This is a genomic window from Microbulbifer maximicatervae (SeqCode) (genome assembly GCF_056231245.1).
The window spans coordinates 1,518,529-1,576,199 of record NZ_CP174334.1 but is presented as its reverse complement, the minus strand read 5'-3'; the positions used below and the strand labels follow the sequence as shown (position 1 = coordinate 1,576,199).

The following is a 57,671-nucleotide window of genomic DNA, read 5'->3' as shown; positions in this document are numbered from 1 at the left end:
CCGGGCGGTAGGCATAACCCATTACCGCTTCGGTGAATTTACCATCGTAGAATTCACCTTCCGAACTTTTGCTGTCTGAATAGTTGAGTTTGCCAACCAAGCGCCAGTCCGGAGTGAACTGGTAGTTGAAGGTATTTTTTAATAGCCAGGTATCGCGCTCAGTTTCCGATACAGTATTTTCGCCCGATACCGTTTCCGATATATCCGTACGGTATTCCAGCGCGGATGCGATACGTATAGCATCCAAGCCATAGCCCACATTAAAGCCCATGGCATTGCGCTCAGTCTTAGCTCCTGTATCCGGGTCTTCGAGTGTGCCCGCCTCCAGGGTAGTGCCATAGGTCCAACGGTCATTGGGGGCCAGATCCATACCCAGGGCGTGGGTCAGGCCAGTGGAAACATCACCGTGACTATAGCGCTCCTCACCGTAAATATTTAGCGTATCAGAATAGCGACTGCGGAAGCCGGTACTCATATTGCCCTTGCGTGCACGCACACCGGTATCGCTGCGCTCATTATCCAGCGCATAATTCATATAGAGGCTGGTTCTGTCAGTCACCAGAAAGTCCGTACCGAGTCGGGCAGCTGTGCCAGTATCACCACCGGAAACTTCACTGTCCATTGTCAAACGGTCACTTACCCGATAAGCGCCACCGAGGCCGATGCGATTGTTCTCTTCGCGGGTACCGGTCACTTCCATCGTATTCTGAACAAAACCAAAGGCGCTCCAACTCTCACCGGAATCATAGCTCGCCTCGACAGCAACATCTGTGCGATCCCCTTCTGTCTGGGTAGCGGCGACAACTTCGGATTCATCTTCACGGCTATCATTGCGAACTGCGGAGGTGAGTCGCCAGTGATCATTAATGCGGTAGCCGAGCATCAAGTCCATGGCATTGGTTTGTAACCCCTGCTCCTCCTCTTTGGTATCGGCTTTGATTCTTACATCAAAACTTTCGCCGATCGGCAGGTTAACGCCACCGCCATATTGGATGGTATCGCCATCCACAAATTGGCCTGGACCGGAAAAACCAGCTTCACGCTCTTGATGGTAGAAATTACCAGAGCCACGCAAACTCTCGAAGAATTCTCCCAGCTGTAAAACGCCTTCCACTTTAGTTGCACTGGCAGCAACCGTGGAATCCAGGCTTTCGTCATCAAAGGTATAGCCGCCATCGAGTGAACTGACGCTATCGAGATTACTGCCCTCGCTGTCGGCCACTTCAATTTTTACCCAACTACTGGCGCTTTTACGCAAAGTCAGGTCAATACCCTGCAAGGAACTTTCATTTTCATCTTCATCTTGCTGAATACTGCTGAAGCCCAATTTGACGTGATCGCCCAACCAGTAGTGGGCACGCCCACCAACAGCCAGGGTGTCCATTTCTTCAAAACCTGGTGTGTATTCGTAGCGTGCTACCAGGTATTGGGGATTGCCGTTGTAAGCGCCATCTTCAATGAGCAGTTCATCATTTGCCAGGGAAGATAAGGGGCTGTTAAGCAGGATACGCCCTTGGATATAGTCGATGTCGTAATCAACTACTGCGGTGAGAGTCTTAACTGCGAGCACCAGCCCGGAATCTTTATCCCGAACTTCTACTCGTAAACTTTCCGAACCGCTGGAAATGTCCTGGTGGCGGAGGTAATACAGGGAACCGCCGGTTCCACGATACTCATCGCGCCCGGCAATGGTTCCCGGCTCTGCTCCAAAGGCATCTATTTGAAAGCGCTTCTCACCAAAGCTAGTCATCGCATCGGTTTCAAAGTGACCGCTACCGCCGTAGAGCGTTCGGTCAATTTGAGCGAGCTCATTATCGGCGTAGTTGGCTTTGAAATTACCCCAGAGACCGTAGTCATCGTACTTGGACAATTTCACATAAAACTTGCCTGACGTGGGGGCGTCTTCAACTACGGTGGAGTCATCGCCAAACGTCGGGTAATACAAATCACTATCCAGGCGGCGGAACAAGGCATCGGGAGACTTTTCCATAAAGTTGGAAAACAGATCCTCTACCGGGCCCTCTTCGGTATCGGCACTGGCCGACAGGCGCCAGCCTTCCCCGAAACCGCCGTTGGTGTAAAACGCCAGACGGCCATCGTAGCTTACTGAGTTGTCATAGTGAGTTTCATCACCGGTAACCAGGGCCGCTGGACCATTGGTTTTATCGTAACCCACAGTAAGGTCGGCAATACCTACAGCAAACCAGTCGTTTTTGGCAAAATCCAAATCCCGCAGGAAAAGTTCACCATTACCCTCATCATCGAGTATCGCCACTTCAACCGTATGCATGCCCGGCTCAAAAATTTGCTCGGCGATAAACTGGCCTTGACTATCGACCGGTACTGGATTGCCCGCTAACCATACGGTGTGCCCGGACGGCACCTGAGTGCCATTGACCAATACACTGTTACCATCCAGAGGGATGTTCCGCTGTGCTAAGCGGTTCTCGCCGTAGCCTACTAATAATTCCCTACCGATATCTTCATTTTCTGCAGACTCTTCAATTTGATCTACCAACCACAGGGTCTGTTCCGTAGTCTCGTCATAGCGGCCCTTGTTGTCATAGGCACGCAGTACGTAGTGTAATTTTTTTAGAGGCGCCTGGAATTCAGAAAATTCTGCATGCCATTCCCCTTTGCCAAAGTGATCCAGCGGTACAATTGCCAGAGGTGTATCGCGCAGAGACTGTCCCTCTTCGAACAATCGCACTTCGGTACTTTTAATAAAAGAGGGATAGTTGGTATAGCTACTGAAAAATACCCGGTTCTCTGCCAGATCGGTATCCGGGTTATCTGCGTAACGGATGGTGTTGGGCCACGCTGTCACATTCAGGCGCGGTTGCATTTTTTTATTGTCGAAGCGAAATTGAATATTCGCTTCTTGCAAGGCCACATCAGTACAGCGCTGTAAGTCCGCTGAGTTTTTATAGGGGTCGTATTCCGGGCTGCCGTCGACGGTAATACGCATCAAGTTAAGTGCGTAGGGATTATTGGCTATGGCTTCACGATTAATGCGCTCGATTTCCAAGCGATCACTTTCAGTGAGAATTGCCAATTCATCGTACAGGATTTCGACCTCAACCCTGGCGCCATCCCGCTGCTCAAAGCCATTGCTCACTACATCGGCAGATTGGACGTAGCCGCGCCCCTCAAACTCCACCTGGGTATCTTCGAGATTCAGTAATTCCTGTACCTGTGCCATAGCGCGCTGAGCGCGGGCACCGGACAGTCCCTGGTCATCGCCGTAAACCATCGCTTCGCGGCGATCCATACGCTGGTTATCGCTGTAGCCAATAAAGCTCAGACGAACATTCGCTTTATTGGAAATTTCAGCCATGGCCGCACGTATTTGTGTCAGCTGTGCCTGACTGATAATCGGATCGCCATTATCAAAACGAATCGGCGACAGTTTTCCACCCGCAGATTCATAGGCAATAGTGAGAGTTTCCGCAGCGGCAGCTTCCGGACACGCCTGAACAGAATCTGTAGCGACTTCCAGTGGGTCGTCATACCAAAATTCCACTTCCACCCGACGGTTGAGGGCTCGCCCTTTCGGCGTATCGTTGGCCGCTAGCGGCTGGCTCGCCCCTTTGCCACTGCTGGTGATCATGGCCGCAGGCAAATTCAATGCAGTACCCAGGGCCTGAGCGACACGGCGAGCTTCGCTATAGGACTGCTCCTGATAAGCACTCTGTTGGGCTTCCGGATTTTCACTCACGTCCAGGGGACGGGCGTCGGTATGACCAATAAAGTGAATAACCAGATTGTTTTTATCCGCAAGGTTAGATCGAACCTCGCGGATACGGCGGATAAAGGCTTCCGGCAATTCTGTTTGTCCGGGCTCCATCCTCAGTGGCGTCACCAGGTTTCTCAGGCGTGCCCGCTGTTCACTGCCTGCAGCGTAAGTAAGTCTACACACCGTTTCCTGGCGACATACTTTCACCCGGTTGAGCAATAATGCCTCCGCACGGGCACGGTCCGCCATGGCTTTTTCATCCAGGGCGTCGTAGGTTACTTTTACCTGTACTCGGCGGTTCTCTTCACGACCTGCGGTAGTAATATTATCCGCTGTGGGTTCTATATCCCCACGCCCTTCAACAACAATCATTTGCTCAGGCAGTTCAAGGGCCTCTTGAAGGAAGTCCGCCACGAACTGGGCCCGCGCCAAAGTAAATTCTTCTTTGCTGGCAAAGTCTGCTACCTGCTCCCCGGTAAGGGGATCGGAATCTGTATGGCCAACAAAGTGCAACTTAAAATTGGGCGTCTCACCCAAGTCATTCAAGCTCTGGCGCAGTAACTCCACGGTCTCCAGAGGAACTTCATCCTCTACGCCATAGAACAGGATTGGGTCGATAAAATCTTCCACCACGATCGGGTCCAGCGGCGCAACAAATTGAGTTGCATCCTGCAACCATTGATTTGTAGGTGCGCGCAGCAGCATACCTTCAGTATTACTGCCTATCGACTGCTCTTCGAGTTCGGATTGAGCTCCACTTTCTTCAGAACTCAGGCTTGGAATATTTTGCCAGACCTGCCACCAACTAGGCTCATCTACTTGCGCACCCACTTCCTGGGACTGCGCCGGAAGTGTCAATGCCAACGCGATCGCAGTAGCGAGACGGCAGTCCCGCCGGGGGAAAAAGCGGGTCGTCTTCGCGGCAGTATTTATCGAGCAAGCTCGCCGGTCACGATTCCGTTTTGCAAAGGACATCACTCCAAACCTCCTTTACCAGGAGGCGCTCCACGGCGCCAGAAAACTTCAGTTTCTATGGTCAAATCGTAGTCACCTTCACGGCTCTCCCAGTCCTGGGCGACCTGATCTTTAATTGCCTGCAGACGCTCGTCCACCAGATCCGGATCTTCATTCTCCCCAAGATAGGCAAGGCGTAAAACAGAGGGAGCTTCACTGAGTTTTTCCAACAATAAATCCATTCGGGAATGCCATTGCGGGCGCAACTCTGTTGTGCCCGGTTCAAATACCGCTTCGGCAATATCCAGGCGCACTACCCGGTGCAAGCTGGCTCCAAAGTTGAACTTCAGCATCTTGCCTCGGGTGGCTCGCAGCACACGCGGGTTTTCAGTGGTGAGACGATACCCGCTTGGCAAGCTGCGATCGTCGAGCTTGAGCACAAAATTGGAACCTCGATCCCCATTCGGCACCACTGCGCAGGTAATATGGAATCGACCGTGGGAGTCCGCAGTAGCATTCAGGCCGGTAGCCGTCACCACTCGAGCACCCGGTAAACCACCCTCTCCTTCATCCTGGTAGCCATTCATATTTTTATCGTCAAACACTTTGCCGATAACATCGGTGCAGTCGAAGGTGGGATCGGGCACCACGCGCACAGTGGCAGAGGCCTCACCTGACGCGGCCTGACCTGAGAGTTGGTTGAACATACGGGCGCGGTTAACATATTTGCCCTCGCCCACACCGGAACCCACGACCAGCAACAGTTTTAATACGCGGGTTTCTTCCGCCTCCACGCGCAGATCCGACCACCTCAATTGCAGGCCTTCGCTTTCAGGCTCAACCGCTTCTCCATCAAGGCGCGCCGAGCCCGCGACATATTTGAAGCCTGCCGGGAAGTAATCTACTAGCTGTAGATCTGTCAGTGGAATTGGCAGCGTATTGCCAAAAGTAATGGTGTAAGGAACCAACTGACTGCGGGTTACATTGAGCATGGCCGCGGTTTTGGTGATGGATAGCGCCCCTTCCAACTCCGGGTCCATGGCGACATGGTTGTTGAACAGCTGGCTTTCCCCTGGAATCTGACCATCATCCAAAGTCATTCGCAGGTAGTAGTCCGTTGCCGCATCCCGCGCCTCGACATCAAGAGAGGGGTGAGAGAACGATTCCTGAACCTCACAATGATTTGCGGTCGCAGGAACCATATCGGCGTTGCTGCCCAGGCAACCGGCCACATCAAAACCGGCAGTTTCGCTGTTGGTCTGAGAAGGAATTACCAGTGATTCACCACCCACATAATCCTCATCCGCGATATCCACCTGAATCAGGTAGTCCGCGTTGGATGGACAGGCTGCATCGCTGAAGTTGATATCAAACTTGTAGTAACCCCCAGACTGGGTTACCTGCCCTTGTTGTTTCTCATCATCAAAACAACGCGCAGGCAATTCCTGACCGGAACTCACCCTCAACATAGTGAGGGTGGCACCCTCAATGGCGGAGCGGGTTACTGAATCGTAAACCACGCCATTGGGTGTTAGAGGCAAATTCAAGTCCTGCGGGTTCGCTCCCGAATCTACATAAATTTCAATAATGGACTGCGGGCCGTTGGTGAAATCAGAAACAGAGTTACCCAATGAAGCTGTACTTTCAGTAGCATCTGGTGCGGTGTAACGCATTTCATAGCTAAGGCCACCATAGCTGTTCGGTACAAGCCCCTGGAACTGGAAGTAACCATTTTCATCAGACTGAACTGTTTCCATCAATTCGTCATTGAAATACAGGTCTACCGCCCAATTAAGCAGCAGGCTCTCATCCGTATCCAAGGCATCATTGAAATTCACATCGTGCCACAGATAACCAGCCAGGTTGGCAATGCCCGGGGTACCGCCAACGTCAATGGCAACACTGGCCTGAGCGCTGGAAGCCGGATCATTCCACTGTACTTCTGCGGTATTTACTACAGTAAAACCATAATCCAGGTTTTCTGACATCTGCGCCTGGAAACGCAGAGTAACCATCTCTCCCGGTTCCAAATCACCGTAAGTTGTGGCGTAGTCTGCAGTGATTAGTGTATCGACAACAGTTATTCCGTCAGTCTGCCCGTTGAGCATGGCCGAATCAGCGATATAAGTAAGAACTCCATCTCCAGCTATAGCCAGGTCATCGGTGATCTCAATATAAGTTGCTGGGACACCGCTGATATTTTCGACGGTTACCAGGTATTCCAATACCGCACCCGCTTCTGCGGCACCGCCACCGACAACCGCAACTTCTTTCACAATGGAGAGCAACTGGGCATCACCCACAACAACGTCAGTTGGCTGTGCACCATTGGCTGGGTTGCCATCTGCGTCGGTCAGGGTAAGTGCCAACTCATCTGCTTCAACACTACCCTGGTTACTGATAACCGTGCCTGTCGGGGTGCCAGCATTCACCATTACCTCAAATGTGACTGTGGCAGTTTGACCCGAGGTAATAATGCCTTCATTGGCTCCTGGTAGCGGCGGTGTCAGGTCATCGGATGAAACCGGTAGGGCAGAATCCAACTGTGAATTACCACCACCGTTATCCGCTACCACTTCACCATTTAAAGTGGTGGTGCCAGCAACATAAGTAGTGTCATTTGGTACCTGGTCGGTAAGCGCTACTTCGAGAGCATCTACACCACCCATATTGGTGATTGCGATGGTATAGCGAAGTACATCACCCGGATCGACAATCCCTGCGGAAATATAGTCTTCGGCAATCTCCACAGTCTTGTGGGCAATTAACAGGGGTACATCGCCAACAATATCGATCGTGGGATCATTGGGAGCATCGGTATTCGGATCATCGGAGGGCACTTCATCAAAAGTACCGCTACCCGCACCTTCACCATTTACAAATGCCTGGTTTGAAATAACGGTGCCATCATTAACGTCATTAATGGTGACGTCAAAGGTGATGACCGCTGCAGGTGCGCCATTGGCCGTTGCGCCGATAAAACCATCGGCTTCACCATCGGTATTAATGCTCATACCTGCAGCCAGAGGAGAGGTGCCGCTGACATCAGACAATGTGGAGCCATTCAGGGTGGTAGAGCCACTGACATAAGTTGTATTAGATGGGATCTGATCCAATATCAGGGCATTGATCGCATTCTCATTACCGGCATTTTCCACGGTAATGGTATATCGCAGGGTATCCCCAACCATCAGCAGATCTGCATCATCAGTCATATCTGCCGACGTTTTTTCTACCACCAGTAATGGCTCTGACTCAATCAGTACTTCTGTGGGATCTTCATCACCTGCCGTATCCGGATCATCAGTGCCGTTGATATTGGGATCATCACTGTCTTGCAGTAATTGCCCGGGAAGCTGAACCTGGGCCTGGTTGAAGACTTGGGTCCCACTATCAATAACTGCTGCCAGGGTAACTTCATAAACAATCTGGATAGAATCTCCCGCGGTACCGCTCGCCGTAAGATCCAGATTACTGACTTCCAGATAGCCACTATTCCAGGTACCGGCAGAAGCATCGATAGCACTGCTGTCACTGCCAGTCGGAGCACTCACCAACTGTAAAGTGCCCGATTCAAACAGTGCCGAATTATTTAATCGACCCAGGTCATCGGTAATCTCGGCTCCGTTCACATCAACACCACTCGTATTGGTCAGAGTCAATGTGTAACGTAAAACTTCCGTGGGGCTGGCGGCAGTGGCCGGGTTTTCTCCACGGCTGATATTTTCCACAGCTTTGTAGAAAGTCACTGTCGGCACAGAGGCGCTAACCGAATAAGCATCCTCATGATCCAGCACACCGGGAGTACCATCGGTGGGCGCCGCACGGGTGTACTGGCGAACTTCAGTGAGGCTGCTATCCCAGCTGTGCCACTGAGTAACACCAGCAATATTCGTCAGCGTATCCCCATCGACGGTGTCGGCATCCAAATAGGCATCGTAACCAATCAGCAGATGGTAATCCGCATCCAGCATTGCCACTGAACCAATGGAGGTGATTGTGAGGGTGCAGCTATCGTTATCGAATACCGCGCTAAAGTCGGAACCTTCTGTCAGGGTGGCCGTGGTGGTGCCGGCGCTGTCAGTAATTTGCGCGGTGAAATTGGCCGGGGCCGTTTCACACATTCCACCGGGGTTATTATCCGGCAAAATATCGGTAACACTAATATCCCAGGCCGGGCCCGTACCGGTATTGTGCAAATCTAAAGTAAAGGTACCGCCTACACCGGACTGGACACTGGTGGGGCCAGTTTTAGTCAGGGTAATAGCCGTGGGCTCTACTACCGTCATGTCCGCCGTAGTATTGCCGCTACCCGCACCCTGCCCTGCAGAGGAATTATCATTATCGTAGTTGTAGCTGTAGCTGGCACTGGCGGCAAAATTCAAACCGTCCAAATTCGGCGGGTCCATATCCAGCAGTCGCAGTGTTACATCAATAACGACTTGCTCGCCGGCGGGCACATCAATTCCGTTAGTGCTATCTGCAATACTGAGACTGGTGGAGCTGCCGTTATTTTCCGGAGTGAAAGATGCACTGCCAGATACTTTACTGGCACTGACAAATTCCAGATCCGCAGCAGACGTAGTCAGATCCATCAGCACAGTGACATCGTGAAGCGCCGTGGTCTGCACCGTTTCCGGGATGGTAATGCGATAGTTAAACGGCTCGCCAATGGAAGCTGTTAATTGGGTAACTTCAATCAACAGTGGCGCGGCATTGGGAGTATTAAATTGGACACTCACCGGAGAAGTCGGGCCATAATCCTCACGTAAATCGTCAGTGACCGCCACGGAATTCAGAGACGGCAAATCGTTATCATCAAGCGAATAATAAACTTCAACATAGGCCGCATTTTGCAGGCTAAGTCCAGCACCTAAATTAGAATCCGCTTCAACGCGATATACCATTTCCATGGACTCACCAGCGTTGATTCCGTAACCCGTACCTGCGGCAAAATCCCAAACGGCTTCGCCATTACTACTATCGAAAGTAGGCGCAACCACTGTTGCTGCGGCACCATTTACCGTGAGGGACTGGACACTGACTCCCCCTTGGCGCAGACCTAAAGGAATCACATCGCGGAATACCGGATCATAGGCTGGTGAAGAACCGTTGTTGGTAATCGTAACGGTATATTCAATGGTATCGCCGGCGGAAAGCGTGCTGCCATCTGCGGGAGTTGAGCTAATAGCTACGGCGAGATCCGGCTGTAACAGGTCCAGTGTTTCGCTATCACTACGGGTTTCAGCTCCTGTGGCAGCATCAAAATCAAACTCTGCAGTATTGGTCAGCGCGGTGTTCGTTGCTGGCCAGGGGTGGGAATCCTCATTGAGAACCCGCACAAGGTAACGCACAACAAATTCATCGTTGCTGGTATCGTTATCACCCGTGTTGACCAGGTCGGGAATACTCCAGGTAACCGTAGTGGCACCAGTAGAAGGATCACCAGACTGCACTGGCTCTGCAATATCGGTGTGGGTAAAGGGCGCCGCAGCCGTAAATGGTGCAGAAGTCTGGCCATTAATTGAAAGTGTGCTTACAAACACCATTCCCTGGGGCAAAGTATCGACAATAAGCCCATTGGAGGCCGTGCCCTCTGGTAGGGAGAGGGTAATCTGGTATTCAACCAAGTCGCCCACTCGCAATTGCTCGTCAGCGCTACCATAGCTGTCATCTGAACGGATTTTGCTAATTGTACTGTCATTGGCAGCATCTAGCTGAGCAGCAATATTTTCCAGCAAGTAATCATTCAGGCCGCCGCTGCCATCAGCACCGTTACGTTCATAAATACTGCTGTTATCTTCATCGAGACTGGTCCATTCCACACTGGCAGTTGCGGACAGCGCAGCTGCTGGCTGTACGCTGTCGAGTACAACTACATCGAACACCAGTTCACTGTTATCACCTGCGGTGATATCCAGATCACTATTGGCCCTATCCCAAACCAGGTTTTGTGCACTAGTAACTCCGTCACCATTCACGGTGGGATCTGCCTGGGAGGCTCCGGCAAAAGTCACGGTGCCCGGTACAAACTCAAGCCCCAGGGATAACAACTCATTAACCGAAAGATCGTAAGCTGCAGAATTTTCCGCATTACCCGCAGCACTGAGATCCAGGGTAAAACGCAGTACATCGCCCGCATCCGGATCGTTACCGGGGTTGGTTTGATTTGCGACAGAGGCAATTGCACTTATTTCTGGCTCGACGATGGTAAGTGTCGCCGCAGTACCAGTGCCTCCGGACTGAGAAGTGCCGCCATCAGTCGCGGCATAAGAATAAGTCACCTCATTTTCAAAGCTGTGGCCAGCCTGGGCTGTGGCATTGTTGGCAACCCGGGCGCGAACTTCAAAAATTGCCACGGTACCGGCTGGGATAATATCGATTGCCATATCGATATTATTGCCAGTGGTATTATCGGTGTAGGTAAGCCCATTAATCTCCTGCAGTTGCACCAACTCCAGGCTAGTGTCCAATACATCGGCAATTGCAATATCGTAAATGGCCGAGGTGGTGCCGCTACCGGGGACCTGTATCTGGTATACAACCTCGTCACCGACAGCGGCAGTAGTCGCTGTTTGCAGTGTTTTTTGTGGAGCAGTCACACTGGTCGCAACAGTGCCCATCGGATAGGGAGTGCCCAAGGTAACTGCAGAGTACTGTTCGCCATTACTAGCTTCCAGCGACCAGAATTCATCGACGGCAAAAGTGTTAACCCAGCTTTCACCGCCACTAATATCTGTATAGAAACCGATCTGGTAACTGATTTCCAAACAGGTGCCCGCTTCAACCGGCACCAGGAAATCGAAGCCCATATCAGCACCGCGCGTTGCCGGCGCGCTATAGGTGTAATCTGCTCCCTGTGTCAGTACAGCACCGTCGAGGCTCACCTGGAGATTGGCAATGGAACTCTCGTCCATTTGCGTCGCTAAATCGTCAGTTAGCGATAGGTTGTAGGCGGGGGCAAGACCCGAGTTACAGGCCTGCAGGGTAAACTGCATAATATCGTTGGCCGGGTCCACATTCATATGGGAGCTGGGCCAGGTAGCATCGGTCTTGGTGAGATTGTCGATCACCGGTTGCAGTACAGTAATATCGGCGATGTCCTGCAAGGTACTGGCGGCACCGGTGTAATTTAGCTGGGCCGTATTGGTCAGGGTTGCGGTAGGCGCGGTGATTCCCGAACCCGCCACTACTTTAGCGGTGTACTCAATAACAAAGTTATTGGTATTACCGAAATTACTGGTGATATCCCCCAGATCCCAGGTCACCGTGCCAGTATCACCGGCAGTGGGAACCGAAATCGCTGAATAGGTAAAGTCATTCAGGCTATCGTCGTAGGGAGCAGTGGTATCCCCATTTACGCTGAGAACAGTGTCAAACTCCAAGCCACTGGGCAGCGTATCATCAATAGTTACTGCAGGTGTTGTTCCCGCCTGTAAATTCAAGGTGAGCTGGTAAGTGACAGTATCGCCAACACGCAGAGTGCCCACAGCAGTTGCGGTATCTGTGTCGGCAATTACTGCTTTTGTAATGCTGGTATTGTCTACCGTATTAATACTGGCTTCTGCAGGACCAACACAGTAATCATCAGGTGCGGAAATACTGGGGCATCCAGCACCGTCGCGCTCATAGGCCAGGTCATTGATGCTGCCATCGTCCAGGGAGGTCCAGTCCAGCATCACACTGTTGCTGATAGGCGAACCAAAAACGCCTGTAACTTGGGTTCGGTAGGTGAGCACCAGAGTTTGACCCAGCGCTAAATCCAGACTGTTATCGCCGTTGTCACGACCCCATACGAGTGGACCTGCTGGAGCTGCCGCTGGTGTGGCGACAAAGCCGGATACCGCGGTACCGCCTATTTCTGCGGTGGGTGTAAAGCTGCTGTCAAAAGTCAACTCTGAAGGCAGCGTATCGACTAAATTCAGCTCATAAGCTGCGGCACTGGAGCCCGCATCATGTTCCACGGTAATAACATATTCCAGCACATCACCACCCACCGGCAGATTGCCGGGATTGGTGGCATTACTCACTGTCTTGCTAATCTCGAGTAACGGCTCTACTACCGTTACACTGGTTGTGCTGTCGTTGATATTTTCTGTGCTGCCACTTTCCCCATTGCTGTAAGTAAGCGCGGCATTATTTTGGCGATTATCACCATCATTAGTGGCGAGATCATTTTCGATGCGGGCAAAATAGGTAATTCGAATCAGCGGAGCAATTGTGCTTCCGGCCGTGTCATTTTCACTGCTGGTATCGACGGTGCCGATATCCCAGGTAGCATTTCCGGAAGTATTATCCCCCGGAAAACTGTTAAAGGCCGATTCAAATGGCGCGCTGCCATTAATAGTTTCAATACCGACAAAATCGTAAGTGATATCGTAGTCAGTATTGTGAGAGAGCACATAACCCTCAGGGCTACCCAGCTGATCAGTGATAACTACATTTTCACTGATACCTTCCGGCAAACTGATTTCCAGTTGGAATTGTTTATGGGCACCAATGGTGGGAACTACCGAGGTGCCCAAATCCGTTTTAGTCAACGCTAATGAAGGTACTTCAGTCTGGGCATTGGCAGTGATTTCATAATCATTGATAGGATCGCCGACATTGGGCAAAACACCAATACGCATGCCGTCAGCGGTACCATCAATGCCAATAGAATTGCCACTGTTAAGTGCAACATCCGAGCCCGGCAGGGACTGCCAGCGGGCTTCAACGGTGTTGTCCAGAATTTCATGGGGCTCAACGCCCTGCTCTACCTGGACTTCAAAAGTGAATGTTTTTGTATTGCCAACCGCAATAGTGTAATCGCTATTACTGCGATTCCAGCTAAAGATGGGAGCATTGGTGCCCACCGTAGTGACATCGACATTATTGGGTGGATCGTTACCGCCCACATTTCCCAGGTAAATAAGATTACTGCCGGTGAGATCGTCGAGCACCTGCAAGTTGTAGGCATCGGCACTGCCAATATTTTCTGCTGTAACCGTGACTGTCAAAATATCGTCAGCATCACTATTGGTAACAGCAAAGGATTTGGTCAGCTGTATTTGTGGCTCGAGTACTGTTATTTCATGGGCATCAAATGGCACCGCCACCGCAGCACCGGACTCATCCACATAGGTAACTTGCGCAGTGGTATAGCTGCCGCCATTACCCAAAACATCGCCGTCATTGGTGTTACTGCTGTTTTCAATACGGGCAATAAACTCTACCGGAAAATCAAACAGGCTACCGGATACGGTGGTGAGTTCCTGATCACCAAAATCCCACTCAACGTAATCTGCAGTACCTGTGCTGGTACAGGTAGCATTAAAAGTACCTCCCGGTACAAAGCCAGCGGCATCGTAAGGGGAGGCACTTAAATCGATGGTCTCCCCTTCGATACAGCGCATACCTGCCGGCAATTCATCACGAATCACAAAATCTCGCAGTTTCGCTGCCGGAATCTGTGCTGTCAGTTCGTAACGTACCTCTTCACCGACAACCGCTGTGTCACTGCTGGTTCCACTGGCCGTGCCGTTGGAGAACTCAAGGGCTTCTTTCGGCTCTGCCTGTACTTCAATAATCCTCATCTGCGCTTCGGCATCATCGGACTGGTAGTGGCGTGCCCGACCGGCTGCAGGAGTGCCATCACCGACACCATCATTGTCCGTGTCACTATCAATTTGCGGGGAAGTCTGATTACCAAAATCGCCTTCCAAGCTGTCATAGCGAGCAAAGAAAGTATTGGTAAATAGCTGTAGTGGTGCCACTGACTGGTGTGGTTTCACACGGTAATACAGGGTTACGGAGTCACCCGGGTTAATTCGCTCAAGGGCAGTGGAATGCTCATAGGAAAAAGTAATAATAGCCGGAGTACCACCATCACTACAGTGGGTAGCTTCTGAATAGTTATTTGCACCGGAGGTAATTCCCACCAAGCCATCATCACCACTGACAGTTTCCGAACTGCCATCAGCATCATTATCCAGGCTATCGGAATCCATTGCCTGCACACACATCTGGCCGGAAGAATCCAGGGTATCAGTTACTACAACATCGTATGCAGGAGCGCGATCAACACCGCTATCCGCAGCCCGGTTGGTCACCGTGAGACGGAAGATATAAGTCTGGTCCCGGTGCCCTTCATTAGTAAAATCAACGAATTTGCTACAGCTTGTTCCTGTGCCGTAGAGATTTTCATTACAGACTTTTTTGTCGACTTCTATCGAGGGTTCAGTAACGGTGACAGATTCCGACCACTCGGTGATATCCGGAAAACCAGGGACCGTGGTTGGAACACCATCAATATTGGTCAGGGTTCCACTGGTATTGTAGTTATCTACGATAATCGTTTCAGTATCAAAAACCGCAGTAAACTGGGCGCGAGCGTAATCGATACTGTCATTTGCGTGTTGATTCGGATCAGTGTTTTCTGTATCCACTGGGTCATTCAACAAGCGGGTTGTCATATCCGCAAGGAACCAGCGATCTTTCGCTGTAATATTGGTAGTAATATCCCACTGTAAATCTGTCTCACTCAGAGAGTTATTCAGACCACCGCCCTCGACAATATCACTGCTCGAAATAACCACACAATTTGCCTGAGAGGTGGGATCAGGAAGGCTCACGTCTGAACAATTTAGCGGTGAATCCGCAATATAACCCTGGCCGTCGGGAAGATCATCGATAACATCAATGTCCTTCACTTCTATCAAAGTAAATCCCGGTGTATCGAATCCAAACCAACCACCGGCTTGAATTTCAAAACTACACTCTTCACCAATCAATACACTGCTATTTGGGAAAGCAGTTTCACTGGTCAGCTCGGTACATTCATCGGAACGGTCCTTGACCAGGTTAAAACCCATTACCCGCGCGCGCATACCATCAAGGGTATAGTTGTTGGCCAGCTGTTGACTTGGTGTTGTTTCGGTAATTACGGCAGGGCTCGGAAAGTACAGAGGTGTACCATCATTCAGAGTGATCTCACCGATCACATCTGCGCGAAAAGTCAGGTCGTCATCGGTGGCCGAGTGATTCTTTTCAACCACAAAAATCACCCGTTCTGTATCACCGGGTCCAATTTCACCACCAAGATCACCACTGTCACAGCGATACACTGTTGAGGAATCTGGCAAGTAATCCGGCTGGTTCCATACAGGGTGCTGAGGTACAGTGCCTACATTCGGATTGCCCAACGCCGTACAGCTGCGGTCGTTAGACAATACCCTCATCGCCTCACCGAAGGTGACATAAACGGAATAATCATCCGCATCGTGGCCACCGTTATTGGTGATATCCACCGTCAATTCTGAAGTGCCACTATCGCGAACAATATAAAGTGGATGAACAGTACTAACATCCAGATCTTCAGGGTCGGGCGTAACCGATTCCGTATCTACCTGAGTAGCAGGGCTGGTTGAAGAACAGAAATCCTCGTAATCAATAGTGAGGACATTGTTTGCAAGGGCGATATTGCTATTTGGATCGGTACCGGTAGTAGAAGACTCCTCCTCTACATCCAGGTCAGCATCCAAGTCATAGAAATCTGGCTCAATCGTAACGATGCGGAAACGAATTTGAATTTCATCTCCATGTCGCATCATGTGCTCTTGGTCTGAGTATACCGAGTGAACTGTACTACTCAGCAAACGGAATTCCGGTTGGTTATTATTAAGTGGATCTGTATCCCATTGATTCCAAGTAGAACCCACACGCCATTCCAGCGTATCGGCTTTGCCGTCATAGTCTGAGCTGTAGTTAGCGCCATGGTTATCAATACCGCGACGCTCTCGGGTAATTTCCGGTGTAAAGGTGGTATCAACCACATACTCATCGGGCAGATCGCTGACAAACTGGATATCTCTTACCGAGCCACCCGTCCGGTTATTTACGGTTATAGTGACGTAACCGGAAGCACCGAGCGGTTGATTCAAGTTGGTACCGGTAATCTCCTGGGTAATAGTGAGATCAGTTGAAACTTCAACACGCATTTCCGAAGTATCAGAGCCCGGAGCCGAGGCTTCCGCAGGGCTTGAAATACCGCCCACACCCGTATCACCATCAATTTCACAACCCCACTGTAAACCTGACACTGTATTGGTGCCATTAGTGCAGGAGGTATTTACTTTACCTACTAAATAAATATCCAGGTTGCCACCAGACGGAACGTCAGTGCGCCCTGAGCCACTGGAAAAGTTACCATCCAGCTCAAAGTTATTAATAGAATTACTTGCGGAAACACAGCTACTGCCACCAGGCGCAACACCATTATTATTGGCAACAGCTTCAGCGGCACTTTCACTCGGACAGGCGTAGTTGATATCCATATTGGGGTTGGACATCAAATCATCAAAACGCGCATCCTGCATATCTGCGTCACCATCATTGGAGATACGAATACGCCAGATCACATCATCTTCAATATTGCCATAGACATTATTGGTGTAGTTTGTTTGCGCCGCATCAATATTACGGCCGCGCTTGTCCATGGAGGGTTCCGGCTCGCGGATCGCCAACTCCATGCTGTGAGTATCTGTAGTGGTGGGGTAACTGCAGTAGTCAAAAGTTGCGGTAGCATTTAGGGTGCGATTATTAACAACCAGCTCTTCCTCTTCTTCATCCTGACTGCGCACGTTGAAGGTGATAGTCAGGGTCGTATTTTCGTCGCGCTCTGCGAGTGCTGACAGGTCATTTTGATCCCAGGTAATTGTGGTACCACTGATAGTGGGCTCACCCAGAACAACCCCGGAACTCACTGAAGTAGAGCCAGTCACATACTCAAGACCGGAGGACCCGAGGTTCTCCCTAATAACGATATCCTGAATAGACTGGGTACCCGATAGGCCACTGAAAATACTGGGTACATCAACTTCGATGGTTACCTGACCATCACCACATAAAACGCACCAACTTTGGCCAGAGCGGTGACTGAGAATATTAAACCCTGCAGGATCATCGGTAATAGAAGGACAGTTGGATTGAGCAAATGCCTGCGGTGCAGTTAGCAGGACCACCGCACAGACCAATAAAAATCCAATAATCACAGACCTGCAGGATTTTTGCTCAACAAATTCCGACTTCATTATCACTTAACGGCCGCCACTTTCTAATACAGATGTTTGGAGATAAATCGGGCATTTACACCAGACACTCCACGGTGGGCGAACTTTAATTACAACCCACTTAGGTAGCCGTGAAACAAGTCATAATTAGCCAGCTGACAAGTGGAACTTTTGTAGGGATTGCCAAGTGGTTCTCAGGCGGGCCCTCAGTGAGGGAAAATTTTTGTCCAGAACGGACAAAAAATAATTGAACAGGTATGACGAAAATTTCATCACCATGAAACGGCCGGAACCCACTATTCAGTGGGCTCCGGCCAATTATCAGCCTAGGTTGGCGGGAAGAAGTCAATCGGATAAAGAATGGTTATGGTCGGTACCCCGGCCTTTTCACCAAAGTTAAATCGTTTGACCCTAGCCACAATTTTTGCATTGAGTGACGGCGAATCCACATCACTGGAATCTACACTCACGGCAGAAACCGATCCGCTGGGCTCAATAGTAATCTTCAACACCATCTTACCTTGCAGCGCGGGATTATTACGCAGCTCACGATTGTAGATACGGTACAAGGTGGCTTTGTAGCGATCAAAAACAATCTGGATTTCCTCATCTGTCCGCGAAGGACCAGCACCATCACTGAGAGGACGGTCCTCACCGGCAAAGTCACCTTCAGTACCGATAGAACTTTCCACTCGCGCAAAGGCAACGCCACCCAAGTCCGAACCAGACCCACCCACATTGCGACTCAGCTCCGCCGTATTGATACCACCACTACCCGCGGTAGATGCTGCAGTGATCAGTGAGCGCTGACTGCGGTTCTCTTTTTTACCGGCCGTGCTCAGCTGGGTTTGCTGGCCGAGGCGGTTATCCAGATCATCCTGTATCAGGTCCTGGAAGTTATCCTTAAAGGCGAGAACACCGGATCGCTCAGCTTTTTTACGCGCCTGCTTTTTCTCCGCCTTGGAGGGTTTCGGGTCCTGCTTGGCTACCTTCTGTTCAGGCTTCTTCTCCGGTTTTTTCTCCTCTTTCTTAGGCTTGGCTTTTTCTGGCTCCGGCGGTGGCTTGGGCTTGGTTTTCTTCTCAATAACCAGCTTGGCCAGGCGCTCGGGAATTTCCACTATTTGAGACTCGGGCTGGGGCACCGTATACAGAGGAATCAGGTAGCCCAGCAAGGCGGCGATAAATAGTGAGGCAAAGACACAGCGGCGAAAACGCTTTTCGTCCTCACCCTGCTTGTGCCATGGCATCACCATAGGACGGAACTTGGGCTGTTCGAATTCCCGTGTTATCTCGAACTCGAACTTTGACTCTTCCTCCTCGCGGCGCAGCTCATCCGCGCGCTCATCCAGCGCAAAGACCTCTTCCTGGCACTCGCTTATGCTGTTCTGTATAGCACTGCGCTCATCGCGCAGCTGCTCCAGGCCCTGGTTGAAACTGCGTGTCGACTGACCGATCCGCTCGATAACCTGCGCAGAAGCATTCTCCCGATAATCTTCCGCCCAGAACATTTCTCCCGCGCCCGCTTCTTCAAGCTTGCGCAGGCGTTCGGAAATCTCGTCGAGCAACTGGTACTTGGGCCCCTGGTCCTGCAATTCAGCCAGCTTCTCTTCGATCTGGTGCCGCTCATCCTCGAGCAGCTGCATGCGATGGTGAACCGCCTCAAGCGCCTCACCTACCGCCCGCTGTTGTTGAAGAAAATTACTCACAAACTTCCATTAACCCTGAGATGCTTTCTGAATAACCGCCAGTGAAACTTTGGTATAGCCAGCGTCTGTACAGCTGGACATCACCTTTTTCAGCAAACTGAACGGAATGCCTCTGTCCGCGAGAATATTGACCTCCGGTGGTTCTGGATCCTGCCCCCCCTCGACATCACCCTCACCTGAATCTGCCGAGGCCTGTGCAACTCCAATTGCCTTGGCCAGCTCTGCAACCATCGCTTCCTTAATGGCCGCAATAATGGTTTCCTCGCTTTCCAACACTTCGGAGGTGGCAATTATCGAGTTGGACTCCACCAGGATTTCATCATTGGTCACCATCAAGGTCACCGTTTCCCGAGGCTTGGTCTCCACCACAGAGTCCGGCAAGGTAATCACCTTGGGAGGCTCCAGCGCTTCATTGCTGGAGGTATTAGTCAGCAGGAAAAACACCAGGATCGTAAAAACATCCATCAGGGAAGTCAGGTTCATGCCCGAGGTTTTCTTGCGCTTATGGCTTCGCGCCATACGCTTCATGCGTCGGCTTTCATTTCTCATGGCGCATCTCCTATGGAAATATCAGGAAATAAAACCACCTTTTCCACCGCTTCCAGGTCACTGGGATCACTCCCCTCAACACGTACTTCAGCTCCGCGCACAGTATCCATAATGCCCACCAAATGCTCATAGGCGATTGTGGGCTCCATCAGGATGATGGAATCAGTTTTTTCCGGATAACTGGCCTTAACTTCCAACAAAAACTGCGTGAGCTTCTTTAGGTCATACACCTCTGCTGTGGGCAGCACAGCGAGAATCTCAGCCTGTTCTGTATCTGCTCCAACGGGAGCCTCAATAGGAGCATTTTCACCCTCACCTTCGATATTCAGGTTGGGGAAACGTGCGATAACCTTTTCACCATCACTGATTTCCACGGCCTGTTCTCGCACAACCACCTCCACCGTAACTGTGGGATCATCCGGTGCTCCACCACCGGCACCACTCGGCATATTCAGTTCGAGAATTGTCACCCGCGAAAATACCGCCGATACCAATAGAAAAGGCACCAATACCACCATCAAATTCAAGAAAGCAGTGATATCCAGCTCAGGAGCTTCTTTATCCCGCCCGTGGCGCCGCCTTCTCATTACGCAGTTTCCGCTTGCTGTGCTACTGGATTGGTTTTAGCTGGGGCAGTTTTTTCATTAGACGGCTTGGATTTTGCGGGCTCCACTTCAAAACGGCGACGGGTTGCACCATCAATCAGGTTGGATGCTTTTACAGAGACCATCTCCAGGCTATCGATAATTTCACCGGTAAGTGAGTTCAGCAGTGCGTGAACGATCAACAATGGAATACCAGTCATCAGACCAAAGGCGGTGGTGTTCATCGCCACGGAAATACTGGCGGAGAGCAGGTCCGCTTTTTCTGCCGGGTTGGCATTGGCTACCGCCGTAAAGGCCTCGATCAGACCCATAATGGTTCCCAGAAGCCCCAGCAAAGTTGCGATATTGGAAAACAGAGCTACGTAAGGGGTGCGTTTTTCCAGCTGTGGAGTGATCTCCATCATGCTCTCTTCCATCGCGATTTCGATATCTTCACGACGGCGAACAGCCCCCTGCCGGGCCAGCCCCATAGACAGTAATTTACTCACACTGGATTCGTCCTGTTTTACCAGGTTGCGGGCGCGATCGAAGTCTCCTGAAGCTAATACCGGCTGCAGCTTATCCCACATATTGCGGTTGCTGCGGCGCTCCAAATGCAGTCGTATAAAGCGCTCGATAGCCACTGCACCACCCAGTGCGGCAACCACGAGAATCGGGTACATGAAAGTACCGCCCGTCTGGAAAAACTCGATGACGTTATTGAAAAAGTCCATTACAAACCCTCTTGAGAAATACAGCTAAAACTTGGTGCTACTCCGGCGACAGCCAGAATCAATATGGCGTTAATCGCCGGACAGGCTGAGTTGATAGAACTCCAACTCACGCATGAAAACTTCCTTGTCGAGCGGTTTGAGTTTGTCGTCCATCAAGCTGGAGACAAGGTCGCTTTCGACACCCACTTCGGAACTTTTCCAGGGGACAATATAGAGAGACTTAGGGGCTTCCTTGTTACCGATAATAGAAATACCCGACAACTCCTTAATTTTTGAATCCACCTTTTTATCGGTGGATTCTTTTTTCTCCTCTCCCTCAGACTGAGCCAAGGCATAAGGAACAACCATAAAGCTGGCCACGAATGGCAAAGCCCAACGAAGTTTAATCATTTACCAGCCCTCCGTTGAATATCAGCTAACCAGATAGTGACATCCCGGTCCTCTGGTTCCAATTGAACATATTGTTCGAATTGTGCCAGAGCACACTGGAGATCTTGCAGATACAGATCACACAATATGCCCAGATTTTTTATCAAAGGTAGATATTCTGGATTTTCTGCCAAAGCATTCACATATATTTTTCGCGCCTCGGCAAAGCGCCCTTGCTTTCGGTAGAGAACGGCCAGTTCATTAGTTGCCACCGGATGCTTTTCGTCCAACGCCAATGCCTTTAAAAAAGCCTCTTCCGCTTTTGCCTCATTGCCACTTTTGTAGTGGGCAATACCTAGATTGATATAGGGTGCCGGAAGGCGCTGCTCGCGCTCCACCACTGACTGCAGAAGTTCAATAGCACTCGCATAATCCTGCTCGGCAAGATATTCCAGGGATCGCTCAAAGTCCCGACTCACACTGCCCGATACCCGCACCGAAGAATAATCAGAGATTTTTCCAGACTTGGTTTGGGTGCTGGCGCAAGCTGCCAACAACAAGGCTAAGCCCACCAGAAAAAACAAACGCATTTGTTTTTGCATAACTTTCCACTCCAAAAGGCAAATGCCTGTTATTACTGACCCGAAACTGCTGATCCCGCTGAAGGCAATTCCGGCTCTGGCGGCAGGGGTACAATAGTCTGGAGATACTCACCAGCCTCTTCCGCCCGTGCATAGCGAGCGGGCATTAAATTGGCAAGCTTGCCAATACTTTTATCAATCCAGGGGTTATAAATACCGACGCCCAGCAACTCGACATTCTTCTGATGAACAGAAATGGCTTTTTCCTCGAAGGGATAAATCTGCTCCTCCAATGCCAACTCATACTCTTCCAGCTCCAAGGCATTCAGGTTGGTTGGACGCTCCGAGTCCTTCAGGGCCACGCTAAAGTGGAGATAAATTTCAGCCAGGTAAAAGGTTGCCGCAGCGGTCACATCGGCCACCTGATAATCAATCAGGTCAGTAAATACACGGGTGGCTGCTTTCATACGCTTGCGCTTGAGGTTGAGGCTTTTCTCGATAGGCGCAACCAAATCCACCTGGGTGAAAGCCTCAAAGCTGGGTTCAGCCAATAGCAGGGCCGCATTACCTGCGAGATAACGGGTGCGGTCGCTGCGCTGGGAACCACCGCGGGACTCAACTTTCACCAGTTCACGAAGCTCTGCCATATAAAGCTTTTGATTCCCGGACACTTTGTAGATATCGGCAATTTTCTGGCGGGTCTCCAGCGCCGGCTCCATGGGTTCGGGGAAATAATCGACGTAGCGACGCAAAACAGACAGCGCTTTAGCGCTATCTTCTGCCGCTGCATAAAGATCTGCCGCCTGGGTTAAGGCCTCACGGCGTATTTCATCGTCCTCGGATTCCCGCTCAATACGCTCAAATTCCGCAGCTGCTAGCAACAGCTCACCGCTCTCCTGGTAAACCACTGCCAACTTCTTGGTGACATCTTTCGCCAGCTCATGCTCCGGGAAGTGACTGCGGAAGTTATTCAATACCGTTGCCGCTTGTACCCAATCCTTAAGAACGATCAATGATGCGGCAGCATCATACTCCGCCGTAGCCAGAATGGTCGCGCCAGGTGCAGTACCTCGAATACGCAGGAAGTGACTCGCTGCGGTTGCATGATCCTCCTGTTTACGGGCCATATCACCCTGCTGGTAGATGGAAGCCGCCAGGTTATCTACCAGTCCCGCCCTATCCTTTGCATCCTGGGCAGTCAGCGTCAAAGTTTCACCGTAAGCGATTTCTGCATCCGCAAAGGCCGCAGTATCGAAAGAAGCGTGAGCCACCAGCAGCCAGGCAGAACGTCTAATCTCCTGCTCCGCAGCGGGAAACTGCTCCAACAGTGAACGACCATTGGCGATTGTCGGGGCATAGTCTTTTAACCCGTAGAGATCCTCCACCGCTCCTAACATGATCTGTGGTGCTTTGGCATGCTCGGGGAATGTGGCCGCAAAAGTCAGCGATGAACGAATAATTTCCCGCAATAGTGGTGCACGCTGCTCATCCGTTGCATCTTTTAAGTTATTAGCCAGATGTTCGCGATAAGCGTAAACCGCTGCGTAGCCTGCTTCGCTGGAATCCTTATGCGCAGGATATTCATAGGCCGTGCGCTCATACTCCAGAGCTGCACCATGGAAATCCCGGTTTTCCAACATCAATCCGGCAAGCTGATAATTGATTTCCGGTGCGCGCTCAGTTTCCCGGAAGGAATCGAGATAGCTGCGATACCAGTGAATCGCCTCGCGATAATTCTCGGCCTTCTTGTCTTTTAACTTCTTATTCTGGTAAGCCGCATGGTAGTGCCCGGCGAGGTCGATCAGGTTGGTCTGCAGGAAGGCAACCACCTCACCGTATTCGTTAATATCGAAGACAGTCCAGTAATCGGCATTAAGTGCATAAGTAGTGGCGAAATCCTTCTTCGCTTCCAGCACCAGCTTGGGAAAGCCGCCTTTACTGTAGATTTCAATAACACGAATTGAGAAATCCGCAGATACTCTGTGCAACTGGTTTCGATCAACAAACGCAATATAGGATTTTGCCGCATCCTGGTAGCGACGCTTTTCCAAATAGTATTCACCCAGCTGGCTGTATACCCGGAATTCGTAATCTCTATTGCCCTTGCGGGTGAAGTAATCGACAACCGAATCAGGGCCTTCCAGGTAAGAAAAGCTCAAGCTGACCACACGGAAAGTATCGTCAATATGCTTGCGCTCACCCTTATTGTTTTGCTGGTCGAAGTCATAGCCCTGGGAGACTTTGTAATCCAGCATGGCGATATAGTCATCCAGGGCCATTTCATACATATCCTGCTTAAACAGCGCCCAACCGCGTTTATACAGGGCAAGCTCGTAGAAACTGGATATCACACCAATATCGATAACTTTTCCGTAGGACTCTTCCGCATCGAGAAACTTCTTGCGGGTAAAATAATATTCGCCCAGCCGGAACCAGGATTCATCGATATGTCGCGAGTCCGGATAGTTGGCCACCAGCTGACGCAGCACATCCACCGCTGCATCAATCTCTCCCGCTTCTTCATAAGCTCGGGATAACTGATACATCACCTGGTCGTTGCGGTGATACAGGGGGTACTTTTGCAGCAATTTAATATAAAGATCGATGGCCTCGCGGGCATTGGCTGACATCATCTCTTCAGAATCAACGCCCGGCGCTTCAAGCGGGGTTTCATCTGCAGCTATTTCTATGCTGCCACTAGCCCGGGTTTCAAACTCCTCATCAGACTCGACAACCCCAGGGGCCTGCGCCTCAGCCACTACCGGCTCTACCTTCGCCACCGGCGCTGTCTTCTCTGGAGCATCCAGGGTATTTTCAGCCATAGCTTCTGACGCATCGACAGAGATCACCGCCCCGCTTCCAGCAGCTACTCCAGCAAGGTTATCGAATTCTGCATCTTCAGCGCGGTGTGCCTGCTTGATTTTTAGGTCGGCAATCCTGCGCATCGCCTCGGGGGTCAGCTTGGATTCAGGGGTTTCCTGCAAGTACTTCTGGTAGCTGGCCAGTGCCTTCTCCAGGCTGCCATCAATATGTTCTTCCTTAATTTCTACTTCGACATTTTGAAGACTGCCGATTGTCTTGCCGCTGTTTCCCGCACAACCCCCTAGCACTATAAGTGCAGAGAGAAGACCAGCGGCACGATTGAGAGATTTACCAGCTTGAGATTTAGATTTGAGCAACTTACTCACGAATCACCTCCCTCTGCTGACTCTTCTTCCTCCACCTGCTCCATCTCCGGTGGATTCTCCTCAGGAATTTGCTCTTCCAACAGCGCCTTGTGCTGCTCTACCTTAAATTCATCTTCACGCTGCTCCTGCAGCTCATTAGCGCGGTCGTAGCTGTCTGCCAGGGCAAAGCGGGCTTTAATTTGATAACTCTCCAACTGTGCGCGACGGCGTTCTAACTCGGCAATTGCCAATGCCTCAAGCATGGTGCCCTGGCGCGCCATCAGGGTTTTCAGTCGCCGTTGGGTTTGCTGGATACGCGCGCGCAAACGAGTAATATCGCGGTCGTAACCGGTATAGCTGTGAGTTGCCGCCTGGCGACTGCGCACAAAGGAATCGTAAACAGACTGGAGACTTTCGATCTCCTGGTTTAATTCCGCCAGGTGTTTGTAGGCCTCGGTCAAACGCTGGTCGTACTCAAAGGAAAGACGCAGGTCCAATACACCTTTAAGCCGCTGAACCCGCTCCAAAGTAGTTTCAGTAAAGCCCTGGGGATGCTCAGCAATTTTTCCGCTAAGTTCCAGGAGCTTCAATCGCGCCTCCTGCTCTTCGGCCGTTGCCAGGTATTCTGGGTGGCGGGAGATCAGCATCTGCTCTATACGACTGGCAAACTGATCGCGCTGCTCCATCCGCAGCTTGATACGGGCGTCGAGCTCCCGGAATTGCCTGTCCAGCTCCGGCAACAAGGGCTCGTAATAGTTGCGGCGAATACGAATAATATCTTCGTAGGCTGTGAGGCTTTTTAGCCACTCTTCATTGCGCTCATATAAATCGTTGAGGTCGCGATAGTTGCACAGAAACTCCTGGTAGTCATTGGACGCCATCAGGTCGAGTAAGTAATGGGTCTCGGGGGCTTCCGGTAAATTGCGCAAGGCCACTACCCAGTTCTGTACCTGGGTAGCCTCTTTACGACGCAACGCCTCAAGGAACTTACCTTTGCGAATACTATGAATAGACTGAGTGAGGGTATCAATCTCGCGCCCGAACGCGTCTAATGCGCGGCCATAGTTAATTGCTGCCGTACTGTGGACATCCAATTTGCCATAGGCATAGGGCACCGCCAACATGACCTCTTGCACTGGCTCACTGGTGCCTTTGCGGTCTTGCAACAGCTTCCAGGGCACCAGTGCCCGGTCATAGCGACCCGCGCGGGCCTCTACCCAGCCAGCGCCCAGCAGCGCCCTATTTGAAAAAGGGCCATCGAGGTTTACACGATCAAAATAGGGGCGCGCCATATCCAGCTTGCCCAGCTCCATCAAATGAGAGCCCAATAAAAGATTGGTCTTATCGTAAAGGGCCTGCAGGGCCGCTTCTGAACTGCGCTTTCTTCCCAGTGCAGTCAACTCCAGAACACCGCGCTCCTCTTCTCCCGCCTTCAGTTGTGCAATACCCAAATTGAAGGAAACAAAGCCCTCTAATGACTCTTCACCCTTTAGGTCTTGCAGCAGTTCTACGGCCTCCTCAAATCGACCGAGCTGCATATAGACTCGAGCACGCAAAAACTGCTCATCTGCACGGACCCTCTCGGGAACCCGCCCGTCAATCATTTCCAGGGCATGTAAGGCGTTGCGCGGCTGTTGTTTGTGATAGTGAATTTTTGCCAGTCGATACGCGGCTTCATTTCTCACCGGCTGGGAAACATTTCCCTGCAGTACAGCCTCAATAGCCCGCCCGGCCTCCCTGTGCATTCGATAGGACAATTCCAAGTCACCCACCGAAAACTCAGCTTGCCCCAAGTGCGCACTGAAAGGATCGAGTTCGGGCTGATCTAAGCGGTGATACTGAGCAAGTTCTGTGTCCAGTGCCACAATCGCATCAAAATAACTTTCCTGATGGGCATGAAACATTGCCGCACCGAAAAACAAGTCTTTAAGTTCTTCCTGCGGTTCAGTCGCCGCTGCAGCAGGGAGAGCAGCCAAAGAACAAAGGGATAGAGCACCAAGCATCATCCTGGTTTGACAGGACAACACATTTACCAGGGACCTGAGCATGATTACCAGTCCTTGAAGTTTATCGTGGACTCGGTTCCCAGAACCTTAATCTCGACAAATTTAGGACCCACTGCTTTCTCCACGGTGTAGGAAGCTGTAGCCCGATACTCTTTTCCTGATGGGGTTTTACCGAGAAAACTAACCTCTAATGGATGCCCACCCACTTGCACATTGCCAGTGTATATTTTTTGTACCCCACCTTTTTGCAGGGACTCAATTTCCCGGTAGGTATAGAGATGATGAGCAACTAATTTGCCATTCAGTGTGACCTCAACCGACTCCAGCTCGAAGGGCTTTTCATCAGCCACCGAGACAAAAAGAGCTACCTGCGTATTAGAGGGGAATAAGAGCTTTTCCTCCAGCTGTGACAATTCAGCAGTGAGATCAATTACATCTTTCTTAACATCCTGGATCTGCTCATCCAGGCCACGGATATCATCTCTATCAATAGTCTGAGCATGCCCAGTACTGGCCAACAGAAAGAAAAGTACAATCTGAAGAATTCTGAACATGTGGCCTACCTCCGACCCAACCCTAAACTATCAATTCCTGCCAGAGAACCTGGAACAGGACCACAATAAACCCAGGCACAACAGGGCCTTGAGCTGCGGCATTGTATTGAATAGAGGGCTAATCAGATGTGAGGAAATTCAAATCTCACAAAAACTCAAAGAATGGATAAATTTTGAAAAAAGCACTTCCAGCAAATAAAAGAGATCTACAACACAAAAGAAGTGAGACACAATTCACTTTCGATTAAGAAAGCTCTCCGCTTTGGCTCTCTGGCCTACCGATCACAAAGAACATACAGACAATCAAACCAACCAAGGCTAGGTAAGCATTTACTGTAAAAGCTCTATCTATACCCGAAGGTATATCTGGAGCGAAGGCAATGATTGTAGCATTCATACCCAAACCAACCGCACCCCCACCAATTTTAAACATATAGAGGATAGCGCCTGCCAAGCTGGCACGGTGAGGTTCCACCACCGTAATACCCGCAGTCGTACTGGATGGATTAAACAGCCCGATACCAACCCCCAACACGATCAAGCCCGGACACATATCCAGAAAACCCGTGTCCGAAGTCAGGTTCGAAAGCATGAACATTCCAACACTCATCCCCAAAATACCTAATGAGACGAGTAATTTGGGGCCAGCTACTTCATAGAAGCGGCCGGAGATAATAGCAACCAGCCCCGATACAACCATTAAAGGAACCAAAGATAAACCAGCCTGAAATGCTGAGTAACCACGAAAATTCGCCAAAAACTGGGGGACATAGAGAATTGCCGACAGAAATACTACGGAGATTAGGAGTGTCGTAACACCTACCGCTAGGAACTTCCGGTTCTTTGCAATATCAGGGGGAATCAGGGCATCTTTACCAACTCGATACTCCACGATTGTAAACAGGCAGAGCAACACCAGGAACACAACGATCAGGCTGATAACCACAGGATGCTTGAAACCAATTTCCGCGGAGACATCCAGTGCAAAAAGCAAACAAAATAGCGAGGTGCACAGTAGTAGCACACCGAAGAAGTCTATTTTTTCCTCAGTGTCACGAGGTTTATCGGGGGGTACTGCCCACCAGCAAGCCAGCATTGTTGCCAGAGTGAGGAGAATATTAACGAAGAAAATCCATCGCCAACTGAAAAAATCTGCGAGCACCCCACCCAAAACTGGTCCAGCTGCATTCGCTAACCCACAGGTGGCCATCAGGATACCACCCGCCAACCCTGACCTTTCATAGGTCAACAAGTTAAAAGTCATTGCCAAAGTGGACGGCCACATCAATGCCGCACCCACTCCCATCAATGCGCGGGATATCAATAACATCCACATATCCATTGCCAGGCCACCCAGCACGGCAAAGAAAACGAATATTCCCGCTCCAATCATAAATACTCTGCGACGGCCATAGATATCCGCCAAGCGGCCACCGGTTATGATGAAAACACCAAAAACCAAGGCGTAGCCGTTAATAATCCACTGGGAGCTAGTTATGTCTGCATTAAATTCTCTTTCGATGGCAGGTAGTGCGGGGGCAAAAGCGGTATAGTCATTACTAATAAGGAAGGCCGCGAGAACTAATGCAGCCAACCCCAAGTACTGATCTCGTGTAATTTTGCCGCTCTGTTTAGCCATACTGCGTAATTCACTCGACACCCGAGCCGCTCAGGTAATCCTTCAGAACCTAATTAGCTTGCGATATATTTTTAATACTCCCGCCTAGAGCCTAGACCACTCGCTCATTTACACGCCTTTTGACTAATCAGTTTTCACTGTCGATACCGATCATCATCTGCCTTGTAACTGGCAGCTCATATCTTATGCTTAAAGGACATCCAAGCACCGGAAAATTGAATTAGTGCTTGGATAGCCTACTGAGCCCCCTAAGATCACGCTAATAGATGAGATTAGTAAATGCATAAGTTCATTGTGCTTGTCTTGGTTCTGTTGACTTCTTCTACATTCGCCCAGGGATCTACGGTGAACGACCTAAAAGATTTCCAGTGGAAAAACCGCATTCTATTACTGAATATCCCGGAAGATCCCAATAGCACAATCAATGAATTACTCAAGTTAGCGCCGCAGTTTGCAGAGAGAAACTTGATATGGTTCCTATTCTCTAACGGCACCCTTGAGACTAACTTCCCCGGTAAAGTCACAGACAATTTTGCTAAAAATGTACGGGAAAAATATCTGCAAGGACCAACAATGCAGGTGCTTCTTATAGGAAAGGATGGGGAAGTAAAGTATAAAGCCAATAAATTCTCAGCCGTCGAAATTTTCCAACGTATCGACAGCATGCCCATGCGACGCAATGAGATGCAGCAAGGATCTGCACAGTGAACAATTATTGAACATCCACAATCTGATAGAGAGTTTTTGTATCCTCCAGTATTACTGAGGAATCCCAGAGTTAGATTTCCCTCAATTAATTACGCTTCGGCCTTCTTTGCTCACCAGACACCCTTTCCAGCTGGCAACTTTTAACAAACATAGACATCTTTACGCTAAAGTACGCTATTAGCCTTGCGAACATATACCCAATGGAAATCGACCTCCAATGAGCAAAAGAGCCATTATCCTCGGAGCTACGGGCCTTATCGGTGGCCATCTCACAGAGCAACTGGCTGGTGAAGAAGTCTTTGATGAAGTACTTACCCTCACTCGACGCCCCAAAGCCACTGCAAGTCAAAAAATACATAATCATATTGTCGATTTTGATCGGTTGGAGGAGGCTGCTCCTCTTTTTCAGGGAAATACTCTATTTTCCTGCCTGGGAACCACTCGCAAGCAAGCCGGCAGCCTAGCCGCCCAGCACAAGGTTGACGTTGAATATCAATACCAAGCAGCCCAATTGGCAGCGGCGGCAGGGGTCAGCCATTACTTACTGGTTTCATCCAGCGGAGCCAATGCCAATAGCGCCAGTGCTTACTTACGTATGAAGGGTGAGCTGGAAGAGAAAATCAAGAAACTTCCATTTAAGCGCATCAGTATACTGCAACCCTCCCTACTCCTCGGAGATCGTGCAAATGCCCGACCCGGTGAGAAATTCGGAGGCATCCTCCTGCCAGTAATTTGTATGCTGCCGGGGCTGAGACGTTATAGGCCCATTGAGGGGCGTGAAGTAGCCAAAAAAATGGTTTATTTAAGTCGACAAGAACGAACAGGGGTTGAGACCCTGCGTTTGGATGAGTTATTCAATACGTAAAGAGCCTCTGAATAATTCCGTAATGTCTCGGCGAATCTGGGAGGCTCCTTAAACCTCAAAGGTTAAATTCGGGAGCTTAAAATAAGTAAATCGCTCCCGAATATTGCGGTTATTCCTTTATCTTAATCCCTAACCAGTGCGGGTATTGAGTCAAAACAATAAGGACAATTGCATCGTAGACTGCGTGCCAGATTATCACTCCCAATAAGCTTCCGGACACTTGGTAAACCACTCCTAAAACCACACCAATTCCCAAAGTCAGAAAGAAATTGGTCCACGATGAGAAATGAAGTAGCGCAAATGCAATTGCGGAAATTAATAACCCCAACAATGGCGAGCTAAGTTCTGACAACCAGGACTGCAAAAACCCCCGAAACAAAAGCTCTTCGCAAATTCCGACTACAACAGAAATCAACAGCAGCTGAAAGAAAGACAATCGTGAAAATAGCGGAATCAGGGCGATCGATTGACGCCGCATTGACTTGCCAAGGGTCGTTTCTGAGCGAGTTAACGACAACATCACACCGTAGGTAGCCATTGCACCAATGATGCCAATTGTTACTTGCAACCCTACACTATCACCAATGATCACTACCTTGAGTGAAGCCAGATAAAAGCCCAGAAGGGCCAGCAACAAGCAAACAACCTGAGTGCCAATTAATAAAAGAAAAACTGGTGGATTCCCTTTTGTTTGGTCAACAGCATCCATTTGTGACCGTCCTTTTTATTAGTAGTTTATCGAGGTAGTCGAGTGGCTCAGTACCTAAATAGACTGCCTTAGGATTTCGTACCAACTAGAAACCACATCGAAATTCAATTAGCCGAAATAAGCACACCCGCCATCGGCAATAATCTAACAGAAAATGATGACAGGCATAATCCTCCGCCAACAACCTACCTCTATCCGTTTAGTTTGACGTCAGACAGCTTATCTCCTTTGAAAAACTGCCTGACTTTAGCCGAAAAGCCAGTCACAGTGCTATGCTCGACAATATCTCTGGAACCGGATAGCTTGTAGAGACTACCCGGTTTCCAGCCCTCTTATCAGTAGATTGTCTTGCAAAGAAACTACACAGCAACTAATTCCAACCATGACACAAGAAATCATAGGACTGGGCCAGCTGCTGAAGGATATTGAGGAGAAAAGTCAGGGGCAGGAGAAAATCTCCATCCAGCATGTTATTGAGGCTGTGGGGCTTCGATCCTTTGCCCCATTCCTTATCCTTATCGGGTTGATCCTGTTTTCCCCTCTGAGCGGTATTCCCGGAATGTCTACCGCGATGGGTGTTTTGCTACTACTGTTTGCCCTACAGCTGCTGATGAAGCGCAACTATATCTGGCTTCCACAGTGGCTGATCAACCGCTCCATATCCAGCGAAAAGCTGATGGATGCCCTGCACTGGATGGAAAAGCCCGCCCGGTTTGCCGACCGCTGGATACAGCCACGGATGGATTTTATCGTGCGCCGATATGGCACCTACGCTATTGCTGGAACCTGCATTTTTATTGCATTGACCCTGCCAATAATGGAAGTCATCCCCTTCTCTGCCTCAACGGCTGGTCTCGCTCTCACCATTTTTGGGCTATCGCTGGCAGCTCGAGACGGACTCTTAGCGCTTATTGCTTTTATCCTAACGGCCTCCCTGGTACTAGTGGTGATCGTAGCCGTGATCTAGGAGCCCGCGAGTAACTCCGTAATATCTCTGCGGGTCTCCAGACCAAAGCTGGCTACTCACCCTCGCTTTAAGACTTGATTTTTTAATCCGAGCAAATGGGGAAAGTGCACTATGGCGAAAATTGCCAAAAGGTCGTATACCGCATGCCAAACAATCGCCCCCACCAAGCCCCCGGACATTTGGTAGAAAATGCCTAAAATAAGCCCAATCATAAAGGTAAGGAAGAAGTACACCCAGGAAACACAGTGCAGTAATGCGAATATCAGTGATGCACCCAATAAACCGAGGAATGGCGTACTGAGCTGGGAGAGCCAAGACTGTAGAAAACCACGAAACAACAGTTCCTCACAAACACCCGCAGCTAAAGCAACCCATACCATCTGTGATGGGGACAACTTGGAAAATAGTGGAGTCAATTGAGTACAGTGGAGCCGCAGCATTTTCCCAAATAGCGTCTCAGAACGAGCCATTGTCAGTACTACCGCAAATGTGACAATAGCGCCTAACAATCCCAACAGCAGTTGCAGCCAAACCGTATCACCAATAAATGAAACTTCCATTGGCACAAGGTAGAGACCCAGAGCCGCAAGCAACAGACAGCCCAGTTGAATATCCATTAAAAAAAAGAAAACCGGCAGGCTGCGCCGTGCCGGACCAATCGCTTCCATTCTTGATTTTTCCCTTTGCCTATTGATTTCCTGAGCCTCTGACAACCTTCAAGCTCGCTCGCCCATCCGCAGAAATCATCAATTCGGCCACGCCACCATCCCGCAGTTGTTTTTCCAGATCCAGGGCTTTTTTCTTCGGAGCAAAGTAGGCTTCAATACCGTAGCGAATCCGGTAGCTATCTGATGAATTCCAAAAATTCTGGCCTGCTACCCGCCCTCGAATAAAGACTCCGCCCTGTGGTTGTTCAAGGCTGACAGAGGCTCGTTCATACAATCCGGATGCCCCTTTTTCTAAGCCCACATAAACCACCTCTCCCTGACGCAGCCGTCCCAGCCCTTTAAACAAGGCTTTATCTAAAGTGGAAAAGGGGTAATTTAATTGGGCATAGTTACCGCGAAACAATGAGCGCGGGTCTACAGGAACAGTTTCCACTGAAACAGGCTGGCCCGTCCACAGCGGCATTTGAGCCTTAATATACATTCCTAACAGTATAAAAAACTGCACGCCAATGGCGGCAACCAGGCCAATCACAACTCTACGTTTCATCGTAAACTTCCCCCCGCCTGGTGATATTTCCAATACTTGGCTGCTGCCAGCAATAAAACTGCGAAGAGAATAAACAGGAGAGCAGCTCCTATATAGTCGCCAATCAAGTCAATATAGCGCAGCAGAGCCGTCAACAGGACCGCCATAACTCCGAGAAAGAAGTAGTGTGAGATACCATCGTGAATACCCCTGAAGATCAACCAGATTCCACAGGCAATCAGGGCGAAGTTTGTAAAAATTTGTAACCAAACTGCGTAGTCACTGGAGCTGGCATTCGTTACGAACGCAAGTACTGCCGCAAAAACACCGCACAACCCCAGTCCGAATAACAACCTCTGAGACAGCAGCGCCAACACTATCGACACAGCAGACATAGTCCCCACTACCCCCCACATAGAAGGTAGGTGACTCCAGGGGGCTTCTATCATCTCCTCCCAGGGATATTCAAAGCTAAAAATCAGTAAGCCAATTAAAGTAAACCGAAGGCACCAAATAGAGATTACTGCTGCGTAGTCCTTGGCTACCGCCGACGGGCGAGTTGCCAACCAATGGGCAAAGCAATACATCAGGATAAAGAGCGAGACTGCAACAGCAAGGTTCTCTGGATAAATATCCGCACTAAATTTCCCATCCTGCAAACGCCAAAATTCTGATAGGGAAAATTCCAGCCAAAAACCTAAGCCAAAGATAAAGGTCAGCAAGAGAATCACGCTCGCACGACCACTTAACAGGATATAGAGGGCTCCCAGCAAGAAAATTGGGAACAGGGCGGGGTAAAAGCCTAAACCCGACTCCAGGAAGAACCAAAGCAAAGCCAATAGCAAGGACTGCTCTGCAATCCATGGGCTGCGGGTAATTAAAGCAAATGGCAAACTACCCAGTGCCCACCAGAAAATACCATCTGGCATATGCTCGCCCAAGTGGTATACCTGTGCGATCAAAATAATCGCCGCACCAAAAAACAGGTTGCCCAACAAGAACAAGCCCTCTCCGGCCTTCCGGTCTCCAGACAGGTAAACCTTAAACGCCACTCCCTGGGTCACCAAGGTCAAAGCGATCAGCCCCCCCATTCGCAGCGCTCTGGGGATTTCCTCCCAATTGGCTCCAATCAGTGTAATCACCGCCAGCCCGATAAAGAGATAGGCCAACCCAATCAAAATACGATATCCAAGTGTTCTTTCTTGCGCCCGGTGGTAATCCACTTCATAGCGGGCACAGATCTGCTCAGCCTGAGCTTCACTGATCACACCGTCTTCAACCCAATCTCCGGCTTCGCGGGCCAGGTCATGCTTAAGCAACCGAATCAATCGCATAGATGCGCCTTGTGAAAAATTACCCATACCCGATGGATGGGTATTAATACTTTGGTCCCGAGTATCCCCGATGTAACCAGCGACCTCAAATTGGTACGGATTGCAGACTAAATTATCGCCAGGCTGCCTAGATAGCAGGAAACTATCTAAGATATTTAAATTGTTAATTTCTATTATTGGTTGCCAGTCAATAGCATAAACAGCATCAAAGTTAAGAGCCAGGCACCCAATAAGGAGCTAACCATGTCCCGCTATATCGAATCCGAACTCAAGCCGTTTAACGCCAAAGCCTACCAAAATGGCGAATTTCACGATGTAAGTGACTCTGACGTCAAAGGTAAATGGGCCGTATTCTTCTTTTACCCCGCCGACTTCACCTTTGTATGCCCCACTGAATTAGGCGATCTGGCAGACAACTATGAGGAGTTTAAGAAGCTGGGTGTAGAGATCTACTCAGTCTCCACAGACACTCACTTCACCCACAAGGCCTGGCACGATTCCTCTGACACCATCGGTAAGATCCAGTACCCGATGATCGGTGATCCTACCGGTACCATTACCCGCAACTTCGGTGTAATGATTGAGGAAGAAGGCATTGCCGACCGCGGTACTTTCGTTATCGACCCGGAAGGCCGTGTTCAAATTGTGGAAATTACTGCTGGCGGTATCGGCCGCGATGCCAGTGAGCTGCTGCGCAAGATCAAAGCTGCCCAGTACATCGCTGCTCACCCCGGTGAAGTTTGCCCAGCAAAATGGAAGGAAGGTGAGGAAACCCTGGCCCCCTCTCTCGATCTGGTAGGCAAAATTTAAGTCTTCCCAAGCCCTCACAGGATTGGAACTGGCCTTGCCCGCCCTTTTGGCGGGCATTGTCGTTAATCAAATATTGCAAATCGGTGTTAATGGCTTCTTTGCTTCGCAATAAGTGATAAAAGCAAGCAACATACAACTCCTCCTAAGAGGAACACAGGAACTACAAAGATTGCTGTTTGTATTCCGTAACTTTCATCTAACCACCCCACCAAAGCATGCGCCAGAATCAAGAAAATTCCCCCCATGCCTAAGGAGAATGAAACTGTAAAAGGGGGATTCTTACTACAATGTGTCAACCATTCCATGGCATAAGGAAACAAGTAGGATAGTGTCAATCCACATACTGGAAACCATAGTGGACTCACCCAGTAGCCCAGAGAAAATACGGCTGCTGTCGATAAAAAGGAGACTATCAACCAGAAAAAAGCACTTCCCTTCAGCAGGATAAAAGTGAAGGCCACTCTCCCCAAACAAAGTAATCCGAAAAAGATTGAAAGCAAAATATCCGCCTCAACGGCCCAATGCCCTCCCCTAGCTTCAAGAAACAGCACCATCCTACTCGCCAATATATGTTCAGCGCCGTTGTAGGCAGAAACAATAAACCCGCCACCAATTGCGATCCACCACTCTTTCGGTTCTTTATCTCGTTGGCTCGCCTCTTTATAGGCGCCAGGGTTAAAAGAACTCCCATTTTTCCTCAGTTTTCCTTTTCTTCTTATTAATCCAGACAAGATGAAAAATAATATGCTTGCTGCTATCCCCCCAAACAAGTAGAAACCGCCCTCCCATCCAAAGTGAAATTTATATAACAACCCGGGTAACAAAGGAGACAATACGGAGGCAACCCCATAGGTACTATGTAATCCACAATAACCTTGACGAGTTAAGTTTTCAGGCACAAAAAGGGGGATTGCCACATTAATCAAAACCATGCTCCCTCCGGCACCCAAACCAAAGAGAAAGCTGCCCAGAATAAGCAGGGTAAACGAGTACAGATATCCAGAAACACCTGAAAGTACCGACCCTACCCCCATAAAAACTACGAATAATGCTAACCCAGAGATCACTCTGATTTTTTTCACCCAGATAGCCCCTGATAAAGTCATCAGTAAGGCAGAAAAAGTGGACAGGAAGAAAAAGGTGGAGCCCTTTGTTGGGGAAACGGAAAAAAAATCTAAAATTTTGGGGTAAATTGGAGCTTTATAGACCTCCACAAAGCCCAGTAAAAATAGAGCCCCATAGCATGAAAGCAATCCAAACCAATAGATGTTGCGTTTCACGCAGCCCTTCTTTTGATATATTGATCACATTCTTCAATCATTCGGATTGCTTGTATAGAATCGGCAAGAGGAAGATCCGGTGATTCTATGAAGTTTTTTTCAATACATAATTGAACGGCCTGTGCCTCATAATAAAGCCCTTCAGAATTTGGATAATTAAACCTGCCTCTTATTCTCGGTAACGGGAATTCGTACAACTTAGTCTCATTATCTGTCCTTCGATCACCAGTGATCCGCGTCACTGACACCCTAGTTGGACAATGTGCCGGGGCAAACACTTTTATTCGCCCTTCTGTACCATAGATTTCCAACTCTTCCGCACCCTCAACCAGATGACTCCAGGAAACTACAGCTGTTGATCCACTATCGAAGTGCGCATAAATGAGCCCGGCACCATCCTTCTGGAAACCGTAGTTATCCAGCACCCCAGAGAACTCCAGGTCTGATATCCCCCTACCCAATACCATCAGCGCCGTGTGGACAGGATACACTCCGGCATCCATACCAGCTCCCACCTTCCATTTTGGAGACTGCAACCCTTCATCCTTGCGCAGGTCAAAGCTCAAATCTGCACGAAGCTGGCTTACCTTACCTATATTTCCAAGACTAATAATATCTCTACAGTATTTAATAGCAGGGAAGAACCTCATCCACATCCCTTCCATGCAAAACAGCTGTTTTTTATTGGCAAGCTCTTTAATCCTTACAGCATCCTCAACTGTTAACGCCAGAGGTTTTTCAATAAGAACAGGCTTACCTGCCATTAATGCTAATTCAGCATGTTGTCGGTGTAACTCGGGGATAGTTGCAATATAGACAATGTCAATATCAGGATCAGAAACAAGTTCCAGGTAACTGCCATAAGCCCTACTTGCTCCATGACTATTCGCAAACTCTCTCGCTCTATTAAAATCCCTGGAAGCTACAGCAAACACTTCTGAGGAATCCAGGTAATCGAGGACTAATGCAAAATCATTTGCTATTCTTCCACAGCCTATAAATCCCCAGCGCAGCCTTCTCAAAGGTAGTTTTTTAGCGCTTTGATGACTGGTCAAGTCTAATTGCTTAGGTAAATACTCCTCCTCTGCTATTTCATCAGGATCCAATATGAGCTCTGGATGACGAGTGAGCCTTTCTTGTAGGTCATACCAAGCGCTTTCCAGATGGTTCGCCTCTATCTTATTGACCCAAATACAGTTTCCTAAAGGGGCTGGGAGAGGCGCTCGCAAAGTACCGGAGCGATGAATCGAGATCTGTTTTATTGCCGTCTTGTATACATCCAGGCTCAGCCCTTTGACACTAGCTGCAAGTCCCAGCTGCACGTAAATTCCAAACAGTAACTCAATGTCTGCCTTGGATATCAATCCCATTTTTTCAGCTACCAGCGAAGTAAACAGGCAATCAATGCCCACAGCTTCACCATGCATCAACCTAAAAGCCTCATCACGCTCCAACCAGCGGGATAACGTATGCCCAAAGTCCATTGGTCTAGATAAGTTCTCTTCTTTTAAGTCTCCCGCAATACTATCCAGCATGGCATCAATACAATTTATCAGCAGTTTATAGGATGCATCTCCCGGCAGGCCATCAGGTTCTAAAAAACTATTTTCCAACAGAGTGGCACCCTGAGCTGACAAGGTATCGAGCACATCCTTGTTGAATACCACTCCAACCTTAATCATTTCACCAATTGCACTTTTTAATACCCGCTGTGGATTAGTTTTCAAGAAGGAGGGATCAATAATGGTATGCAAGGGACAATGAAAAGCACCAATCCCATTCTTAATATTGTGGTTCACACTGACTTTAATGCCGATAGAGGAGTCAATCATTCCCATTAGAGTCGTTGGAATACGTATCCAGGGTGTATTCCGTCGCCACACCGCACTGACAAACCCAATCGTATCGGTTACCGCCCCTCCGCCCATAGCTAAGATTGGCTCCCTGTAACGAAGAGGATTTGCCTTCCATATCTCATCAATCATACTGATAAGACTATTAATATTTTTTGACTGTTCGCCACCCTTCATAACTATCGGGATGAACTCAACCCCCATGGACTCTTGCCACTCGGTAATACCCTTCCCATAGAGTTCCCATACCTTGTCATCAACACAACAAATAATTCTGTTCTGCGGCGGTCTTAGGAGTTCTATAAGGAATTTATTACCAGGATTAAAGAGTCCATGGTGGTACCAGATTCTTTGGTTTGTTGGAGCCTGACAAATAGTATCTGAAATTTGTACGATAGAATGATGGCTTTCATCTTCTCTTAATTGAGCCTTAATACTGGGCTCTATCGCTGCGGCTAATTCGAGAACACCACATGCATGAAGCAGTCGCGGCAGGCTCAAGTATTTCTCATCATCGCTATCTAGAATGGATTCAATAAACAGCCGCTTCAGATTGTAATAATCTCGCTCAAACAAGTAGCAATACCACATCCCTCCCTTTTCTTTTCTAGTAAGCTCAAGTGCCCGATCAAGCACATCTTCCATGGCCTGCCGAATAAAAACAGGGTCACCTCGAAGGCCTTTTCGTATCACTATGCAATTTTCTACGCCTTCACAACGGGTAGCCAGAAAAGAGAAACTCACTCCCAGATTAGTTTTTAGCGTAAAAGACAGCTTTTTGAAGTCCTCGATATCACCGAAGCGCTTCTGCACGGTTTCATCTCGATTCACTACTACATCAGTAATGTTGTGAGGAGCAAGGTTCCACTTTGCTATACAGAGTTCAAGTTCATGGCAACACTGGTTGAGCAGCATACCCTCGGAATTTTGCCTAAAAATGCTTTCCAGGTTGGCTTCCGGATGCGGGTTGTGATGAATGAATCCGACACTCCTGGACTTCAACTTCCATTGCTCGTTAAGCCTCTCGGCTCTATCCACGTAATTTGCGATATGCTTTTGATAGCCAACAACAACATTTACATTATTCCTGTCGGCAATCCTTTCCATTTCACGCAGTTTTTCCAGCGAGTCTGCACCTGGTTTTTCAAGGTATATATTCCTATATCCTTTATTAACTACCGATTTAAAAATCCCCTTCGCGAGTGGAGTCCTCACCGAGATAACAACCAAATTTTTAAAGGAGGGATGCGCATCAGGTATTTGCGCCACCGAGGAATAAGTTTTGAAATCGCCATACTGAGCTTTAAGTCTTGCCATCTCGTTTCGGAAAACCATCCCTTTTTCAGATGACTCGACATCACTGGAAAGCCAATACTCTTCAACAATCGCATCCACCACTACATTTCGCATATTCATTAGCTGAGACAAATGCAGCCATCCGATTGACTCCCCAGGCAGACCGACACCTACCACCGTGACATGCACCACATTCTGATTCATAGCGGCAACATTTAACCTCACATCCGCTGGCACTACCCAGATCATCAGAACCGGGCTTGCACTTCTAACTTATTGCTAATGTGCGCTGATTTACGACTCAACTCTTTTTTGATGCCTGAGGGTATGGACCGCGATCAACACATCTATATGTCGTCTTTGCGGCTCAATAGACATCAGGATGCACCGATAAGGTTTCACCTAACGGCTGTCGCTTTGCCAAAGCCATTAAATAGCGGCTAAACACCCAATCAATCAAATAGCCAACAACGATTGCCAAAAGCTATCACACGCATTTACATTAATAATTTTTATCAAAGAGCATCGACCGATAGTATTGATCCCACTTCCAAACAACGACCGACAAGACAGTGATAAATAAGGAGCTATCCATGTCACGTTACATCGAATCCCAGCTGAAACCCTTTAACGCCAAGGCTTATCAAAACGGCGACTTCTTCGATATCAGCGACGCCGACGTTAAAGGCAAGTGGGCCGTATTCTTCTTCTACCCCGCAGACTTCACCTTCGTCTGCCCCACTGAGCTGGGCGATCTGGCGGACAACTATGAAGAGTTCAAGAAGTTGGGCGTTGAGATCTACTCCGTATCTACCGATACCCACTTCACCCACAAAGCCTGGCACGACTCTTCCGACACCATCGGCAAAATCCAATACCCGATGATCGGCGACCCCACCGGCACCATCACCCGCAACTTCGGTGTGATGATCGAGGAAGAAGGCATAGCCGATCGCGGCACCTTTGTAATCGACCCGGAAGGCCGTATCCAAATTGTCGAGATCACTGCCGGCGGAATCGGCCGCGATGCCAGCGAGCTGTTGCGCAAGATCAAAGCTGCCCAGTACATCGCCGCTCATCCCGGTGAAGTCTGCCCGGCCAAGTGGAAAGAAGGCGAAGAGACCTTAGCCCCCTCCCTAGATCTGGTAGGAAAGATTTAACCCAAATACCTCTGACCCGGCCCATCAAAAGGTGGGCCACAACCAAGCCTTAAATTGTTAGAGAAAGGACACACCGATGTTGGACGCAAACCTGAAAAAACAACTGGACACTTACCTGCAGAATATCGTCAAACCGATCGAGATTCGTGTGTCCACAGATAACAGTGAAAAATCCAAAGAGCTGGAGGCGCTGGTAGATGAAATCTCCGGACTCTCCAACAAAATTACTGCACAGCAGAGTCAAGCCAAGCGCACGCCGAGTATGGCCATCGCCCCTGCCGGAGAGGAACCCCGGGTTAGCTTTGCCGGTATTCCCCTGGGACATGAATTTACCTCACTCGTACTGGCACTATTGCAAGCGGGGGGCCATCCCTCAAAAGCAGACCCGGAGCTACTGGAGCAGGTACGAAACCTGAAGGGTGAATTCCACTTTGAAACCTATATCTCCCTCTCTTGCCAAAACTGCCCGGATGTTGTCCAAGCGCTGAACCTGATGGCAACCCTCAACCCAAACATCACCCACGAAATGATCGACGGTGGCCTGTTCCAGGAGGAAGTTGAAAAGCGCAATGTTATGGCTGTACCTGCGGTTTACCTCAATGGTGAACACTTCGGCCAAGGCAGGATGTCCCTCGAAGAGATTGTTGGAAAACTGGATACTGGCGCAGCCGAGCGTAAAGCTGAAGAACTGAATGAAAAAGCACCCTACGATCTTTTAGTGGTAGGGGGTGGCCCAGCGGGCGCAGCGGCTGCTATTTATGCCGCTCGCAAAGGCATTCGCACTGGCATAGTGGCAGAACGCTTCGGCGGCCAGGTAATGGATACCGTAGGCATCGAGAACTTTATCTCTGTACCTTATACCGAGGGCCCCAAGCTCGCAGCCAGCCTTGAGCAACACGTAAAAGAGTATGGTGTTGATATCATTACCGATCAACGCGCAGCCAACTTGCGACGCAACGAAATGGTAGATATCAAACTACAAAGCGGTGCTACCCTATCCAGCCGCTCTGTAGTATTGGCTACCGGTGCCCGCTGGAGAGAACTGGGGGTACCTGGCGAAGCGGAGTACCGCACCAAGGGCGTAGCCTACTGCCCCCATTGCGACGGCCCCTTCTTTAAAGGTAAGCGCGTAGCTGTTATCGGTGGCGGCAACTCGGGCATCGAAGCAGCGATCGACCTCGCCGGAATCGTCGAGCACGTCACCGTACTGGAGTTCGCCGATAAACTGCGTGCAGACGAGGTGCTGGTACGCAAGGCTCAGTTAATGGATAACATTGATATTATCGTCAATGCGCAAACCACCGAAGTACTCGGCGACGGCAACAAAGTTAACGGCCTGGCCTATACCGATCGAGAGAGCGGTGAAAACAAGCAACTCGACCTGGCAGGCGTCTTCGTACAGATTGGCCTGGTACCCAATACGGAGTTCCTTAACGAAACCGATATAGAGATGAATCGCATGGGCGAAATCGTGATCGACGAGCGCGGCGCAACTTCAGTCCCCGGCGTCTACGCCGCCGGCGATGCGACCACTGTCCCCTACAAACAGATAGTGATCTCTATGGGTGCAGGTGCAACTGCTTCGCTGGGCGCATTTGACTACTTGATTAGGTCTTCGGTTGAATAACACCAAAGCGTTAAAAAGGGCCAGTCATTGACTGGCCCTTTTTTATATTCACTTTAAGCATGGACAATATAGGAGAACAGATTTCAAGCTAAGACCTGAGCCCACATAAAATATCATGCGCCATTTATAAACCTATATTTATAATGGACACTAAATCCGCACCTTTAATTTATATATATTATTAACAAACCAAAAACAAACTGATTAAACCCTATAAAATACCACTTGGCATCACCTATCAATTACTAATCGAAAGAAAACTTTAGAGTAAATAATAGACTCATTATCTTGGGAGCCCCCCATGAAGAAGCCAAGCCTAACGCTATTTTTAACCCTGCTACCAACCTTTGGATTACCTTTAGCCTCAAACAGTTTTGCTGTGAGCTGTGGTGACACGATTACTACCCAGGAATCCCTCACAGAAGACCTCTCCTGCGAAACCAATCCAGCCCTCACAATTGACGGCCCCGGTGGCGGGCTGAACTTAAATGGGTTTACTGTTACCTGTATAGAACCATTACATGAGGGCATCTATCTAACAGGGCTAGCTGCAAGCCTGTTTAACGGCGTAATAGACAATTGCAATGACTCAATAGCACTTACGGAAGATGGTGTTCATTTTGTCAGTGATATTGAGATTAACAATCTTGTAGGTGTGGGCGTACGTATTGAAAGTAACAGTAATTTTGTTACCGGCATCGTGATACCTTTTAATGGTACGCAATATGCAATAGGCATAGAAACAGCTAATCCCGCAAGCCTCAATCAGATCACTGGAAATTTTCTAGAGTTCCCGGGATTTTCAGGAATATATATCGAGGGGCGAAGCAATACAGTCACCGGAAATGAAATTCTTAACCCTGGTGATTTTGGCATAGCTCTTGATTCCGATGGAGGGAGCAACTTAATCCTACTTAACACTATAATCAGTGACAGTAAAGCGAGAATATTCAACACTCTCAATGGCGATGGAGATGTGGGAATATCTGTAAGTTCAGATTCAAATCTCATTTCTCAAAATAGTATATCGAACAGCACCACTGGAATCAGAATCAATAACAGTGACAGCAATACAGTAAGCAGCAATGAAGCTGACAATAACATTGACTATGGCATAGTGATCGAGGGAACTAGCGCAGAATTCAATAACATTTTATCTAATACAGCCAATGACAATGGTATATTCGACCTTTACTCCCCTGATGATCCGAACTGCACATCTTCGAACAACTGGATTGGCAATAGTTCTACCATTAATGACCCTAACTGCTTGGATTGAGGCTTTGCCAAACTAAATCCATAAAATTATCTAGTTAAGCAATAGCCGAGCGGTATATTGCTTACTTATAAAGTATAAAAAAAGTAAAGAATCTCTTAGCAATCATTCGTAGCTAATACTCCCCGATAACGGATTGAGAGTGAAATCAATACTCACATCTTCATAGCCCCCAAATTACAACCATGCCAGCACTAATGGGATAAAGCTAAAACTGACTTCTACCAGAAAAAAAGTATTACGCAAAAGTTCCAGACACCCATAAACCTTACTGAAAGTAAGATTCAATATTTACAATGGGTTTTAAAATCAAAGCCATAATTTAAATTAAATATTATCGAAAACAAATAAAAAAGCTAATAATAGTAAAAGTAACGCTAGCCCAGCTTACGCACTCATCCAATCTAACCATAGAAAATGAATCACCCTCAATAACATAACAACCGCGAACAAGGAATGGAAAGTATGAAAAAACTAAAATTAGCCCTTGCCTATTTTCTTTTGCCCGCTGCTGGAATAGCAATTTCCTTCGAAAGCTATGCTGTTAGCTGTGGAGATACCATTACCTCCCAAGAAACACTGACTCAGGACTTAGTCTGTGCCACTAATCCCGCACTAACAATTACCGGTCCCTTGGGCGGACTTGATATGGATGGATTTACTGTTACGTGCTCTGCCTCAACAGACGACGGCATACTCCTAAATGGCCTATCTGCTAGTTTAACCTCTGGAGTTATCGATAACTGTAACAACTCTATTATGTTACAAGACGATGGGTCCCACTATGTTACAAGTGTTGATATAGATGATCCTGATGGAGTAGGAGTACTTATTTCAAGCGATAGTAACTTTGTCACCGGCATCCAGATACAATCTGATGGCGTAACCTCCAGAAATGGTATAGAAACTGAAGATCCCGCTAATTATAACCAAATCATCGGAAATACTATCGATAGCACCGGTGGAGATGGAATATATCTAGAGGGATGATCCTACCCATCAACAACGAACACACCACTAAGCGACTAGTTGTTCCTCAAACGCCTCAGGGCTGAGATAGCCATTGGCGCTGTGTAAGCGATTTCGATTGTAGTCTATCTCTATATACTCAAATACGGTTTCTCGCATGAGGCACCTTGTAGGAAAGCGGTTACCATGGATTGCTTCTACCTTAAGTGAGTGGAAGAACGTTTCTGCACAAGCATTATCATAGCAATTACCTTTGGCGCTCATGCTGCACCGCAGATCATACGCTGTAATTAAAGATTGATAATCTTTAGAACAATACTGGCTTCCCCTGTCAGTATGCACGATAACATTCGTAGGTTTCTTACGTCGCCATAAAGCCATTTGAAGGGCGTCACAGACCAATGTAGCCGTCATCGTTTCTGACATCGCCCAACCAATAATCAGCCGACTATATAGGTCTATCACTACAGCCAGATATAACCAACCTTCTTCCGTTCGTAGGTAGGTAATATCCCCAGCCCATTTCTGATTCGGCGCTTCAGCATTAAAGTTCTGCTCAAGCAAATTTGGAGCTACTGGCAGACCATGTTTTGAGTAGGTTGTGGCTTTATACCTCCTGCCTGCTTTAGCCCGTAGGCCCTGTCGACGCATGCTGGCAGCAATTGTTTTCTGATTATATTTACTCCCCTCACTGGCCAACTCCTTCGTCAGACGAGGGGCGCCGCTACGTTCTTTGCTGGCTATAAAGCGCTGCTGTACCAAGCTATCGAGCTGCATTCGGTACTGCTGGTGCTTGGATTGGTCAGCCGATCTTGAAACCCAGTTATAAAAGCCACTGCGAGATACGCCCAATACCTTGGCCATCGCTTTGATGCTGAATTCATGCCTGTGCTTTTGCATGAAGGCGTACCTCATTTCAGGCTCTTTGCAAAGTACGCTGCGGCCTTTTTTAAGATCGCCAGCTCCTCTGCCTGCTCAGCCAGCTGCCGCTTAAGTCGAGCATTTTCTGTGGCCAGCTCTCTCTCCGCATCCCCTCGGCTCTGATGTAACTTAGACTTACTTCGCCATCCGTAAATCTGGGAAGGATGCAATCCAAGCTGTTTAGCGGCAACGCTTACCCCGACCTTGAGCGCCAGTGCTAGGGCATCCTTCCTATACTCCTCTGAGTATTGTTTACGAGTGGTTTTGGTTGGTTTATTTGATCTTGTCATAGAGCACCTCTGCTGCGTAGTTTATCGCTTAAGAGAGTGTCCATCGTTGATGGGTAGGATCAGGAATCTCAAACAATGTTACTAGCAATATAATCACAAATGCTGGTGGTGACGGTGTTGATTTCGATCCCGATGGTCGTTCAAATATCCTTATATTGAATGTTATTGATAACAGTACAGACGTTGGCATTGAGATAGATTCCAACTCTAATCTCATTTCTCAAAATGTAGTGACAAATAACGTGACAGGTATCAGGGTTGAGAGCGCTGATAACAACACCATTAGTGTAAATAGTGTAAGTGATAACAATGACTACGGAATATCTATTGAAAGTGGAAGCGCCGACGGTAATACCGTCTTATCTAACTCCTCCTTAAACAATGGGATCTTTGACCTTTACTCACCCAACGATCCAACTTGCACTGATAACACTTGGATAGGTAATACTTTTGTTACCCGTGACCCTTCATGTTTAGAATAAATTAAACCCTAAATAACTCAAAACTAAAGGCGATAATCAAGTTCTGTATCGCCTTCTCTCAATGACTATCATTTGGGCAATAGAATACCTTTTAAGTTAATTCATACATTGTTACCGGCAGTCTTCTATCAAGCTTTCTTCAGCAAGAATTTCACACCGACAATAAGTAAAACCTCCCATTAAACTAATGTCCCACTAAATCAGCACTTACCTCTCATAGCGCCTATCTAGGCCATCTATCAAACTCATACTTGTATCAACCCCATTCACAAGGAGTATCCGCCAGGTTGTCGACCAAATTCTGACGATCAGGCTAGTGTATGGTGATTGATACGACTTCAACCTTGAAATGCAATGGAAAACGACATTCGTCGTACAGTCTCATCACTAAAGGAGTTACTGATGAAGAATATTGCACCTCTAGCCGCCAGTATTGCCCTGGCAATCATTAGCCAGGGCGTTATCGCCGACACCAATACTGCAACGGTTTACCAAGAAGGTCTTGGGAACACTGCAACAGCTGATCAAAGTGATCCAACCGCCACAAACAATACCATCGATCAAACTCAGATCGGTGATAACAACACCAGCTATGCGGAGCAATCCGCTAACAGTGATGGTGGCACGATTATTCATAACCAAACTGGCGATATGAATACCGCCGAGTCCTATCAGGATAACTCTGTAGGCGCCTATATCGAGATCAATCAAGGAGACAACAATCAGTACGTCTTCACTCTCCAGTCATTTGTTGACGGTAGCACCATGTCCATTACCCAAGATGGGGATGGCCACAGTGCAACCTTAACTCAAACCAATAGTACCGATGATGTTATTGTGGTGACTCAAGCTGGGGTAAACCAAACTGCATTTGTTACCCAAACACTGACGTCAAATAGTGAAGTCTATGTAGATCAGCTCGGCGACTCCAACCTGGCGACCCACAATCAAGTCAATGGAGACTCCAATTACTCCTCCTCATATCAGGACGGTACTACCAACACCCTAAATGTGATTCAAACCAACGATGATCACGAGAGCAGTCTCTGGCAAATTGGCGACAACAATGTTGCCATTCATAACCAGACGGGTTCAGATCACTACGCACTGACCGAGCAGCTCGGAACTTCTAACTTTGCCAATATTACGGCAACAGGTATTGGTTCTTCCGCTCAAACTTACCAAAATGGTGTGGGTAACGCCCAGACAACAACGCAAATTGGCGATGCGCAATCTGCTTTTGCCAATCAAACCGGAAACGCAAACGTAGGTGTGATTCTACAGTAAACGCTTCATCTCGCAGTGCTGCCCATAAATGGGCAGCACCCATGGACTCATTGGCACCGAAAGACCATCTTCCAAAGAGTTATTTCCCAAATAACTCTTCCCTTACATCCACATACCTAGCAATAACCCAAGTTCTTTACCAACTTATATAGGCGACTTCGTGTTCGTCATAGGTACAATCCGCACCGTTAGTTAGTCTCTCCGTCCCATCTATCAGGATGGGTCGCCTCTATCTGATGACGCAACATACCTTTACCCCACGCATAACTAGACAAAGGATAGCCAAGACTTCCTCGCCGTTCAGCAGCCCTATTCGCCACTTATCCTAATTTTAATCCAGAAGAAAAAGATTCCTCTAAGATGGCAAGCATTCAGCAGGTGAACACAGAGAGAATAGTTGTGCGATATATTCAAACTAGATTTTCAAAGACAAAAGCAAAGTTAAAGTCGCTTTTCTTAGCCGCCGGCCTGTTTTCTACTACAGCAAGTGCTGGTGGCATTGATGGAGAATGGAAGGCCACTATCCAAACAGAGAGTGACAAGGTACTTCCGATTGTCCTCCATTTTGATCAGGATAACGATAAATGGACGGGCGTACTGGATAGCCCTTCACAAAATGCCTATGGCATAGAGATGTCATCCTTGGACATTAGCGGCAACAACATATCCTTCGAAATTGAAGACTTACAAATCAGCTACGAGGGGGCGTACAACCCAGTAGTTGAGCTTATGTTCGGATCATTTACTCAAGGGAAGTCACAGACTCTTAACTTCAGAAAGATAAATACTGCTAAACCGGATAACCGTCCACAAATACCAACAGGCCCCTATCCCTATACCGTTGAAGAGGTAAGTTTTAAAAGTACAATCACAAATAATATAATCTCTGGAACATTGACCAAACCAAACTCAAGGATAAAAGCCACCGCGATCCTGATTAGTGGTTCGGGGCCGCAAGACCGGGATGAAACCGCATTCGGCCATAAAGCATTTGCGGTAATTGCCGACTATTTAACCCGGCAAGGGTACGCGGTATTGCGTTATGATGAACGAGGAATTGGTGACTCTACCGGGAGTTTCTCCACGGCAACTACCGAAGATTTTGCCAATGATACCAGTGCAATTGTGGATTATCTGAACAGTCGTAACGATCTCCCCAAGGGTAAAACGGGCTTGATTGGGCACAGCGAGGGGGGGATGATAGCCCCCATGGTAGCCAGCAGTCGTGATGATATTGCGTTTACAATTCTTCTCGGCGGTCCAGGGGTTAAACTACAAGAGCTCTTTTTCGACCAGTGGCACAGGGATAGAAAGCACAGCGGTGTAACTGAGAAAAACCTACAAGAGTTACGCAAGCTTGATAAAATTATTTTTGAACAATTTGCTCATCTTCCCATTGGGGGAACTATCAGTGATGAGTTGCACCAATATCTCTATAAGACTGTTGAACTCGAAGGCTTGAAAGGAGGCAAACTGGAAGCTCAAGTTGAGGTACTTAAAAAACAGTATTCCACCCCTTGGTTTCGTTATGCATTGAGCTTCAACCCTGAGCCCTATTTAGAGGGTACAAAATGTCCTATTTTGGCTCTTAACGGCTCACTGGATTTTCAAGTTGATGCGGAAATGAACTTGGGCAATATAGAAAAGGTGTTGATTAAATCTAATCATAAGGATTATGAAATTATTGAACTCGATAAAATGAATCATCTCTTTCAAACAGCCGAAACAGGTAACTATGCTGAGTATGCGGAAATAGAGGAAACCTTTTCCCCTATTGCACTTGAGACGATGTCAATCTGGCTGAACGAGAGATTCTGATTTTATTTTCAACTAAACTCTGTGGCCCCAGAACAAGGGGCCACTTTATTAACATGTATTAATTTATGAAGTTACTGAAGTCCCCCGCACCTACGCCAAAATTCTTAGTGTACCATTTTGGCGGCTGGCTAATATTCGCCCTAGTGAACTCCATTTCTCGCGGGTTACTTACCGATGAAAATTTCGAGCAGCTCGCCATACATGCACTCACTCTGATATTAACCTGCGGAGCTTTAACGCTAATCATCCGGGAAATGATTTATCGCTTTGACCTCTTAGATAAAAACTGGAGGCAACAGTGGCCCTACTTCTTTCTATCCTCAATATCACTCGCATTTTTATGTGCCTATATTTCAGTTATTTTTCTATTCTCATATTATAATTTAATGGGATATACCACTCCCGGCTCAATTTGGCACAACGTACTTGGCAACTGGCTTATCATGACTATTTTATTAGTAAGCTGGACCCTAATTTATATTACAGCAGTTAATCAAGACCGTTTACTCAAAGCTGAACAGGAAGCCATTCAACTTAACCTACAGCTCAATGAGGTTAAAATGGCAGCACTTATGGGGCAGCTTAACCCACACTTTCTATTCAATGGACTAAACAATATTCGGGCCTTAATTCTTGAGGATGCTACTAAATCAAGAACGATGCTGACAAACCTCTCTGATCTACTGAGATATACATTGATGGCACATAAACAGAAAACCGTGCCACTCAGAGATGAGCTGGAAATTGTTTGTCAATATATCGACCTCCTCAAAATACAATATGAAGATCGTTTGACTTTCAAGTTGATAACTGATCCAGAGTTGATGGGAGAACGAATCCCTCCTCTTATTATCCAACTGCTCACAGAAAATGCGATACGCCACGGAATTGAAAAGTCCAAGCATGGCGGTGAAGTAACCATAAGAGTATCCCATGAAGAGGAACAACTAGTCATCACGGTAGCTAACCCAAGGACCTTAGAACTAAACGCACCTATAGAAACAAAGCTTAGCAAAAAGAAAAATGAAAATACCGGGTTGGGACTAGCAAATATACAAAAACGATTGACTCTTCAATATGGTAACAACACATCCTTCCAGATAAAGCAACAAGGGCAGCAAGTTATTGCCCAATGCCATATTCCTACTTCATCTCTACAGTTGGCGGTATAATAAGTGAAAGCCATTATTATTGAAGATTCCAGACTCGCTCGCAATGAATTGAGAGAGCTGTTAAAGCCTCACAAAAATATTAACCTAGTTGCAGAGGCAAAAGATTGTGAGCAGGCAGTTTCTCTGATTTCTAAAGAACAACCAGACTTACTTTTTTTAGACATTAATCTACCAGATGGGACAGGCTTCGATATACTAGAACAGCTTGAAACTGCACCCCAAGTTATTTTCACAACGGCTTATGACGAATACGCCATACAAGCATTCGAAGTCAACGCATTAGACTATCTCCTCAAACCAATCAACCCGGAAAAATTAAAGCGGGCCCTTAACAAAACACTAAGTGATTCTTCCTTACAGGATGATAATCACTCATCGAACTACCTAGACACCAACAACAAGATCTTTATCAAGGACGGAGAACGTTGCTGGCTAATAGAAATAGGAAATATCCGTTATTTTGAAAACTGTGGAAATCATGCTCAAGCATTCTTTGATAACAACAAACCGTTTATTTATAAATCATTATCTAAAATTGAGCAGCGTTTAAATCCTGAGATTTTCTTTCGCGCCAACCGCCAGCAAATCATAAACCTGAATTTTATTCAGGATATTCAACCATGGGTCAACAGCGGACTACTAATAACGATGAATGATGGAAAAGAAATAGAGGCTGCAAGACGCCCCGCTACTCGCTTACGAGAAATGCTAAGTTTGTAGGTCGGCCGTATGACCTGCTGCCAGGTACCATGCTGGCAGCAGCATCTCTATTACTCACCTCGTATAAATACTCTGCTGCTAATCTGAAACATCAATTTTAGCGGCATACTTTTAATCCAGTAAAGTCTAAAGATGGACAGCTTGCCAAACTACCTGAATATCGATTCACCTTATGGAATATGTGTCCATAATAGGAGATGACACAATTCTTTACTCATTTTTAATGTCGTTTACAAGACGTCCTGAAACACACCCTAATTTATGTAGAAAGGAATCTATCAAATGTTCAAACGAGCTTCCTGTTTGGTTTTAACAGCCCTTTTATTCAGTATCACCAATTTGGTGGCGGCACAGCCAAATAACTTAGAAGAGAATAAAAAACTCGCAATGCAAGCTGTGGGGTTGTGGCTAAGCGGCAATAAGATAGATCCCAAGACAATTTTATCTCCTAACTATATAAACAACCTGGATTCTGCGACAACGGATAGCGCAGGCCCACAAAAGCGTAACCTCAAACAATTTGAAGAAGAGGTGGCTAAGTTTCACAAGGCTTTCAAAGACATCAAGGCGGTCAGTACCAAGCAAGTAGCTGAAGGAAATTTAGTCGCAACCCATGTTACAGTCAGCGCTAATCATGTCGGCTCGTTTATGGGGGAATCTCCAACCAAAAAAACAATCACCTGGGATGCCGTAGAATTCTCCAAGATTCAGGACGGCAAAATAGTCGAAGCTTGGGTCACTTGGGATAAATATGGATTCCTAAAGCAGCTTGGTGCACTGAAGTAGTCAATTGCGGAGTAATACTATCCTTGACAGCAACTCAGGATACATTCCCGAATGCGGCACTCATGCTGCTCTGACCCCAAATAATCAAGATCGTCGATATTTTGATCGGTGTCTTTTATGAGTTTAGAAACTCCATCTCGAGAACTTGGCCCACAAGAGGCCTTATTTATAGAGATGACAAGACTCTCCTATGGTGGCTTACAATTTGTTTCTTTCATTAGAGTCTGCAAATCGTTAAGTGTTGACACTTTACGCACAGGATTAGAGTACCTACACAAACGCCACCCTCTTCTACGCGCTCGAATCCAAAGAGGGGAAAAACTTCGCTGGATTTGCGACGTTGACTTCAATGATATCCCGTTAAATATATGCCAAGTTGGTGATACCCTCAATTTAGAGGATGAGTTTAGAGATCACGGCATAAACTGCCTGGACAGTGAAAAATATGTATACAGCATAAAGCTCTACCTCAACAAAGGAGGTCTCGTAGAGTGGATTTCCGTCATCAATATTCATGCGGCATTTGATGGCAGATCAGTAATGACTATATTTTCAGATTTAGACAAATTTCTGCGATCTAACGAAACACTTGAACAGACCAAGTCACTACCACTACAAGAGAGTATTGCAAGCCAGCTAGAGTCAGCTGGATACTATGGAGAAAAAGAAGTTGAACATAAGAACACTGACGATTTCATCTGGCCGGTAGAAAAGCAAGTCGCCCCCAAAGAGCGCAAGTCCTGTGCTATTTCATATGTTATGCCGCCAGAAAAAACTCAAAAACTCGTCAATTGGGGCAAGAGTAACGGCATAAAAATTACTGCAATTTACTGTGCCATTGCATCTATTGCCGCGCGAGCAGTACCGGTTGACAAAAAATTAACAGAAGTCACTTTATCGATGGATGCCAGGGGGCTATGCTCCCCTAACATTCCCTTAGGACATATTGGAGCCTTTTCCGAAACTGCTAGCTTGAAGCTCCCCCCAAATATAGAGTCTGCCAATGTTGTTGATGTTGCCAAAATGCTACAAAATCAAATCATTTCGGTACTGCTCAAGCAAAGACCTATGAGTAAAAATCTCAGCTCAGACTATAAGATGAGCGATATAACCCATATGGCTACTGAAATCACAGCACAGCACAAATCATTTCCCGCAGGGATTATTGTTTCCAATGGAGGCAGCATACCCTTTTTAGCTGATGAAATGGAGTACTTTGAAATTCAGATGCCGATGATTACTCTAACTAACGGCATTAATCCATTAATGGCTGCAACCTTTACCACTTACCGTAATTCGGTCTTTGTTTTTGGGTATTGTGAACCATTGATTAGCAGGCATAGTATTGATTTATTTGTTAATGAATATATGCGTATATTAAATGGCCTTATTTCGGAATAGCATTCCATGCAAGCAAATACTTTAAGCAAACAACCTTAAAATGGAAACCCTGAAAGCAGCCATTAAAAAATTAACTCTTATACAAATAAGCACCTCACAAACCCGCTAAAAATCAACTTGCTCTTTGAAGTGCCAAGCAATTATTTATATTAGCAAAGCTACTTAATCTGGAACATATTGCTCATCCCATAAGCTGAATAAATTTCTTGCATCGTCTCTTCTGTGGCCTTGTTAATTTTCCCAATCATGGAATTTAATCCTGTACCATCAACAGTTGTTCCAAATGAATGCTTACCAGGCTGAACAATTAGAGACTGAATGCCAAATTGAGCCAGCTCCACGCGGTAGTTTTCTCCGATTCGCTCTATCGCGTGCTTGGTAGCATTATATGAGCCAATAAAAGGTAATACGAATCCTCCCCTAAACACTTGACTTGTGGATAACAGCTCCACTACTACGCTGTTTCATTTGCGGCAAGACCGTGCGAATTATTTGTTACAACCCAAACACATTAATTTCAAAAACCAAGATATATAATCTAGCCGCATTACTTCCGCTAGATATCACTGCATATGCTATATCAATAGAAAGGCGGAGCTTACCAGCGTCGGATTTCGAGACAAGTCACCACCATCTAGAACAATTACACTTTCTACTTAAGCTCCGCGTAAACTCCTTACTATATTTCTTATAGATTTTGTTTTATTACCATTCAGTCTTTGAAGATATAAAATAAAAGTTACTATACCTTTGGGAGTTTGTCTTTAAAAAGGCAAAACCCATAAGGAATAGATGGTTTTGGGTACAACATGGCAAGTAAGTTCAACGCCTCTTTCAAAAAGACTATTATTGCACTTGTGTATCTTGCTGTTGGTTATGCTTTTTTCGCCTACGTTTATAACAATTTTTTTACGCAAACAACCACATTCCCCCGAGAGTCGGTCACGTATGATCTTACTCACAATACCGATTATCTCCAGCAAAAAGACACGATTAATATCCTCGTCGTAGCAGGCGGAGGAGTCAGAGGCTTAATTCCTCTACATGTACTGCAGTATATTGAAGACAAATTAGGGAAGCCCCTTGATCAGGTGTTCGACGTTTTTTCAGGGGTTTCCACTGGAGCCATTATCGCAACAGGCCTCAATATTCCTGATGAAGCTATTCCCAGCAGAAACGGGCAAAAGCTATCCCATCTCGACTATCTGGTTGATATCTATGAGAACGAAGTAAATTACCTTTTCTCTCCCCCTTGGTATCACAAGTTCCTAACCGCAGGCGGTCTGTTTTCACCCTCTTACTTTGGCAGCCGATTACATGAGGTAATGGAAAAACATTATACTAAAGACCTTAACTTTACTGAACTTGAGAACTACGTAATCATTCCTTCTTTAAACTTAAAGGACGGACAGATACATCTTTTCAAGAACAAAGGTGAGACAGTTAATTATCTCCCCACCGATCGGCTTTATCAATTAATGACAGCTGCGGTAAGTGCTGAAACTGCTTTTCCGCCTGTCGTATTCAATTATTCAGAAGATGAAGGTATCCAGCATTGTGAGCCTGAATTTTCAGAATCGGAAAACGAATCCCAATGTGTGTTTGCAGATGCAGCTATAGCTATGAACAACCCGGCCAGTATGATTCTTCGAGATGTTATCAACGAATTTCCCGATAAAAATTATTACATCCTGGTATTAGGTGCTGGCAGCCCTCGACTCCTTAGCTCAACAACAAACTACGACACATTGAAAAACTGGGGACAAATAAACTGGTTTCGAGATGCATTAACAAATATGCAGCGCTCAATGGATACACACCAGCTCCATACACTGGAAATTGCAAAGTCTTTATCTGAAGAAGGGAGGATAGAATACGACTATCTAAATATCGAAATTCGAGAGCCTTTTATCGGCATATTTGAGCATAAGAAGCTCCCAAAGTTAAAGGACTATTCAGACCAACTAATCAAAGACAATCAGGCCCAAATCGATCTAATTATCGACCATTTAAAAAGTGAGAGCATTAAAAATTCAAGTGATAAGTCTTGACAGGTGACTCTTAAATCAACAAGGGGGAAACCTAGAAGGTTTCCAGGCATCTATGTGTTACCTCCTTGACTCACCTGTATATTTACAAATGCCTGGTACTGACTTAAAAATACTTCGCCAGAGAGCTTTTGTAAAAAGCTACTTTTCTCCAAACGATCCATCACCGGACCTTTAACTTCAGAAAGATGAAGTCGAACACCTCTATTAAGTAAGATACTGTTTATACTTTCCAGTACTTCTAAGGCGCTCCAATCAATTTCATTGACTGCACTACACATCAGAATAACATGCCTGACCTGGGAATTACCTGCTAGACGGCTATAAATACGCTCTTCCAATGAACTTATATTAGAGAACATCAGACGGCCATCTACTCTAAAAGTAAGAATCTCAGAAGCAGTTTTAACTGGGTGTCGATCTATATTGCGGAAATGCTCAGTGCCTTCGATTAATCCCACCTCTGCAATATGAGGCTTTGATGCGCGCCAAATGAATAATAATAGCGATGCACCCACTCCACAGAGCACCCCCGACTCAACGCCAAATAATAGAGTAACGAAGATTGTCACCGCTACAGCAAGAAAATCCGCCTTGGAAAATTGCCAAGTTTTACGCAAGATAGAAAAATCTACCAGTGAAAGTACTGCAACAATAATAGTGGCAGCAAGAGTAGCTTTCGGAAGAAAATATAGTGGTGACGTTAGAAAAAGAGCCGTGAATCCAATGCCTATTGCGGTAAATAGGCTGGCAAACTGTGTTTGTGCTCCCGCGTCAGCATTTACAACTGAGCGTGAGAAGCCACCACTTACCGGAAATCCACCAGAAAAACCTGCCCCAACATTCGCCAATCCTAGAGCCACCAATTCTTGGTTGGAATCAATTCTTTGTCTACGTTTTGCGGCTAAAGTCTTTGCCACGGATATCGATTCTACATAGCCGATGATAGCAATCATTAGCGCAGGTAACGCAAGTGACTCAAATAGGGAAAGCGACAGCTTTGGCAAGCTAAATTGAGGCAGCCCCGAAGGAACACTGCCAACAAGGGCTACTCCCCATGCTTCAAGGTT

Annotated in this window: 37 protein-coding genes (2 of these 37 only partly in view); 16 read left to right on the top strand and 21 right to left on the bottom strand. The window is 47.7% G+C overall.

Annotated elements, in window-relative coordinates; genetic code table 11:
* The 12 genes from ACJJIS_RS06790 to ACJJIS_RS06735 all read right to left on the bottom strand — a co-directional run.
* Window positions 1-4,711 carry the 5' portion of an OmpA family protein gene (locus ACJJIS_RS06790; protein WP_475709788.1) on the bottom strand. Its footprint begins 482 nt before the window's first position, so the window shows 4,711 of its 5,193 coding nt (coding positions 1-4,711); it begins with the start codon at window positions 4,709-4,711; the stop codon falls past the left edge of the window.
* On the bottom strand, window positions 4,711-17,760 hold the full coding sequence (locus ACJJIS_RS06785; RefSeq protein WP_475709787.1) for an isopeptide-forming domain-containing fimbrial protein: 13,050 nt from the start codon (window positions 17,758-17,760) through the stop codon (window positions 4,711-4,713). Before ACJJIS_RS06785 ends, ACJJIS_RS06790 begins: the two co-directional genes overlap by 1 nt.
* Window positions 17,761-18,065: 305 nt before the next feature.
* A complete protein-coding gene (locus tag ACJJIS_RS06780) occupies window positions 18,066-19,445 on the bottom strand; it encodes an AgmX/PglI C-terminal domain-containing protein (RefSeq protein ID WP_475709786.1) in 1,380 nt (459 codons plus the stop codon).
* 9 nt (window positions 19,446-19,454) lie between these two features.
* Window positions 19,455-19,994: an ExbD/TolR family protein gene (locus tag ACJJIS_RS06775; RefSeq protein ID WP_444914202.1), complete on the bottom strand. Its 540-nt coding sequence runs from the start codon at window positions 19,992-19,994 to the stop codon at window positions 19,455-19,457.
* Window positions 19,991-20,581 carry an ExbD/TolR family protein gene (locus ACJJIS_RS06770; protein WP_475709785.1) on the bottom strand — a complete coding sequence of 197 codons (591 nt, stop codon included), beginning with the start codon at window positions 20,579-20,581 and terminating at the stop codon, window positions 19,991-19,993. The genes ACJJIS_RS06775 and ACJJIS_RS06770 overlap by 4 nt, the downstream gene beginning before the upstream one ends.
* Complete coding sequence (locus tag ACJJIS_RS06765; protein WP_475709784.1) at window positions 20,581-21,312, bottom strand: MotA/TolQ/ExbB proton channel family protein; 732 nt, start codon at window positions 21,310-21,312, stop codon at window positions 20,581-20,583. The genes ACJJIS_RS06770 and ACJJIS_RS06765 overlap by 1 nt, the downstream gene beginning before the upstream one ends.
* A 69-nt stretch (window positions 21,313-21,381) precedes the next feature.
* Entirely contained in the window at window positions 21,382-21,702 is a 321-nt protein-coding gene (locus tag ACJJIS_RS06760; RefSeq protein WP_475709783.1) for a hypothetical protein, read from the bottom strand.
* A complete protein-coding gene (locus tag ACJJIS_RS06755) occupies window positions 21,699-22,283 on the bottom strand; it encodes a tetratricopeptide repeat protein (RefSeq protein WP_413662567.1) in 585 nt (194 codons plus the stop codon). Before ACJJIS_RS06755 ends, ACJJIS_RS06760 begins: the two co-directional genes overlap by 4 nt.
* A 32-nt stretch (window positions 22,284-22,315) precedes the next feature.
* Window positions 22,316-25,450 (bottom strand): tetratricopeptide repeat protein, encoded by a 3,135-nt coding sequence (locus tag ACJJIS_RS06750; RefSeq protein WP_475709782.1) that lies wholly within the window; start codon window positions 25,448-25,450, stop codon window positions 22,316-22,318.
* Window positions 25,447-27,477, bottom strand: coding sequence for a tetratricopeptide repeat protein (locus ACJJIS_RS06745; RefSeq protein WP_475709781.1), 2,031 nt, complete (start codon window positions 27,475-27,477; stop codon window positions 25,447-25,449). The genes ACJJIS_RS06750 and ACJJIS_RS06745 overlap by 4 nt, the downstream gene beginning before the upstream one ends.
* Before the next feature lie 2 nt (window positions 27,478-27,479).
* The gene (locus tag ACJJIS_RS06740; protein ID WP_282932151.1) at window positions 27,480-27,989 is read right to left on the bottom strand and encodes a hypothetical protein; all 510 of its coding nucleotides are present in this window, start codon (window positions 27,987-27,989) and stop codon (window positions 27,480-27,482) included.
* Between the two features lie 244 nt (window positions 27,990-28,233).
* Complete coding sequence (locus tag ACJJIS_RS06735; RefSeq protein ID WP_444958154.1) at window positions 28,234-29,628, bottom strand: MFS transporter; 1,395 nt, start codon at window positions 29,626-29,628, stop codon at window positions 28,234-28,236.
* Between the two features lie 279 nt (window positions 29,629-29,907).
* Between ACJJIS_RS06735 and ACJJIS_RS06730 the strand changes: the two genes are divergently transcribed.
* Both ACJJIS_RS06730 and ACJJIS_RS06725 read left to right on the top strand, forming a co-directional pair.
* A complete protein-coding gene (locus ACJJIS_RS06730; RefSeq protein WP_475709780.1) occupies window positions 29,908-30,336 on the top strand; it encodes a DUF4174 domain-containing protein in 429 nt (142 codons plus the stop codon).
* 217 nt (window positions 30,337-30,553) lie between these two features.
* A complete protein-coding gene (locus ACJJIS_RS06725; protein ID WP_475709779.1) occupies window positions 30,554-31,201 on the top strand; it encodes an NAD-dependent epimerase/dehydratase family protein in 648 nt (215 codons plus the stop codon).
* Between the two features lie 109 nt (window positions 31,202-31,310).
* Here the strand turns inward: ACJJIS_RS06725 and ACJJIS_RS06720 are convergent, their stop codons facing one another.
* A complete protein-coding gene (locus tag ACJJIS_RS06720) occupies window positions 31,311-31,910 on the bottom strand; it encodes a CPBP family intramembrane glutamic endopeptidase (RefSeq protein ID WP_475709778.1) in 600 nt (199 codons plus the stop codon).
* 382 nt (window positions 31,911-32,292) lie between these two features.
* Here ACJJIS_RS06720 and ACJJIS_RS06715 point away from each other — a divergent pair, with 382 nt between their 5' ends.
* On the top strand, window positions 32,293-32,877 hold the full coding sequence (locus ACJJIS_RS06715; protein WP_282932146.1) for an exopolysaccharide biosynthesis protein: 585 nt from the start codon (window positions 32,293-32,295) through the stop codon (window positions 32,875-32,877).
* A gap of 56 nt (window positions 32,878-32,933) precedes the next feature.
* Here the strand turns inward: ACJJIS_RS06715 and ACJJIS_RS06710 are convergent, their stop codons facing one another.
* Genes ACJJIS_RS06710 through ACJJIS_RS06700 form a run of 3 tightly spaced genes read right to left on the bottom strand, consistent with a single transcriptional unit; the run spans window position 32,934 to window position 35,405 of the window.
* On the bottom strand, window positions 32,934-33,545 hold the full coding sequence (locus ACJJIS_RS06710) for a CPBP family intramembrane glutamic endopeptidase (protein ID WP_475709777.1): 612 nt from the start codon (window positions 33,543-33,545) through the stop codon (window positions 32,934-32,936).
* A 19-nt stretch (window positions 33,546-33,564) separates the two neighbouring features.
* Entirely contained in the window at window positions 33,565-34,092 is a 528-nt protein-coding gene (locus ACJJIS_RS06705; protein WP_475709776.1) for a GDYXXLXY domain-containing protein, read from the bottom strand.
* Window positions 34,089-35,405 carry a DUF2157 domain-containing protein gene (locus tag ACJJIS_RS06700; protein WP_475709775.1) on the bottom strand — a complete coding sequence of 439 codons (1,317 nt, stop codon included), beginning with the start codon at window positions 35,403-35,405 and terminating at the stop codon, window positions 34,089-34,091. The genes ACJJIS_RS06705 and ACJJIS_RS06700 overlap by 4 nt, the downstream gene beginning before the upstream one ends.
* 243 nt (window positions 35,406-35,648) lie before the next feature.
* Here ACJJIS_RS06700 and ahpC (ACJJIS_RS06695) point away from each other — a divergent pair, with 243 nt between their 5' ends.
* Window positions 35,649-36,215, top strand: coding sequence for an alkyl hydroperoxide reductase subunit C (gene ahpC / locus ACJJIS_RS06695; protein WP_413662577.1), 567 nt, complete (start codon window positions 35,649-35,651; stop codon window positions 36,213-36,215).
* Between the two features lie 86 nt (window positions 36,216-36,301).
* Here ahpC (ACJJIS_RS06695) and ACJJIS_RS06690 read toward each other — a convergent pair whose 3' ends face one another.
* Window positions 36,302-37,495: an MFS transporter gene (locus tag ACJJIS_RS06690; protein ID WP_475709774.1), complete on the bottom strand. Its 1,194-nt coding sequence runs from the start codon at window positions 37,493-37,495 to the stop codon at window positions 36,302-36,304.
* Window positions 37,492-40,848: a Gfo/Idh/MocA family oxidoreductase gene (locus ACJJIS_RS06685; protein WP_475709773.1), complete on the bottom strand. Its 3,357-nt coding sequence runs from the start codon at window positions 40,846-40,848 to the stop codon at window positions 37,492-37,494. Before ACJJIS_RS06685 ends, ACJJIS_RS06690 begins: the two co-directional genes overlap by 4 nt.
* A gap of 389 nt (window positions 40,849-41,237) precedes the next feature.
* Here ACJJIS_RS06685 and ahpC (ACJJIS_RS06680) point away from each other — a divergent pair, with 389 nt between their 5' ends.
* The 4 genes from ahpC (ACJJIS_RS06680) (at window position 41,238) to ACJJIS_RS06665 (ending at window position 45,697) form a co-directional block, all read left to right on the top strand.
* Entirely contained in the window at window positions 41,238-41,804 is a 567-nt protein-coding gene (ahpC, locus tag ACJJIS_RS06680) for an alkyl hydroperoxide reductase subunit C (RefSeq protein WP_444884410.1), read from the top strand.
* Window positions 41,805-41,880: 76 nt separating this feature from the next.
* Window positions 41,881-43,431, top strand: a complete 1,551-nt coding sequence (gene ahpF, locus ACJJIS_RS06675; protein ID WP_444933702.1) for an alkyl hydroperoxide reductase subunit F — start codon at window positions 41,881-41,883, stop codon at window positions 43,429-43,431.
* A 301-nt stretch (window positions 43,432-43,732) separates the two neighbouring features.
* Window positions 43,733-44,710, top strand: coding sequence for a right-handed parallel beta-helix repeat-containing protein (locus ACJJIS_RS06670; protein WP_475709772.1), 978 nt, complete (start codon window positions 43,733-43,735; stop codon window positions 44,708-44,710).
* Window positions 44,711-45,172: 462 nt separating this feature from the next.
* Window positions 45,173-45,697 (top strand): hypothetical protein, encoded by a 525-nt coding sequence (locus ACJJIS_RS06665; protein WP_475709771.1) that lies wholly within the window; start codon window positions 45,173-45,175, stop codon window positions 45,695-45,697.
* A gap of 27 nt (window positions 45,698-45,724) precedes the next feature.
* Here ACJJIS_RS06665 and ACJJIS_RS06660 read toward each other — a convergent pair.
* Window positions 45,725-46,887 (bottom strand): IS3 family transposase gene (locus ACJJIS_RS06660; protein WP_475709770.1). Its coding sequence is split into 2 segments (ribosomal slippage): window positions 45,725-46,629 and window positions 46,629-46,887, totalling 1,164 coding nucleotides; the frame shifts between segments, so codons are not numbered across the junction.
* A gap of 65 nt (window positions 46,888-46,952) precedes the next feature.
* On the opposite strand from ACJJIS_RS06660, the gene ACJJIS_RS06655 reads away from it, so the two are divergent.
* The 7 genes from ACJJIS_RS06655 to ACJJIS_RS06625 all read left to right on the top strand — a co-directional run bounded on the left by ACJJIS_RS06655 (window position 46,953) and on the right by ACJJIS_RS06625 (window position 54,553).
* Window positions 46,953-47,369: a NosD domain-containing protein gene (locus ACJJIS_RS06655; protein ID WP_475710338.1), complete on the top strand. Its 417-nt coding sequence runs from the start codon at window positions 46,953-46,955 to the stop codon at window positions 47,367-47,369.
* 402 nt (window positions 47,370-47,771) lie between these two features.
* Window positions 47,772-48,656, top strand: coding sequence for a hypothetical protein (locus tag ACJJIS_RS06650; protein ID WP_475709769.1), 885 nt, complete (start codon window positions 47,772-47,774; stop codon window positions 48,654-48,656).
* Between the two features lie 360 nt (window positions 48,657-49,016).
* Window positions 49,017-50,474: an alpha/beta hydrolase family protein gene (locus tag ACJJIS_RS06645; protein WP_475709768.1), complete on the top strand. Its 1,458-nt coding sequence runs from the start codon at window positions 49,017-49,019 to the stop codon at window positions 50,472-50,474.
* 65 nt (window positions 50,475-50,539) lie between these two features.
* Complete coding sequence (locus ACJJIS_RS06640) at window positions 50,540-51,646, top strand: sensor histidine kinase (RefSeq protein ID WP_475709767.1); 1,107 nt, start codon at window positions 50,540-50,542, stop codon at window positions 51,644-51,646.
* A gap of 3 nt (window positions 51,647-51,649) precedes the next feature.
* On the top strand, window positions 51,650-52,366 hold the full coding sequence (locus tag ACJJIS_RS06635; RefSeq protein WP_475709766.1) for a LytR/AlgR family response regulator transcription factor: 717 nt from the start codon (window positions 51,650-51,652) through the stop codon (window positions 52,364-52,366).
* A 282-nt stretch (window positions 52,367-52,648) separates the two neighbouring features.
* Window positions 52,649-53,152: an ester cyclase gene (locus ACJJIS_RS06630; RefSeq protein ID WP_475709765.1), complete on the top strand. Its 504-nt coding sequence runs from the start codon at window positions 52,649-52,651 to the stop codon at window positions 53,150-53,152.
* Between the two features lie 117 nt (window positions 53,153-53,269).
* The gene (locus tag ACJJIS_RS06625; RefSeq protein WP_475709764.1) at window positions 53,270-54,553 is read left to right on the top strand and encodes a condensation domain-containing protein; all 1,284 of its coding nucleotides are present in this window, start codon (window positions 53,270-53,272) and stop codon (window positions 54,551-54,553) included.
* A 158-nt stretch (window positions 54,554-54,711) separates the two neighbouring features.
* Here the strand turns inward: ACJJIS_RS06625 and ACJJIS_RS06620 are convergent, their stop codons facing one another.
* Window positions 54,712-55,005: a hypothetical protein gene (locus ACJJIS_RS06620; RefSeq protein WP_475709763.1), complete on the bottom strand. Its 294-nt coding sequence runs from the start codon at window positions 55,003-55,005 to the stop codon at window positions 54,712-54,714.
* Between the two features lie 357 nt (window positions 55,006-55,362).
* Here ACJJIS_RS06620 and ACJJIS_RS06615 point away from each other — a divergent pair, with 357 nt between their 5' ends.
* Window positions 55,363-56,604, top strand: a complete 1,242-nt coding sequence (locus ACJJIS_RS06615; protein ID WP_475709762.1) for a patatin-like phospholipase family protein — start codon at window positions 55,363-55,365, stop codon at window positions 56,602-56,604.
* Between the two features lie 50 nt (window positions 56,605-56,654).
* Here the strand turns inward: ACJJIS_RS06615 and ACJJIS_RS06610 are convergent, their stop codons facing one another.
* Window positions 56,655-57,671: the 3' portion of a SulP family inorganic anion transporter gene (locus ACJJIS_RS06610; protein ID WP_445361991.1), read on the bottom strand. It continues 711 nt past the right edge of the window; the window shows 1,017 of its 1,728 coding nt (coding positions 712-1,728); its start codon lies beyond the right edge, outside the window; its stop codon occupies window positions 56,655-56,657.

What these genes read in the sequence shown, in the direction of transcription:
- ahpF (WP_444933702.1), top strand. Translation starts at nt 41,881, where the DNA reads ATGTTGGACGCAAACCTGAAAAAACAACTGGACACTTACCTGCAGAAT.
- ACJJIS_RS06740 (WP_282932151.1), bottom strand. Translation starts at nt 27,989, where the DNA reads ATGTTCAGAATTCTTCAGATTGTACTTTTCTTTCTGTTGGCCAGTACT.
- ACJJIS_RS06760 (WP_475709783.1), bottom strand. Translation starts at nt 21,702, where the DNA reads ATGATTAAACTTCGTTGGGCTTTGCCATTCGTGGCCAGCTTTATGGTT.
- ACJJIS_RS06735 (WP_444958154.1), bottom strand. Translation starts at nt 29,628, where the DNA reads ATGGCTAAACAGAGCGGCAAAATTACACGAGATCAGTACTTGGGGTTG.
- ACJJIS_RS06670 (WP_475709772.1), top strand. Translation starts at nt 43,733, where the DNA reads ATGAAGAAGCCAAGCCTAACGCTATTTTTAACCCTGCTACCAACCTTT.
- ACJJIS_RS06715 (WP_282932146.1), top strand. Translation starts at nt 32,293, where the DNA reads ATGACACAAGAAATCATAGGACTGGGCCAGCTGCTGAAGGATATTGAG.
- ahpC (WP_413662577.1), top strand. Translation starts at nt 35,649, where the DNA reads ATGTCCCGCTATATCGAATCCGAACTCAAGCCGTTTAACGCCAAAGCC.
- ACJJIS_RS06650 (WP_475709769.1), top strand. Translation starts at nt 47,772, where the DNA reads ATGAAGAATATTGCACCTCTAGCCGCCAGTATTGCCCTGGCAATCATT.
- ACJJIS_RS06710 (WP_475709777.1), bottom strand. Translation starts at nt 33,545, where the DNA reads ATGGAAGCGATTGGTCCGGCACGGCGCAGCCTGCCGGTTTTCTTTTTT.
- ACJJIS_RS06785 (WP_475709787.1), bottom strand. Translation starts at nt 17,760, where the DNA reads ATGAAGTCGGAATTTGTTGAGCAAAAATCCTGCAGGTCTGTGATTATT.
- ACJJIS_RS06720 (WP_475709778.1), bottom strand. Translation starts at nt 31,910, where the DNA reads ATGGATGCTGTTGACCAAACAAAAGGGAATCCACCAGTTTTTCTTTTA.
- ACJJIS_RS06640 (WP_475709767.1), top strand. Translation starts at nt 50,540, where the DNA reads ATGAAGTTACTGAAGTCCCCCGCACCTACGCCAAAATTCTTAGTGTAC.
- ACJJIS_RS06705 (WP_475709776.1), bottom strand. Translation starts at nt 34,092, where the DNA reads ATGAAACGTAGAGTTGTGATTGGCCTGGTTGCCGCCATTGGCGTGCAG.
- ACJJIS_RS06625 (WP_475709764.1), top strand. Translation starts at nt 53,270, where the DNA reads ATGAGTTTAGAAACTCCATCTCGAGAACTTGGCCCACAAGAGGCCTTA.
- ACJJIS_RS06645 (WP_475709768.1), top strand. Translation starts at nt 49,017, where the DNA reads ATGGCAAGCATTCAGCAGGTGAACACAGAGAGAATAGTTGTGCGATAT.
- ACJJIS_RS06630 (WP_475709765.1), top strand. Translation starts at nt 52,649, where the DNA reads ATGTTCAAACGAGCTTCCTGTTTGGTTTTAACAGCCCTTTTATTCAGT.
- ACJJIS_RS06775 (WP_444914202.1), bottom strand. Translation starts at nt 19,994, where the DNA reads ATGAGAAATGAAAGCCGACGCATGAAGCGTATGGCGCGAAGCCATAAG.
- ACJJIS_RS06685 (WP_475709773.1), bottom strand. Translation starts at nt 40,848, where the DNA reads ATGAATCAGAATGTGGTGCATGTCACGGTGGTAGGTGTCGGTCTGCCT.
- ahpC (WP_444884410.1), top strand. Translation starts at nt 41,238, where the DNA reads ATGTCACGTTACATCGAATCCCAGCTGAAACCCTTTAACGCCAAGGCT.
- ACJJIS_RS06730 (WP_475709780.1), top strand. Translation starts at nt 29,908, where the DNA reads ATGCATAAGTTCATTGTGCTTGTCTTGGTTCTGTTGACTTCTTCTACA.
- ACJJIS_RS06765 (WP_475709784.1), bottom strand. Translation starts at nt 21,312, where the DNA reads ATGGACTTTTTCAATAACGTCATCGAGTTTTTCCAGACGGGCGGTACT.
- ACJJIS_RS06745 (WP_475709781.1), bottom strand. Translation starts at nt 27,477, where the DNA reads ATGCTCAGGTCCCTGGTAAATGTGTTGTCCTGTCAAACCAGGATGATG.
- ACJJIS_RS06725 (WP_475709779.1), top strand. Translation starts at nt 30,554, where the DNA reads ATGAGCAAAAGAGCCATTATCCTCGGAGCTACGGGCCTTATCGGTGGC.
- ACJJIS_RS06615 (WP_475709762.1), top strand. Translation starts at nt 55,363, where the DNA reads ATGGCAAGTAAGTTCAACGCCTCTTTCAAAAAGACTATTATTGCACTT.
- ACJJIS_RS06700 (WP_475709775.1), bottom strand. Translation starts at nt 35,405, where the DNA reads ATGCGATTGATTCGGTTGCTTAAGCATGACCTGGCCCGCGAAGCCGGA.
- ACJJIS_RS06665 (WP_475709771.1), top strand. Translation starts at nt 45,173, where the DNA reads ATGAAAAAACTAAAATTAGCCCTTGCCTATTTTCTTTTGCCCGCTGCT.
- ACJJIS_RS06770 (WP_475709785.1), bottom strand. Translation starts at nt 20,581, where the DNA reads ATGAGAAGGCGGCGCCACGGGCGGGATAAAGAAGCTCCTGAGCTGGAT.
- ACJJIS_RS06755 (WP_413662567.1), bottom strand. Translation starts at nt 22,283, where the DNA reads ATGCAAAAACAAATGCGTTTGTTTTTTCTGGTGGGCTTAGCCTTGTTG.